This is a genomic window from Nocardiopsis baichengensis YIM 90130 (genome assembly GCF_000341205.1).
Classification (GTDB): domain Bacteria; phylum Actinomycetota; class Actinomycetes; order Streptosporangiales; family Streptosporangiaceae; genus Nocardiopsis_A; species Nocardiopsis_A halophila.
In genome coordinates this window covers 224,469-280,180 of sequence record NZ_ANAS01000005.1, presented here as the reverse complement: position 1 = coordinate 280,180, position 55,712 = coordinate 224,469, and the positions used below count along the sequence as shown (strand labels likewise).

50 protein-coding genes (2 of these 50 cut by a window edge) are annotated in these 55,712 nt (G+C 74.1%); 20 read left to right on the top strand and 30 right to left on the bottom strand.

Features of this window, described 5'->3' with window-relative positions:
• Positions 1-67: the 3' portion of an MIP/aquaporin family protein gene (locus tag C892_RS28585; RefSeq protein ID WP_017556307.1), read on the top strand. It extends 791 nt beyond the left edge of the window; 67 of the gene's 858 nt are visible here — the last part of the coding sequence; the start codon falls outside the window, past its left edge; it ends in the stop codon at positions 65-67.
• Positions 36-905 carry an arylamine N-acetyltransferase family protein gene (locus C892_RS0104885; protein ID WP_017556306.1) on the top strand — a complete coding sequence of 290 codons (870 nt, stop codon included), beginning with the start codon at positions 36-38 and terminating at the stop codon, positions 903-905. The genes C892_RS28585 and C892_RS0104885 overlap by 32 nt, the downstream gene beginning before the upstream one ends.
• 19 nt (positions 906-924) lie before the next feature.
• On the opposite strand, the gene C892_RS28580 is transcribed toward C892_RS0104885, so the two are convergent.
• From C892_RS28580 to C892_RS0104840, 9 genes are all read right to left on the bottom strand, one after another.
• Positions 925-1,290 carry an NADPH-dependent FMN reductase gene (locus C892_RS28580; protein WP_017556305.1) on the bottom strand — a complete coding sequence of 122 codons (366 nt, stop codon included), beginning with the start codon at positions 1,288-1,290 and terminating at the stop codon, positions 925-927.
• 56 nt (positions 1,291-1,346) lie between these two features.
• Positions 1,347-1,907, bottom strand: a complete 561-nt coding sequence (locus C892_RS0104875) for a TIGR03086 family metal-binding protein (RefSeq protein WP_017556304.1) — start codon at positions 1,905-1,907, stop codon at positions 1,347-1,349.
• Between the two features lie 63 nt (positions 1,908-1,970).
• Positions 1,971-2,759, bottom strand: coding sequence for a helix-turn-helix domain-containing protein (locus C892_RS0104870; protein WP_017541279.1), 789 nt, complete (start codon positions 2,757-2,759; stop codon positions 1,971-1,973).
• Positions 2,760-2,769: 10 nt separating this feature from the next.
• Positions 2,770-2,880 carry a hypothetical protein gene (locus C892_RS0104865; protein WP_017556303.1) on the bottom strand — a complete coding sequence of 37 codons (111 nt, stop codon included), beginning with the start codon at positions 2,878-2,880 and terminating at the stop codon, positions 2,770-2,772.
• Entirely contained in the window at positions 2,874-3,548 is a 675-nt protein-coding gene (locus tag C892_RS0104860; protein ID WP_017556302.1) for a Uma2 family endonuclease, read from the bottom strand. The genes C892_RS0104865 and C892_RS0104860 overlap by 7 nt, the downstream gene beginning before the upstream one ends.
• Positions 3,549-3,691: 143 nt before the next feature.
• Positions 3,692-8,719 (bottom strand): DNA repair ATPase, encoded by a 5,028-nt coding sequence (locus C892_RS0104855; RefSeq protein ID WP_017556301.1) that lies wholly within the window; start codon positions 8,717-8,719, stop codon positions 3,692-3,694.
• Positions 8,720-8,723: 4 nt separating this feature from the next.
• Entirely contained in the window at positions 8,724-10,745 is a 2,022-nt protein-coding gene (locus tag C892_RS0104850; RefSeq protein ID WP_017541284.1) for a flotillin family protein, read from the bottom strand.
• Positions 10,746-11,107: 362 nt separating this feature from the next.
• A complete protein-coding gene (locus tag C892_RS0104845) occupies positions 11,108-11,749 on the bottom strand; it encodes a hypothetical protein (protein WP_017556300.1) in 642 nt (213 codons plus the stop codon).
• Between the two features lie 71 nt (positions 11,750-11,820).
• Entirely contained in the window at positions 11,821-12,726 is a 906-nt protein-coding gene (locus tag C892_RS0104840; protein WP_017556299.1) for a DMT family transporter, read from the bottom strand.
• Between the two features lie 253 nt (positions 12,727-12,979).
• Here C892_RS0104840 and C892_RS0104835 point away from each other — a divergent pair, with 253 nt between their 5' ends.
• Together C892_RS0104835 and C892_RS0104830 are read left to right on the top strand one after the other, a co-directional pair.
• Positions 12,980-13,633 carry a ClpP family protease gene (locus tag C892_RS0104835; RefSeq protein ID WP_017556298.1) on the top strand — a complete coding sequence of 218 codons (654 nt, stop codon included), beginning with the start codon at positions 12,980-12,982 and terminating at the stop codon, positions 13,631-13,633.
• A 1-nt stretch (position 13,634) separates the two neighbouring features.
• A complete protein-coding gene (locus C892_RS0104830; RefSeq protein WP_017556297.1) occupies positions 13,635-14,246 on the top strand; it encodes a ClpP family protease in 612 nt (203 codons plus the stop codon).
• 10 nt (positions 14,247-14,256) lie between these two features.
• Here C892_RS0104830 and C892_RS0104825 read toward each other — a convergent pair whose 3' ends face one another.
• On the bottom strand, positions 14,257-14,577 hold the full coding sequence (locus tag C892_RS0104825; protein ID WP_017541289.1) for a helix-turn-helix domain-containing protein: 321 nt from the start codon (positions 14,575-14,577) through the stop codon (positions 14,257-14,259).
• A 613-nt stretch (positions 14,578-15,190) separates the two neighbouring features.
• Here C892_RS0104825 and C892_RS0104810 point away from each other — a divergent pair.
• Positions 15,191-17,398, top strand: coding sequence for a terpene synthase family protein (locus C892_RS0104810; RefSeq protein ID WP_275041809.1), 2,208 nt, complete (start codon positions 15,191-15,193; stop codon positions 17,396-17,398).
• A gap of 1,110 nt (positions 17,399-18,508) precedes the next feature.
• On the opposite strand, the gene C892_RS0104805 is transcribed toward C892_RS0104810, so the two are convergent.
• The 7 genes from C892_RS0104805 to dnaK all read right to left on the bottom strand — a co-directional run bounded on the left by C892_RS0104805 (position 18,509) and on the right by dnaK (position 27,288).
• Positions 18,509-19,147: a TetR/AcrR family transcriptional regulator gene (locus C892_RS0104805; protein WP_017541291.1), complete on the bottom strand. Its 639-nt coding sequence runs from the start codon at positions 19,145-19,147 to the stop codon at positions 18,509-18,511.
• Positions 19,148-19,179: 32 nt separating this feature from the next.
• Positions 19,180-19,806 carry a maleylpyruvate isomerase family mycothiol-dependent enzyme gene (locus C892_RS0104800; RefSeq protein ID WP_017556294.1) on the bottom strand — a complete coding sequence of 209 codons (627 nt, stop codon included), beginning with the start codon at positions 19,804-19,806 and terminating at the stop codon, positions 19,180-19,182.
• A gap of 423 nt (positions 19,807-20,229) precedes the next feature.
• Positions 20,230-22,836 (bottom strand): ATP-dependent chaperone ClpB, encoded by a 2,607-nt coding sequence (gene clpB, locus C892_RS0104795; RefSeq protein ID WP_017556293.1) that lies wholly within the window; start codon positions 22,834-22,836, stop codon positions 20,230-20,232.
• A 153-nt stretch (positions 22,837-22,989) separates the two neighbouring features.
• Positions 22,990-23,463: a heat shock protein transcriptional repressor HspR gene (locus tag C892_RS0104790; RefSeq protein ID WP_039820920.1), complete on the bottom strand. Its 474-nt coding sequence runs from the start codon at positions 23,461-23,463 to the stop codon at positions 22,990-22,992.
• A 5-nt stretch (positions 23,464-23,468) separates the two neighbouring features.
• On the bottom strand, positions 23,469-24,629 hold the full coding sequence (gene dnaJ, locus C892_RS0104785; RefSeq protein ID WP_017556292.1) for a molecular chaperone DnaJ: 1,161 nt from the start codon (positions 24,627-24,629) through the stop codon (positions 23,469-23,471).
• An 81-nt stretch (positions 24,630-24,710) separates the two neighbouring features.
• On the bottom strand, positions 24,711-25,391 hold the full coding sequence (grpE, locus tag C892_RS0104780) for a nucleotide exchange factor GrpE (RefSeq protein WP_017556291.1): 681 nt from the start codon (positions 25,389-25,391) through the stop codon (positions 24,711-24,713).
• A 37-nt stretch (positions 25,392-25,428) separates the two neighbouring features.
• Complete coding sequence (dnaK, locus tag C892_RS0104775) at positions 25,429-27,288, bottom strand: molecular chaperone DnaK (RefSeq protein WP_017556290.1); 1,860 nt, start codon at positions 27,286-27,288, stop codon at positions 25,429-25,431.
• A 319-nt stretch (positions 27,289-27,607) separates the two neighbouring features.
• On the opposite strand from dnaK, the gene C892_RS0104770 reads away from it, so the two are divergent.
• Positions 27,608-29,806: a (Fe-S)-binding protein gene (locus C892_RS0104770; protein WP_017541298.1), complete on the top strand. Its 2,199-nt coding sequence runs from the start codon at positions 27,608-27,610 to the stop codon at positions 29,804-29,806.
• Here C892_RS0104770 and C892_RS0104765 read toward each other — a convergent pair.
• Both C892_RS0104765 and C892_RS0104760 read right to left on the bottom strand, forming a co-directional pair.
• Complete coding sequence (locus C892_RS0104765; RefSeq protein WP_017556289.1) at positions 29,803-30,042, bottom strand: hypothetical protein; 240 nt, start codon at positions 30,040-30,042, stop codon at positions 29,803-29,805. The two genes, C892_RS0104770 and C892_RS0104765, sit on opposite strands and share 4 nt — an antisense overlap.
• 168 nt (positions 30,043-30,210) lie before the next feature.
• The gene (locus tag C892_RS0104760) at positions 30,211-30,783 is read right to left on the bottom strand and encodes a gamma carbonic anhydrase family protein (RefSeq protein ID WP_017541300.1); all 573 of its coding nucleotides are present in this window, start codon (positions 30,781-30,783) and stop codon (positions 30,211-30,213) included.
• A gap of 348 nt (positions 30,784-31,131) precedes the next feature.
• Between C892_RS0104760 and C892_RS0104755 the strand changes: the two genes are divergently transcribed.
• Positions 31,132-32,529 (top strand): F0F1 ATP synthase subunit B, encoded by a 1,398-nt coding sequence (locus C892_RS0104755; protein WP_017556288.1) that lies wholly within the window; start codon positions 31,132-31,134, stop codon positions 32,527-32,529.
• Positions 32,530-32,654: 125 nt separating this feature from the next.
• Positions 32,655-33,104, top strand: a complete 450-nt coding sequence (locus C892_RS0104750) for a GNAT family N-acetyltransferase (RefSeq protein WP_017541302.1) — start codon at positions 32,655-32,657, stop codon at positions 33,102-33,104.
• Between the two features lie 178 nt (positions 33,105-33,282).
• Here the strand turns inward: C892_RS0104750 and C892_RS0104745 are convergent, their stop codons facing one another.
• From C892_RS0104745 to C892_RS0104735, 3 genes are read right to left on the bottom strand one after another with little or no spacing between them, the layout of a single operon-like run.
• On the bottom strand, positions 33,283-33,465 hold the full coding sequence (locus C892_RS0104745) for a DUF397 domain-containing protein (protein WP_017556287.1): 183 nt from the start codon (positions 33,463-33,465) through the stop codon (positions 33,283-33,285).
• 32 nt (positions 33,466-33,497) lie between these two features.
• Positions 33,498-33,698, bottom strand: a complete 201-nt coding sequence (locus tag C892_RS0104740) for a DUF397 domain-containing protein (RefSeq protein ID WP_017556286.1) — start codon at positions 33,696-33,698, stop codon at positions 33,498-33,500.
• Positions 33,695-34,570 carry a helix-turn-helix domain-containing protein gene (locus C892_RS0104735; RefSeq protein WP_239647259.1) on the bottom strand — a complete coding sequence of 292 codons (876 nt, stop codon included), beginning with the start codon at positions 34,568-34,570 and terminating at the stop codon, positions 33,695-33,697. The genes C892_RS0104740 and C892_RS0104735 overlap by 4 nt, the downstream gene beginning before the upstream one ends.
• A gap of 182 nt (positions 34,571-34,752) precedes the next feature.
• Between C892_RS0104735 and C892_RS0104730 the strand changes: the two genes are divergently transcribed.
• Together C892_RS0104730 and C892_RS0104725 are read left to right on the top strand one after the other, a co-directional pair.
• Entirely contained in the window at positions 34,753-35,055 is a 303-nt protein-coding gene (locus tag C892_RS0104730) for a hypothetical protein (protein WP_017556284.1), read from the top strand.
• A 123-nt stretch (positions 35,056-35,178) separates the two neighbouring features.
• Positions 35,179-35,679 (top strand): hypothetical protein, encoded by a 501-nt coding sequence (locus tag C892_RS0104725; protein WP_017556283.1) that lies wholly within the window; start codon positions 35,179-35,181, stop codon positions 35,677-35,679.
• A gap of 40 nt (positions 35,680-35,719) precedes the next feature.
• Here the strand turns inward: C892_RS0104725 and C892_RS0104720 are convergent, their stop codons facing one another.
• Entirely contained in the window at positions 35,720-37,321 is a 1,602-nt protein-coding gene (locus C892_RS0104720) for an MDR family MFS transporter (RefSeq protein WP_017556282.1), read from the bottom strand.
• 280 nt (positions 37,322-37,601) lie between these two features.
• Here C892_RS0104720 and C892_RS0104715 point away from each other — a divergent pair, with 280 nt between their 5' ends.
• Positions 37,602-38,186 carry a TetR/AcrR family transcriptional regulator gene (locus C892_RS0104715; protein WP_017541310.1) on the top strand — a complete coding sequence of 195 codons (585 nt, stop codon included), beginning with the start codon at positions 37,602-37,604 and terminating at the stop codon, positions 38,184-38,186.
• Between the two features lie 78 nt (positions 38,187-38,264).
• Here C892_RS0104715 and C892_RS0104710 read toward each other — a convergent pair whose 3' ends face one another.
• Positions 38,265-38,798, bottom strand: coding sequence for a YybH family protein (locus C892_RS0104710; RefSeq protein WP_239647258.1), 534 nt, complete (start codon positions 38,796-38,798; stop codon positions 38,265-38,267).
• Between the two features lie 397 nt (positions 38,799-39,195).
• Here C892_RS0104710 and C892_RS0104705 point away from each other — a divergent pair, with 397 nt between their 5' ends.
• Together C892_RS0104705 and C892_RS0104700 are read left to right on the top strand one after the other, a co-directional pair.
• A complete protein-coding gene (locus C892_RS0104705) occupies positions 39,196-39,726 on the top strand; it encodes a C40 family peptidase (RefSeq protein WP_239647257.1) in 531 nt (176 codons plus the stop codon).
• 151 nt (positions 39,727-39,877) lie between these two features.
• Entirely contained in the window at positions 39,878-40,837 is a 960-nt protein-coding gene (locus tag C892_RS0104700; protein ID WP_017556279.1) for a sugar kinase, read from the top strand.
• A 22-nt stretch (positions 40,838-40,859) separates the two neighbouring features.
• Here the strand turns inward: C892_RS0104700 and C892_RS0104695 are convergent, their stop codons facing one another.
• Positions 40,860-43,508: a helix-turn-helix transcriptional regulator gene (locus tag C892_RS0104695; protein ID WP_017556278.1), complete on the bottom strand. Its 2,649-nt coding sequence runs from the start codon at positions 43,506-43,508 to the stop codon at positions 40,860-40,862.
• Positions 43,509-43,975: 467 nt separating this feature from the next.
• On the opposite strand from C892_RS0104695, the gene C892_RS0104690 reads away from it, so the two are divergent.
• The 3 genes from C892_RS0104690 to C892_RS0104680 are packed head-to-tail and all read left to right on the top strand — an operon-like array spanning position 43,976 to position 48,530.
• Positions 43,976-47,005, top strand: coding sequence for a non-ribosomal peptide synthetase (locus C892_RS0104690; RefSeq protein ID WP_017556277.1), 3,030 nt, complete (start codon positions 43,976-43,978; stop codon positions 47,003-47,005).
• Positions 47,005-47,763 (top strand): leucyl/phenylalanyl-tRNA--protein transferase, encoded by a 759-nt coding sequence (locus C892_RS0104685; protein WP_017556276.1) that lies wholly within the window; start codon positions 47,005-47,007, stop codon positions 47,761-47,763. Before C892_RS0104690 ends, C892_RS0104685 begins: the two co-directional genes overlap by 1 nt.
• Before the next feature lie 14 nt (positions 47,764-47,777).
• Positions 47,778-48,530 carry a hypothetical protein gene (locus C892_RS0104680; RefSeq protein WP_017556275.1) on the top strand — a complete coding sequence of 251 codons (753 nt, stop codon included), beginning with the start codon at positions 47,778-47,780 and terminating at the stop codon, positions 48,528-48,530.
• A 7-nt stretch (positions 48,531-48,537) separates the two neighbouring features.
• Here the strand turns inward: C892_RS0104680 and C892_RS0104675 are convergent, their stop codons facing one another.
• On the bottom strand, positions 48,538-49,506 hold the full coding sequence (locus C892_RS0104675) for an LLM class flavin-dependent oxidoreductase (RefSeq protein ID WP_017556274.1): 969 nt from the start codon (positions 49,504-49,506) through the stop codon (positions 48,538-48,540).
• 3 nt (positions 49,507-49,509) lie between these two features.
• Positions 49,510-50,247, bottom strand: coding sequence for a class I SAM-dependent methyltransferase (locus C892_RS28575; RefSeq protein WP_017556273.1), 738 nt, complete (start codon positions 50,245-50,247; stop codon positions 49,510-49,512).
• A gap of 386 nt (positions 50,248-50,633) precedes the next feature.
• On the opposite strand from C892_RS28575, the gene C892_RS0104665 reads away from it, so the two are divergent.
• Together C892_RS0104665 and C892_RS0104660 are read left to right on the top strand one after the other, a co-directional pair.
• On the top strand, positions 50,634-51,371 hold the full coding sequence (locus tag C892_RS0104665) for a response regulator transcription factor (RefSeq protein WP_051060470.1): 738 nt from the start codon (positions 50,634-50,636) through the stop codon (positions 51,369-51,371).
• Positions 51,364-52,779, top strand: coding sequence for a HAMP domain-containing sensor histidine kinase (locus C892_RS0104660; RefSeq protein WP_017556271.1), 1,416 nt, complete (start codon positions 51,364-51,366; stop codon positions 52,777-52,779). The genes C892_RS0104665 and C892_RS0104660 overlap by 8 nt, the downstream gene beginning before the upstream one ends.
• A 58-nt stretch (positions 52,780-52,837) precedes the next feature.
• On the opposite strand, the gene C892_RS0104655 is transcribed toward C892_RS0104660, so the two are convergent.
• Positions 52,838-53,269, bottom strand: coding sequence for a VOC family protein (locus C892_RS0104655; protein ID WP_017556270.1), 432 nt, complete (start codon positions 53,267-53,269; stop codon positions 52,838-52,840).
• A 123-nt stretch (positions 53,270-53,392) separates the two neighbouring features.
• Entirely contained in the window at positions 53,393-53,701 is a 309-nt protein-coding gene (locus tag C892_RS0104650) for a hypothetical protein (protein ID WP_017541318.1), read from the bottom strand.
• A 219-nt stretch (positions 53,702-53,920) separates the two neighbouring features.
• On the opposite strand from C892_RS0104650, the gene C892_RS0104645 reads away from it, so the two are divergent.
• Both C892_RS0104645 and C892_RS0104640 read left to right on the top strand, forming a co-directional pair.
• Positions 53,921-54,238, top strand: a complete 318-nt coding sequence (locus C892_RS0104645; protein WP_017556269.1) for a DUF6412 domain-containing protein — start codon at positions 53,921-53,923, stop codon at positions 54,236-54,238.
• A gap of 72 nt (positions 54,239-54,310) precedes the next feature.
• Positions 54,311-55,084 (top strand): YidC/Oxa1 family membrane protein insertase, encoded by a 774-nt coding sequence (locus tag C892_RS0104640; protein ID WP_017556268.1) that lies wholly within the window; start codon positions 54,311-54,313, stop codon positions 55,082-55,084.
• 34 nt (positions 55,085-55,118) lie between these two features.
• On the opposite strand, the gene C892_RS0104635 is transcribed toward C892_RS0104640, so the two are convergent.
• Positions 55,119-55,712: the 3' portion of a superoxide dismutase family protein gene (locus C892_RS0104635; protein ID WP_017556267.1), read on the bottom strand. It continues 69 nt past the right edge of the window; the window shows 594 of its 663 coding nt (coding positions 70-663); its start codon lies beyond the right edge, outside the window — the gene reads right to left on this strand; it ends in the stop codon at positions 55,119-55,121.

Here is a 55,712-nt window from a genome sequence, read left to right as displayed (position 1 = left end):
GGAAACCGGAGACGAGCAGAGCAGAAGAGGAGACCATGGACCTCAAGGAGCGGACGGCGCCGACTGAGGCGGCCGTCGACGAGTGGGGCGTGGACGCCCTGGACCTGCACGCCTATCTGGAGCGGGTGGGCTATGCGGGGCCGCTGGAACCGAGCGCGCGGACCCTGCGCGCGCTGCACCGCGCCCACATGGGCGCGGTCTGCTTCGAGAACCTGGACATCGCGGTGGGGCGCACGGTCTCCATCGACATCGAGAGCATCCAGCGCAAGCTGGTCCACGGGGGCCGCGGCGGGTACTGCTACGAGACCAACCTGCTGTTCGCGGCGGCGCTGGAGCGCCTGGGCTTCGGCGTGACACGGCTGCTTGCGCGCATCCGTGAAGGCGAGCGCGTCCGGCGCCGGTTCCGGTCGCACACCGTCATGCTGGTCGAGGCGGGCGGCGAGGCCTGGCTGGCCGACCCCGGGTACGGGTACGCGGGCCTCATCGAGCCCCTGCCGTTCCGGTCGGGCGCGGTGGGCGGGGTCGACGGCTGGACCTGGCGGCTCGCCTCGGACGACGGGCACCACGTCCTGCAGGGCCTGATGGGGGGCGACTGGTTCGACCTGTACGCCTTCCGGGTCGAGCCCCAGTACCGGGTGGACTACGAGATGGCGCACTACTGCAGCTCGACCCGGCCGTCGTCGCCGTTCGTGGGCCGGGTCATCGCCCAGCGAGGGGGGTCCGAGGCGCGCCACCGGCTCAAGGACCGGGTGATGGTCACCGAGTACCCCGACGGGAGCAGTACACGGGAGGTCCTGTCCGGCCCCGAGGCGGTGCGCCGGCTGCGGGGCACCTTCGGCACGGCGCTCACCGCCGAGGACGAGCGCCTTCTCCTCGGCCACTACGCGGCACTGCCCCCCGAATGATCCGGTGCCCGGGCGCGGGTCACGCGGCGAGGGGGTACCTGGCACGGGCCTCCTTGAGCGCGCGTGCCCACCAGGTCAGCTCGTCGAGCATCTCCTTGGCGGCGCCCTCGGTGCCCCGGTCGGCGGGGCGGCCGTCGCCGTCGAACCGCTTCCAGAAGTCGCTGATCGCCACGGCGCTGCGCACCGTGTGGGCGTGCACCTCGTTGAACACGGTGCGCAGCTGCTCCACGGCCTGCAGGCCGCCGCCCGCGCCGCCGTAGGAGACGAAGCCGACCGGCTTGCGGCTCCACTCCTCGAAGTACCAGTCGACGGCGTTCTTCAGGGAGGCCGGGTAGCCGCGGTTGTAGACCGGGGTGACCACGATGAAGGCGTCGGCGGCCTCCACCGGAGTCCGGCGCCCGGCGACGCCCCGTCCCTGCGGCGGAGGCCGGGCGCGCCGCCTCAGCCGGCCGGGCGCGGGTCGCGGCCGAAGTAGGCGAGGAGGCGGTCCTGTTCGCTCGCTCCTTCCGGGAGGGGGACCGCCGGGCCGCAGACGCCCTCCATGCGGATCGCCTCCCCCCAGTTCCGGGCGTCGGCGGCGACGCGCCGGACCTCGTCGGCGGGGAGCGCCTCGTCCTGGCCGGTGGCCCGGGCGATGTCCCAGGCGTGCACCAGCAGGTCCGTGCCGAGGAACTCGTCCACCGTCCGCTCCACGCTGGTGCGGCCGAAGTAGCCGTCGTACTCGTGGCCCGCCCGGGCCGGGTCCTCCAGCAGAGCCTGCATGGCGGCGACCGCGTCGGCCCACGCGGCCTTCGGGTCCTCGGCGGCGGTCCGGGGCAGGTCGAGCTTCAGCCCGGCGTAGGCCGGCATGTTCCGGTGGTTGTCCAGCATGTGGTCGAGCACGTCCCGTGCCGTCCACCCCTCGCAGGGGGAGGGTGCGTCCCAGCGCTCGTCGGAGACGGCCTCGACCCGGCGGGTGAACTCTGCTGCCAGCGCGCGGTAGCGCTCGGAGATCTCGCTCATGGGGCCAGTCTGCTGCGCAGGACCGTCAGGCCGCTTGTACGGATCGGACGTCCTCGACGGGCCTCACCCGACGCCCGGCATGTCCCCCACGCCGTCGGTCAGGTGCATGCCGAGCAGCGCGCTCGGCGGCACTCCGGCCAGGGCCCGGGAGTCGCGGTTGAGGTGGGACTGGTCGGTATAGCCGGCCATGGCCGCGAGCACGCCGAGGTCGGTGGTGGCGGCCGGGTGCCGCGCCAGGCGGAGGAAGCGCTGGAGCCGCAGGATCCGGCGGAGCACGGCGGGGCCGTACCCGAACGCCGCCACGCACCGGCGGTGCAGCTGCCGCTCGCTCAGGGCGGTCTCCCGGGCCAGGGCGGCGACGGTGGTCTCCGGTGCCGCGGTGAGCGCCCGGGAGACCACGGCGGCCGTGGAGGCGGAGCGCGACCGCGGCTCCCCGAACGCGCGACGGTCCTCGGCGCGCTCCCGGACCATCCGCTGAAGGAGGGCCAGGCGCTCGTGCCGTCCGGCCGCGCCGTGCAGGCGCTCCAGGAGGATCCGCCGCTCCCGCGTGCCGAGGACGTCCTCCAGGTCCACCCGGAGGTTGAGCGCGCCGGGCGTGTCCAGGCCGAGCACGGAGGCGGCGCGTCCCGGCCGCAGGCGCACGCCGACCGCCTCGGTCCCGTCCGGCAGCGAGAACGACCACCCGGAGGTCTCGGGGCCGCAGACCACGAGGCGCCCGGTGCTCAACCAGAGGACGTCCACACACCCGTCCGGGACCAGCAGGTGCTCCGCGCCCCCGGCCCGCGCGGTCCAGGCGGTGGCCAGCTCCCCGGAGAGGTCGGGGGCCGCGGCCACCGGCGTGTACCAGGACATGCCTCCAAGGTTAGGTGTCCTCCCGGCGCAGCCCGGCCGTGCCGTCGATCCCGCCCTCGCCGCCGAACGACCGGTCGCTCCCCGGTTCCTTCCGTTGGCCGCCGCATCGGTCGGCTACCACGATGTCCTTCTCCCCCGTGCGGCTTGTCGCAGGTCGGTCAGGTCGATGTCCACCATGAACGGGCGGCGCACTTTCAACCGCTCGCGGTGGACGCCCGTCGGCGTGTACGTGCGTGTCGCGCCGACCAGCTCGTAGGTGTGCACGACCACTGCCCGGGCCTCTCCCTCCCCGGGTTCCACACGCCAGTAGAAGGGGATGCCCGAGGCTGCGTACCGTTGTGGCTTCACCGTGCGGTCCCGGTGCAGGGTCTCGTCCTCGGATACCTCCACGACCAGTGGAATCGTCCTCGGGTCGAGCGTGGTGGCGTCCATGTCGACCGCCCCTTCGATGACAACGGCGTCCGTGAGGAAACGGTTGTAGCGGTCGAGGGTCACGGTCATCCCGCCCAGAACCGTCCTGTCCCCGTCGGCGGCCGCCCCCAGGGCCAGATTGAGATCCGCCTTCGTCGCTGCATGCCACACCGTCCCGGAGTGCATCTGGAAGACGAGCGCGCCGTCGATCAGTTCGGTCCACTTGGGGTCGTCGGTCAGGTCGTCGAGATCGTCGGCGATCCACCCCTCTCTGCGCGGCGGCAGCATCCACCGCGGCAGCCCGCCGAGGCGGTCGTCGATCCAGTAGCGCGTGTTCTCACCGCAGGAGGGGCAGGGGAGGCCCTCGGAATCGGTCACGGGGCGAGCCTACGGGGGCACCTGCGAGGGCGGACGGCTTTCGGGGAATCGGGGCATGTGGAAAAGGCGGAGTACGACGAGGGGCACCCCGGTATCCCAGGGGTGCCCCTCGCCACGGTCACGACCGCCGGCCCCTACGCCCCCTACGCCCCCTCGGGGCCGCCGAAGCGGCCGGCCGCCTTGGTGATGGCGGTCTCCACCGCCCCCACCTTGTCGGCGAGCAGGCCCACGGCGCCCACGGCCCGGCCGATCGGGTCGTCGCCGTCCCCGGCCAGCGTCTTGGAGCGGACGTAGGCCTCCTTCACCTCGCGCCAGCGCTCGGACTGCTCGGCGGTCATCGTCCCCCGGATCTCCGCCAGCTTCAGCAGGTTCGCCTCGGCCCCGGAGGTCAGGGTCTGTGCCTCGCCCAGGTAGTGGTCGTCGATCGCGGCCTCCAGCTCCTCCTCGTTCATCGCCGGGACGATCTTCTCCGCCAGCCGGTTCATGTTCCGGTACGACCCCTGCAGCCGGTACGGCGGCTCGGTCCGGGACTCCTCCGCCTGGCCCGCCGAGGCGATGTAGGCCTGGTTGTTGGCCAGCACCACCTCCTGCACCCGCAGCAGCCTCCGCAGCACCGCCAGGATCTGGTCCAGCTCCACCCGGGAGTAGGGGTGGGACAGCCGGTCCGGGCGCACCGAGTCGTCCCCCTGGGCCATCCGCACCAGCAGCTCCACGTCCCCGCGGTCCCGGCCGGACAGCGGCGCGAGCACCGGGTTGGAGGTCAGGGCGTTCTCGATGTAGCTCAGCGCGAAGACGTCCTCCTTGCCGGAGAGCACGTCGCCCAGGTTGTACACGTCGGCCCGGTTGGCCAGCATGTCCGGGATCCGGAACCGCTGCCCCTGCTCGGTGTAGGGGTTGCCCGCCATGCACACCGCGAAGCGCTTGCCCCGCAGGTCGTAGGTGCGGGTGCGGCCCTCCCAGACGCCCTCCATGCGGCGCTGCCCGTCGCACAGCGAGATGAACTTCTGCAGCAGCTCCGGGTCGGTGTGCTGGACGTCGTCCAGGTACAGCAGCACGTTGGAGCCCATCTCCAGCGCGAAGTTGATCTTCTCCACCTCCTGGCGGGAGGTGGCGTCCGGGGCCTCGTCCGGGTCCAGCGAGGTGACGGCGTGCCCCAGGGACGGGCCGTTCACCTTCACGAACACCAGCCCCAGCCGGCTGGCCACGTACTCCATCAGCGTGGTCTTGCCGTACCCCGGCGGGGAGATGAGCAGCAGCAGCCCGCTCTGGTCGGTGCGCCGCCCGTCGCCGGCCGCCCCCAGCTGCTTGGCCAGGTTGTCGCCGATCAGCGGCAGGTAGGACTCGTCCAGCAGCCGGTTGCGCACGAAGGAGCTCATCACCTTGGGGACGTACTCCTCGATCCGCAGCCGCCGCCGCTCCGAGGCGATCAGCGCGTTGCGGCGCCGCTGGTACTCCCGGAACGCCGGCACCCGCTCGGCCCGGAACCGCCGGGTGCGCTCCAGGAACTCGTCCAGCCGCAGCTCCAGGCGCCGCCCCGGGAGCCGCGGGTGGGTGCCCAGCAGCCCCTCCACGGTGGCCGACAGCTCCGCCGAGGAGTCGTGCCGGGGCAGCAGCGACCCGCACAGCTCTGCGGCGACCGCCTCCTCCAGGAAGGCGCCCAGCTCCTCCTGCCGTCCCGACGAGGCCAGGTGGGCCCCGATCCAGGCCGAGGCGAGCTGGCGCCGCTCGGCCGTGCCCTGGAGCGCGGCCAGGTCGGCGGCGTACTCCTCGTAGGAGGCGGACGAGGCGCCGCCGAGCGCGCCGCGGAACGCCTCCAGCAGCGCGTGGGCCCCCGCACTGGTGCCGAACCCGGCCCGGCCGGTGCCCAGCTCCTCGAACAGGTACTCGCCCGCGGCGTCCGCCGTGTCGGCCAGGTCCGCCAGCGCCGCCTCCGCCAGGAAAGCCGCCAGCGCCCCGGACAGCTCCGCGCGCAGCTCCGTGATCGCCGACGAGGACCCGAACCCGAAGGTGGAGCGCGCGCGGGCCAGCGACACCGCCCGGGTGCGCCAGGCCTCCCGCTCGCCCTCGTCGGCCCCGAACGCCCAGAACAGCTGGGCGGCCGCGCGCGCCCGGCCCGGGTAGCGCAGCAGCCCCGCCCCCGCGCGCAGCCGCAGCAGCGCCCGCAGGATCGCCTGGGCGTCGTGGTCGTGCACGCCGCGCTCGTAGCCCTCGTCGTAGCGCTCCTCGGCCGCCTTGCGGACGATGTCGGCCAGCGCCGGGCCGCCGGGGTCGCCCGGCTCCCGCAGCGCCGCCTCGGACAGCTCCTGGAGGGTGTGCGGGCCGGTGCCCTCCTCGGCCTCGGCCAGCAGCGACGCCGCCAGGTGCTCGCCCCGGTAGACCTGCGCGGTCTCACTGGGCAGCAGCTGGTCCCAGAAGTCCCGGGTGTCCTGGAAGCCGGCGTCGCGCACCGGCCGCCGGAAATCGGTGCCGGTGACGGTCACCGCCATCTCGCCCTCGTGCGGCACCAGCGTCAGGTCGATCGGCTGGGTGTTGACCGCGAACCGGTGCCGCCCCAGGCGCAGCGTCTCGCCGCCGCCCTCGAACAGCTCCAGCCGGTCCTGCAGCGACCGCCCCGCCTCCTGGCGGGCCGCCTTGACGCGCCCCTCCAGCTCGTCGGCGCGCACCTGGTCGCCCAGGGCGCGCAGCTCCTCCGAGGTGGAGCGGAGCTTGGCGACCATCGCGTCGGAGGCGAAGTAGGTGTTGACGTCCTCCACCGACTCCATGGACGCCACCCGGCGCCGCACCCCCGACAGGATGCGCTCGGCCGACTCCACCAGCCGGTCGGCCCGCCGCGCGCGCTCGTCCAGCAGCGCCTGCTTGCGCGCCGAGAACGCCTCGTAGACGTCCTCGCGCTTGGCGGCCAGGTCGTCGAGGAACTCGTCGAACTCCGAGAACCGCGACTCCAGGTTCTCCAGCTGGAGCATGAGCCGCCCCAGCTGCTCGTCGCACCGCTCGGGCGTGTCCGCCGCCGCCAGGGCGCCGGTGACCGACTGGCCGAGCAGCGCGAACTCGGCGGAGAACTCGGCGCGCCCCTCGGCCTCCAGCAGCTCCTTGCGCCGGGCGTCCAGGGAGGCGCGCGCCCTGTTCACCCCGGCCAGCACCTCGCCGACCCGCTCCAGGATGGACGTGCGCACCTGGGCGTCGCCCACCTCCAGGGCGCCCACCACCTGGGTGAGCACCTCCAGGCCCTCGGTCTGGGCGGCCAGCCGTCCGGCGACCTCCTCGGCCTCGGACGCGGCGCCGATCGCCTCGGCGTCGGCGGCCAGCCGGTCCACCTCGGTGTGGTACCCGGCGAAGGCGCCCTCGCCCTGGAGGAACTCCACGGTGCGCCGCCCCGCCTCGTCGAGCTCCTCGCCCAGGCGCCCGTCGAGGGCGTCCAGCCGCTCGGTGTCGATGTGGCGCATGTCCCGCAGCGCGGCCACCCGGCCCTGGGCGCGGCGCAGTTCGGCCAGGCGGGACACCCAGGCGTCGGCGGTGTCCCCGGTCTCCCCGCGGGAGCGGCGCACCAGCCCGAGCAGCTCGGTCTCGGCCTCCTGGAGCGCCCCGGCGGCCTGCTCGGTCAGCGCCTGGACGTTCTCGAACTCCTCCAGCACCTGCTCGGCGGTGGTGCGCACCGCCTCCACCGCCCTGCCCGGGGCGCCCAGCTCCTCCTCGCCCAGCCAGTGGTAGTGGTCGCCCAGCCGGCGGCAGGCGGCGATCAGCGCCTCGAAGACCGCCGCCGAGGGCGACATCTCCTCCACCATGCGGGTCACCGACAGGCAGTCGGAGATGCCGCGCACCAGGTCGGGGTTGCCGATCCGCTCCAGCGGGCCGGTGCCCGCGGGCTGGGCCGCCGCGTGCAGGTCGGACACGAACGGCGTGCGCCACACCTGCAGCGGGTGCACCCGCGTGGGCTCGTCCGAGCCGTTGCGGAACACCACCATGGTGCCGTCGTCGAAGAGCGAGTACCCGTGGCAGGAGATCGGGCTGGCGACCTCCTTGCGGATGACGTTGTAGGGCAGCAGCAGGGTGCGGCCCTCCCGCCGGGCGTGGAAGGCGTAGAGCACGTCCTCGCCGTTGGGGGAGCGGACGGCCCGCTCGAACTCCAGCTCCTCGGTGTCGGTGTCGAAGGTCTTGTGCGCACCGGTGGCCAGGTAGTACCCGCCGGGGAAGATGATCCCCTGGTCCTCGGGCAGGCGGCGGCAGGCCTGCCCGATGCCGTCCAGCCGCAGCACCTCCTTGGTGCGGGTGTTGAACACCAGGTAGCGGTGGTCGGCCTCGTTGTAGGGCAGGATCCGCAGCAGGATCAGCGGCCCCACCTCGGCGTAGCGCACCTCGGCGTCGGCCAGGCTCTGCAGCGGCTCGTCCACCGGCTCGCTGTAGATCCCCTCGCCCACCTCGGTGTTGTTCTCCACCTTGATGGTCAGGTCGCCGCCGACGGTCTCGACGAACACCTTGCCGGCGACGGAGATGTGCGGGTGGCGGCCCTGCACGTGGTCGTCGCGGGTGGTCTCGGTCCAGGCGAAGTCGTGCGAGGCGGGGAACACGTGGTCGCGCTCGCCGCGGGCGTCCCGGTAGGCCACCTCGCCCTTGGGCGAGACGTCCCAGCGCAGCACCCGCACGTCGTCGGTGCGCGGCCCGGTGCGGAAGACCGCCAGCAGCCGCCCCTCCACGTGGCGCAGCTGCATCAGGCGGGTCTCCCGGTAGTACCGGTACAGCTCGCCGAAGTCGCGCTCGAAGGCCGGGGCGTCCAGCAGCCCGGGGACCCCGTCCCGGCCGGCCTCGGTGAAGGCCAGGCCCCCGCCCTCCTCGTCGCGCTGCACGGAGTGCAGGCTGAACACGTCGCCCACGCCGGTCTCGGGCTTGAGGCCGATGAAGACGTTGTAGCCGAACAGCATCAGCCCGCCGACCGACACGATGTCCCGCGGCACGCAGTTGTTCTCGGTGCGGATGCGCTCGGTGCCCAGCAGCCGCAGCTCACCGGAGCCGAAGACCTCCAGGCGCCGCCGGTTCAGCTCCTCGGCGCCCTCGGCCAGCTCCCGGGCCTGCTGGGACAGGCGGGCCCGCAGCACCTCGTAGGTGCCCTGGTCCAGTCCGGCGGGGGCCGGCGCGCCCTCCTCGGGCGCGCCGGCGTCGTCGCGGTCCTGTGTCACCGGCTCACCGCTTCACCGGTGCGGCGCCGTTGTCCAGCGCGGCCACGCTCTGCTCGGCCACCCCCATCTCGCGGGCGGTGTCCAGCAGCGAGCGCAGCTTGTCGGAGTCGGGCGCCCCGCCGTCGATGAGCTTCATCAGCAGCGCCGACACCGACAGGTTCTTCACGTCCTCGGTGCCGACCCGGGAGAGCACCCCGGTCAGGTCGGAGGCGAAGTCCCGCTCGCCGCTGAGCCAGTCCCCGGCCAGGGACTGGGCGACGCCGGAGCCGCCGACGAACCCGTCCACGGCCTTGCCCATGCCGACCGCGTTGACCATCCGGTCGAAGAACATGCCGTCGCCGCCGACGATGTTGATGTCGGCCTTCTCCAGGCCGGTGGCCAGCACCGTGGCCTGGGCCTCGGCGACCTGGCGGTGCACGTCGATGCCGGCCAGGCGGACCTCCTTCTCGGCGTCCAGGCGCAGGCGGTACTCCTCGTGCTCGCGGCTGACCTGGTCCAGCGCGGCCATGGCGCCGGCCTTGTCGTTGAGCCCCTCGGCCTCGGCCTTGAGGTTGGCCGAGATGGCCTCGGCCTCGATCGCGGCCTTCTCCCGGGCGACGGCGTTCTCGGCGCGGCCGACCTTCTCCACGGCGGCGGCGTCCTGCTCGCGCACCTGCACCTGGGCCAGGCCCTCGGCCGCGGCCTCGGCCTGCTGCCCCTCGGCGCGCCGGATCCGGGCGCGGGCGTCCAGGTCGGCGGCCTGCTGCCGGGCCTCGGCCAGGGTGAGCTCCTCGGCGGCGCGGTGCTTGGCGGCCTCCTCGGCGGCCTCGGCGGCCTTGATGTCCTTGACCAGGTTCTCCTGGGCCTCGGCCTCGGCCTTGATGACGATCGCCTGGCGCTCGCGCTCGGCCTCCTCGACCGCGCGCAGCTTCTTGACCGACTCCTCCTGCTCGGCCACGGTCCGCTCCACCGCGACCCGCTCCCGGACGACGTCGGCGACCTCGCGCTTCTCGGCCTCGACCTCCTTGTCCTTGGCGATGGTGGTCAGCTCGGTCTCCCGCTCGCGGCCGATGACCTCCAGCATCCGGTCCTTCTCGATGCGCTCGTTCTCCACGGCGATGACGCGCTCGCGGTTCTTCTCGGCGACCGCGATCTCCCGCTGCTGGTTCTCCCGCTGCACGCCGAGCTGCTCCTCGGTGCGGATCTCGGCGCTGCGGGACTTGAGCCGCTCCTCGGCCTGGACGCGCTGGGTCTCGGCCTCCTCGCGGGCCTGGATGGTGGAGATCTCGCGCTCGGCGCGGGCCTTGGCCTCGGCCTCCTGGCGCTCCAGCTCGGCCAGGGTCTCGGCGGTCTCGGTGTCGTTGCGCTTGATCTCCTTGTCGCGCTCGTTCTCCAGCTCGTTGGTGCGCCGGTGCTGGATCGCGGTGCGCTCGGTGATCTTGGTGATGCCCTCGGCGTCCAGGATGTTGTCCCGGTCGTGGGCGGTCAGCGGGGTCTGCTCCAGGTGCGCGATGGCCGCGTCCTCGAGCACGTACCCGTACAGGTCGTTGCCGATGACCTCGATGATGCGGTCGCGGAACTGCTTGCGGTGGGTGTAGAGCTCTTCGAAGTCGAAGTGCTTGCCGACCGTCTTGAGGGCCTCCTCGAACTTGGCGTCGAAGAGGTCCTGCAGGTTGTCCTGGCTGCTGGCGTTCTCCACGCCGATGCTCTTGGCGATCCGCAGGATGTCGGACTTCTCGGGGTTCACCCGGATGAAGAACTTGATGCTGATGTCGGCCCGGATGTTGTCCTGGCAGACCAGGCCGTTGCGCCCGCTGCGCGACAAGGCGATGGACTTCTGGGAGATGTCCATGACCTCGGCCTTGTGGATGACCGGGAGGACCACGGCGCCGGTGAGCGAGACGTCGTCGTGGCGGAACTTGTTGATGATCAGCGCCTCGCCCTGGCGGACCTTCTGGAACATCTTCAGAAGGACCACCGGGACGAGCACGGCGATGAGAAGGAGGACGGCGATGAGGACACCGCCGCCGATGCCGATGGCTTCCATGCCGAGGGGATCTTTCTACGTGCGGTTGCGTCGTGCGGGGCGCCGGTGAGCGGGGACGGGGTCCGGGCACGGTGCGGTGCGCCGGACGGCGCCTGCGGGGCACCCGGCGGGGCCGGGCGTCCGCTGGGTGGTTCGTTCGGTCGTCGTGCGGTACTGCGTGCGGTCCACGGGGAACGCGGCCGTGCGGGCGCGGGGGTGCGCGCGGTTCCGCCCGGTGCGTCCTCAGGCCCTCCGACGCGGTGCGGGGCCGACCGGTTCCCCGTGCGGCCGGACCAGGCCGGGGACCACCGTGAACGCGCAGGTCGTCGGGGACGCGTCGGCGGGAATGCGGAGGGCCGGGAGGGGGTGGACGGCGCGGGCGGTCAGCCCTCGCCGGGGTCCAGGGCCTTGTCGTAGCGCGAGACGCGGTAGAGGCCGCCCTCGGCGTCGTGGTCGAAGATGAGCGCGGTCTCCCCGGACTCCAGGAGCTCGCCGCCGATGGTGCGCACCTGCACCGTCATGCTGGAGCCGTCGTCGAAGACCACCTCGGCCTGGCCGAATCCGTCGTCGACCCGGCCCGTGCGCACCGTGCAGGTGCGCCCCACCAGGTCGCCGCCGGTGCGCACGCGGGCGGTCCCGGGCAGCAGGCGCCGGACGCCCACCGCCACGGCGCTGGTCAGGCCCCAGGCCACCATCACCGCGATGACCAGGACGAGCAGGGAGGCGGCGATCAGCAGCGGTGCGGGCAGTCCCAGGAAGACGATCACGACGTATCCCACCAGTGAGGTGAACCAGGCCAGGGCGATCAGCAGGGACAGGGAGACGGTGGCGGGCAGGCCGCCCAGCCCGGCGGCGGCGAGCACGCCGGCCAGGCCGCCGGGGGCCTCGCCGTCCCCGGCGTCGCCGTCGAGCAGACCGATGTCGAGCACACCCAGCAGCGCGGTCAGCCAGTAGCCGACCACGACCACCAGCGGAATGCTGAAGAGCACCGTCGGGAAGGCGAACGCCGCGTTGAAGAACCCCATGTCCTGCCCGGACGCCCCCTGACGTGGTCGGCCGCATCCGGGCGGTTCCCGGGCGGTGCGCGGCGCCGATCCTATCGGCCGCGGGCCCCGGACAGCGGCGGGGTGGGGTGGTATGTCCGGGTTCGGCCAGGTCGGAAGGGGGTGGCCAGCAGGGCGATGCCGTACGCGGCCAGCAGTCCGCACAGCACCGCGACCCCGGCGCCCGGCAGGCCGCCGGAGTAGGTCTCGCCCATGAACGCCACGCCCACCACCGAGGCCGCCAGCGGGTTGGCCAGCGTGGTCACCCCGAGCGGCGCGCCCAGCTCCGCGCCCTGGTAGGCGGCCTGGGCCAGGAGCAGCCCGGCGGCGGCGACCAGCGCGGTGCCGGCCGCGGCCGGGTGGAACAGCGCCGCGGCGCCGTCGGTCCCGGCGGCGGCGATGGCGGTCTTGGCGGTGGCCGAGGAGACCCCGAAGGCGATCCCGGCGGCGGCCGCCAGCAGGTGGCTGCGCCAGGCCGCGGACGGCACCCGGCCGGCGGCCCAGGCCAGGGCGGCCAGCAGCGCGGCGGTCCCGCCGGCCACCGCGGCCGAGACACCGGGGCCCATCGGCCGGCTCCGCCCGTCGGTCACCGCCACCGCCAGCAGCACCGCCAGCGCCAGCACGGTGAGCAGCGCCCCGCGCCATTCGCGCGGCGCCACCCGCCGCCCGGCCAGCCGCGCCGACCAGGGCAGGCCGAACACCAGCACCAGCACGCCCAGCGGCTGCACCACGGTGAGCGGGGCGAAGGCCAGCGCCCCCACCTGGAAGGCGGCACGGCCCCCGTTGAGCACCGCCGAGCCCCACCACAGGGGGTGGCCGAGCAGGGCGGCCAGCGGGCGGCGCCCGGTCAGCGGCTCGGGGACGGCGACCGCGAGCCGGCGCTGGGCGACCGCGGCGGCCGTGTAGCAGGCACAGGAGAGCACCCCGAGGACGACACCGAACCAGACACCGATCGACATGGGACGAGCCTTTCGGACATTCTTCGCGGCGGCGTCCTCCCAGGGGCGACAACCGGCCTACGCCCTGTGCCGTACCCGCCGTCGCCCCCGGTCGGCGGAAAGGCTCCGCAAAAGGCCGCTGCGGACCGCGTCCGGGCTCTGCCCGCAGCAGATCTCCGCAGGGCAGAAACCGTGGCCGCCGCGGCCGCCGGCCGCGCACTGTTGAGGCACCGGCGGCGCACGGGCCCGCCGGACGGAACCGAGGAGGAGGACGATGCTCACCAACGAGGCGTCCGAGGCCGCCCCCGCAGGGGGGTTCGGCGACCACGTGCTGACGGGGCTGCTGCACGGCCGGATCGTGGTGCTCGGCGCGGAGATCGACGACGCCGTGGCCAACCGGGTGTGCTCCCAGCTGATGCTGCTGGCCTCCGAGGACCCCAAGCGCGACATCACGCTGCTGATCAACAGCCCGGGGGGCTCGATCAGTGCGGGGCTGGCCGTCCACGACACCATGCGGTTCATCCCCAACGACGTGTCGACGCTGGTCATGGGGTCGGCCTACAGCATGGCGCAGGTGCTGCTGTGCACGGGGACGGCGGGCAAGCGCTACAGCCTGCCCAACGCGCGGATCATGATGCACCAGCCCTCCGGCGGGCTCGGCGGGACGGCCGCCGACATCGCCATCCAGGCCGAGAACCTGGCCCACACCAAGAGGACGGTGCAGCGGCTCATCGCCGAGCACTCAGGGCAGTCGGAGGAGACCATCGCCGAGGACCAGCGGCGGGACCGCTGGTTCACCGCCCAGGAGGCGAAGGAGTACGGCTTCGTGGACCGGGTGGTGCGCAGCGTCGCGGAGATCGGCGGGGAGACCGCCCGCCGGTTCGGGTTCGGAGTGGCCGCTGGGGCCGTGAAGACGGGAGGGGAGTGAGATGGCGCAGGGCTACACGATCCCGACGGTGGTCGAGCGGCGCCCGGACGGCGAGCGCGCCTACGACGTGTTCAGCAGGCTGCTGTCGGAGCGGATCGTCTTCATCGGCACGCCCATCGACGACGGGGTGGCGAACGTGGTGATGGCCCAGCTGCTGCACCTGGACCACGAGAACCCGGACCGGGACATCCAGCTCTACATCAACTCCCCGGGCGGGGCGAACACGGGGCTCACGGCGATCTACGACACCATGCGGTTCGTCCGCGCCGACGTGGCGACGGTGTGCATGGGGCAGGCGGCGTCCGCGGCGGCGGTCCTGCTGGCGGCGGGGGCCCCGGGCAAGCGCGCGGCCCTGCCGCACGCGCGCGTCCTGCTGCACCAGCCGTCGGCCGAGGGCCAGGGGACCGCGGCCGACCTGGAGATCCAGGCGGCGGAGGTCCTGCGGATCCGGGCCCAGGTGGAGGAGATCCTGTCCCGCCACACGGGCCAGACGACCGAGCGCCTGCGCGAGGACACCGACCGCGACAAGATCTTCACGGCGGAGGAGGCGCTGGAGTACGGCCTGATCGACGGGCTGGTGACCGCCAGGGACCCGGCCGCGCGGGCGGCCTGACCGGTGGCCCTCAGGCGGCGAGCATGACCGCCTGGTGTCCGCCCCCGACGCCGGGGCCCTGGGCCGGGACCACCGGGGAGGACGCCAGTTCCATGTGCATGGTGCCGACCAGGTCGACCAGGCGTAGGCCGAGCGCCTGGCGGATCGCGGCGAGGACCTCCGAGGAGGGCTCCTTGCGTCCGCGCTCGATCTCCGAGAGGTAGGGCAGCGACACCTGGGAGGCCTCGGCCACCTCGCGCAGGGTCCGGCCCTGCTCCAGGCGGGTCCGGCGCAGCATGGCGCCGACCAGGTCGCGCATCAGGGGTTCGTCCTCGGGGACGCGTTCGGTCACGGCTGCCTCCCGGCGTCGGCGGACGTCGCTCGGCTTCCGAACATAGTGCGCCCGGCGCGGACCCCGCCACGGCCGTCAGGGCGGTTCCGCGCCGGGCGTAACCCGGGGGCTGCGGACCCGGTACCCGTCCGCAGCCCCCGGGTTACGCCCGGCGCGGGGTCAGGGGAGGCGCCCGGTCTGAGGGAGGTGGGCCGGGCGCCTCCCGGGGCGGGCCGACCCTGTCGACCATGACGGAAATGAAAACCATTTTCAATAGATGTTCCGTGTGACCCGGGCCATTCCCGGGCGGTCCGGGGCCGGGGCGCCGCCCTTCACGTTTCGGCGGTCGGGGCGGTGTCGGATGGCCCCCGGAACGGGGGAGCGGACGTCCGGAACCCGGTGGGCAAAGGGGGCAAGCCTCCATGAACCCGGGCGGTCCGCGACGGATTCGCCCTGAGTCCGGGACTCCCGGCCGCGACCGTGCCTAGGCTGCCTGCGAAGCGGCGCGCCCCGGCTCACGGTCGACGAGAGAGGCCCCCTCAGTGATGGACGCCTTCGAGCTGCCCTCCTTCTACCTCCCGTATCCGGCCCGCATCAATCCGAACCTGGAGGCCGCGCGCGAGCACAACGCCGCGTGGATCCGGCGCGTCGGGCTGCTCGATGCACCGGCCCCCGGCGCCTCCGGCGGGACCGGCCCGGTCTGGAACGAGGCCGCCGTGGCCGCCATGGACGTCCCGCTCCTGGCGGCCTACGCCCACCCCGACTGCGACGCCGCCACCCTCGCGCTCATGGCCGACTGGTACACCTGGGCGTTCTTCCACCGCGACGACGCCCGCGCCCGCTTCCGCACCGCCGGGGACCGTCCCGAGGCCCGCGCCCACGTCGCCCTCCTCGAAGGCGTGATCGACGGCAGAGCGGCGGATCCGCCCGAACAGCCCGGGGAAGCCGACGAGGCCGACACGGACGGTGGCGGCGGGGGGGGGGCGGCGGCCCGCCGCACCCCGCCGTCCGGGCCCTGGCCGACCTGTGGGAGCGGACCGCGCCCGCCCTGCCCGAGGGCCTGTGCGACCGCTTCACCGCCGACCTGCGCGGGGTGGTCGCCGACGCGCTGCGCGAGGCCGACCAGCGCGGACGCACCCCCAACCCGGTCGAGCACCTGCAGGACCGGCGTGCCGGGGGCGGCGGCCTGTTCTGCGCCGACCTGGCCGAGTACGCGGCCGGTGCGGCGCTCGGCGCGGCCGCGCAGGGGCGCGCCGTCCGGGTGCTGCGCGAGGCCTTCGCCGACGCCGTGCACCTGCGCAACGACCTGTTCTCCTACCGCCTGGACGCCGCCGACGGGCGCCGGGACAACGCCGTCCAGGTCTACGGCGGCTTCCTGGGCTGCCCGACGCAGGAGGCCGCGGAGCTCGTCAACGACCTGCTCACCTCGCGGATGGTGCAGTTCGAGGACACCGCCGTGGGCGAGCTGGCCGAGGGGGTGGCCGCGGCCGGCGGCCTTCCCGGCGAGGCGGCGGCCGCGGCCGCGCTGGCCAAGGCACTGCAGGACTGGCAGGCCGGAGGGCACGAGTGGCACGCGGCCACCGCCCGCTACACGGGGGACCCCTCGCCGCGCCCGCCCGCGTCGGCCGGCGGGCCGACCGGACTGGGCACCTCCTCGGCGCGGGTGCCGGCGCTCAACCTCGACTTCTCTCCGGGGCTGCGCCGCCGCGCCCGCAGGCACGGGCACGAGATCTACCCCGAGACCGGGCACCTGCCGCTGCCGGACATCCCGATCCACTACCCGCTGCGGATGAGCCCCCACCTTGATGCCGCCCGCGAGCACTCGCTGGAGTGGGTGCGCTCCATGGGCATGCTGGACGAGGTGCCCGGGGTGGGCGCCGTGGTCTGGAGCGAGGAGAAGTTCACCGGCTACGACCTGGCCCTGTGCGCGGCCGCCATCCACGCCGACTCGTCGCTGGAGAAGCTGGAGGTCTCCACGGACTGGTTGTGCTGGGGTACCTACGGCGACGACTACTACCCGCTGGTGTACGGCGCCCGCCGGGACGTGGCGGCGGGCCGGCTCTCGCACGAGCGGCTGGGCGCCTTCATGCCCCTGGACCTGGGGCTGGTCCCCGAGCCGCTGGACCCGATGGAGCGCGGGCTGGAGGAGCTGTGGCGCCGGTCGGCGGCCCCGCTGCCGATGGCGGCGCGCGAGGCGTTCCGCACGTCGGTGCGGGAGATGACCGCCAGCTGGGTGTGGGAGCTGGACAACCAGGCCGCGAACCGGGTCCCCGACCCGGTGGACTACCTGGAGATGCGGCGGCGCACGTTCGGGTCGGACATGACGATGGGCCTGGCCCGGATGGAGGGCGCGGGGGACGTCCCGCCGGAGGTGTTCGCCACCCGGACGGTGCGCGAACTGGAGACCTCCGCCCAGGACGTGGCGTGCATCCTGAACGACCTGTTCTCCTACCAGAAGGAGATCGAGCGCGAGGGCGAGCTGCACAACATGGTCCTGGTGGTGGAGAACTTCCTCGGCACCGACCGGATCACCGCCCGGGACGCGGTCGCCGACCTGCTGCGGGTGCGCCTGGACCAGTTCGACCGCCTCGACCGCGAGGGCCTGCCGGCGCTGTTCGAGGACCTGGGCCTGGACAACCGGGCCCAGGACGCGCTGCGGCGCTATGCGGACCTGATGAAGGACTGGTTGTCGGGGATCCTGCACTGGCACCGCGAGGTGGTCCGCTACCGCAAACAGGACCTGGCGAGCGAGCCGGCCCCGAGGAGGGCCGCCATGGACCTCGCAGCCAGGGCGGCGACCCGCATCCCCTCCGGCCCCCCGGTCCCGGGCGCGATGCGCTGAAGACGGCAGGCCCCGGGGGCACTGCCTGCCGCCTGCACCGACACCCCCGTTGATCTCGGGGAAGCCGGGGTAATACTCGCCGGTATTACCCCGACTCTCCCGAGATCAACGGCGAGGAGGGGGCGCGCAGCCGGGGCGGGGTCGCCGATCGCGCCGCAGCGGTCGCACCGCTCACGAGGACGCGGCCGAAAGTTTCACCACTCCAGCGGACACGACCCTATCGATTCCCGCACAGGCGCCGACGCCCCGGCGGAACAGGGGCCACGGCCGCCAGAACGCGCCCCGGTCCGCCGGGCACCGACCGTCCGGCGTCCGGCAGATCGGGGTGGGCGGGGCACCCGCTCATCCGCCGCCGCTCATCCCCCTGGGTCGGCAGGGGCCAGGCGCCCGGCAGGCAAGGCCGGGGAACCACACCGCCTCGCCGTCGCCATCGCCTCCTACGCTCGACCGGCGGGGCCCCGGCGGTCGGCCAGTGGCAGCGAGCGGGGCACCTGCTCATCCGTCGCCGCCCGGCCGCCCCGGCCGTCCGCACGCCCGCCCTCGACAGCGCTGCCCGAAGGCCCGCCGTCCTTGCTCGTCGCCGTTCCCAACCTGGACCGCCAGGGGCCCGGCGCCCTCAGGCAGGGCCGGGGAGCCACATCGCCTCGTCGTTGCCGCCCTCTGCTCGAACTGCGGAGACCAGGCGGACGGCAGGCAGAAGCGGGGCACCTGCTCATCCGCCGCCGCTCCGCCACCCGGACCACCCGGGGGTCGACGGTCGACAGGCCAGGCCGGAGAACCGTCCGGCCCTCGTCGCCGCCCCTGCGCGCTCGACCGGCGGGGCCCCGGCGGTCGGCGATCGGCAGTGAGCGGGGCACCTGCTCATCCGTCGCCGCTCCTCCCCACCTGGGCCGACAAGGACCCGGCGGACGGCAGGCAGGCAGAAGCGGCCATCCGGCCACTCCGTCGCCGCCTTCCCCGCTCGACCGGCGCTCGACCGGTGGGGCCCGGCGGCCGGGAAGCGGCAGCAAGCGGGGCACCCGCTCATCCGTCGCCGCCCTGTCCGGTGGCCGCCCTCGCGTCCGATGCCTGGAAGGGCCACTGGAACGGCCGCCTCGCCGTCGCCTGCCTTCAGGCGGTGCGGCGGTCCTCCGATGCCTCGCCTCCGAGGGCCGAGTCGACGACCTCGCCCGACCAGGCCTCCAGGTCGGGCCATTCGGCTTCCGGGCCGAGGTAGGCCTCCATGAAGCCGCGCTGGAAGCACGCGCCCACGATGAGGGCCGCGATCGCCTGCGGTGTCCCCGTGGTCGTGAGGCGGCCCAGGTCCCGTTCCCTGCGCAGGTACTCCTCCGCGAGGCGGTTCACCGCCATGGGGCCCGCGTCGAGTCTGCGCAGGGCCGCCCGTTGGCGGTCCAGCAGCTTCGGGGCGGCGAACAAGGAGGCGAACATGGGCGCCCCCTCCCGGTAGAACGGGACCGCTCCGACCGCGAACGCCCGCAGGTTGTCCCGGACCGTGCCCGTCCCGGCCAGGTCCGGCAGGCCCTGCGCCGTCTCCAGGAACGACGGGAAGAGTTCGTGCAGCGCGGCCACGAACAGCTCGTCCTTGTCGGAGAAGTACTTGTACAGAGCGGCCTCGGAGCAGCGCGCCGCCGCCGCGATCCGCTTGGTCGTCGCGTGCGCCAGGCCGGCCTCCGCCATCACGTCGGCGGCGGCCGCGAGGATCCGCTGCCGTGTCCCCGCGCCGTGTGCACGGCCCTGTGTCCCGGCCATTCCGCAGCCTCCTCCCGTCGAGCGGTCACAGGCTACTGTGCCTCCGGCCGTTCGACGTCCGGTGCGTCGCGCCCGGTCAGCGTGAGGAGCAGGCCTTCTGCCGTGCCGCGCATCTCCTCCGGCCCCTCGCCGTGCGACCAGTCGATGTCGGTGGCCACGACCCGGCGCCCCTGCGCCCGCCGCGCGTCCTGCGCGAAGGGCCCGGCGGTCATGACCGCCTCCAGGGCGGCCGCCAGGTGCTCCTCGGGGAACTCCGCGCCCAGGCCCAGCGGCCGCCGGATGTCCTGGTGGTGGACCACGTGGTCGACCAGGAGCAGGGCCGGGGCCACCCGGAAGGCGAGCATCGCGCGGTCGGTATCGAGCGCCTCCAGCAGCGCCCGCTCGCCCCGACGTCCCCAGGCCGCCGCAGACGCGCGGTTGTAGGCGTCGTGGTCGAAGCGGTGTGCGGCCATGGACAGCAGGAAGCGCGCCATGCCGGTCCGCGCGTTCGCCGCGACGTGGGCGGCAACGTCGCGGACCGTCCATCCCGCGCACAGGGACGGGGCCGACCACTGGCCGGGCTCCAGCCCTTCCAGCGTGGTGCGGATGCGCCGCCGCTCGGCCCGGGCGATGCGCAGCCGGTCGGCGGAGGTGAATCGGGCGGGGGCGGTCGCGGCCATGGGGGCTCCCTGGAGGGTCGGCGCCTGTGGTGGGTAAGTGCTTACTCACCACAGTCTGCGGCCGTCCCTGAAGACGGTCAAGAGGGAGCGTGCACGTCGCCCGGCCGGGGCCGCCGAAGCGGTGCCACCGCCCGCGGGCGCGACCGCCTTTCGCCGGCCGCTTGCGGCCGCTTCCGCCGGCGTCCGGTGCTGCCCGCGGGCGTTGTGTCCCCCCCGACCCGGGCGCATGAGGAAGGCGGCATTCCCGAGGGCACGGCCCTCGCCCGGTCGGTCTCGCTCGGAGTGTCGGAGTGGTCGGGTCGGAGTGGTCGGGGAGGGCGCCTCGCGCCGTGGCCCGTCCGGTGGGCGAAGGGGAAAGGGGCCGGACACGGCGGTGCCCCGGCGGACGGGTCCGCCGGGGCACCGGTGTTCGGGGCGGCCGGGTCAGGCCGCCGCGGTCTCGGCCGTCTTGGTGACGGTCAGCTTGTCCCGTGCGTCGTCCAGGTCGACCGTGACCGTGTCGCCCTCGCGCAGTTCGCCGGAGAGCAGCTCCCGCGCCAGTGGGTCGCCGATCGCGGCCTGCACCAGCCGGCGCAGCGGCCGCGCCCCGTAGGCCGGGTCGTAGCCGGTCAGCGCCAGCCACTCGCGGGCCGCCGGGGTGACCTCCAGCTCCAGCCTCCGGTCGGCCAGCCGCCGGGCGAGCCGCTCCACCTGCAGGTCCACGATCCGGGTCAGCTCCTCCGTGGACAGCGCGTCGAACATGATCACGTCGTCCAGCCGGTTCAGGAACTCGGGCTTGAAGGTGTTCTGCACGACCTGCATCACCTTCTCCTTCTTCGCCCCGTTCTCCAGCTGCGGGTCGACCAGGAACTGCGAGCCCAGGTTGGAGGTGAGGATCAGCAGCGTGTTGCGGAAGTCCACCAGCCGCCCCTGGCCGTCGGTCAGCCGCCCGTCGTCCAGGACCTGGAGCAGCGTGTCGAAGACCTCCAGGTGCGCCTTCTCCACCTCGTCCAGCAGCACCACCGTGTAGGGCCGCCGCCGCACCGCCTCGGTGAGCTGGCCGCCCTCCTCGTAGCCGACGTAACCGGGGGGCGCCCCCACCAGCCGGGAGACCGAGTGCTTCTCGGAGTACTCGCTCATGTCGATGCGCACGATCGCGCGCTCGTCGTCGAAGAGGAACTCCGCCAGCGCCTTGGCCAGCTCGGTCTTGCCCACGCCCGTCGGGCCGAGGAACAGGAAGGAGCCGGTGGGCCGGTCCGGGTCGGAGATGCCCGCACGCGCCCGGCGCACCGCGTCGGAGACCGCCGCCACGGCGTTCTTCTGGCCGATGAGCCGCTGCCCCAGCTCCTCCTCCATGCGCAGCAGCTTGGAGGTCTCGCCCTCCATCAGCCGCCCCACGGGGATGCCGGTCCACGAGGACACCACGTCGGCCACGTCGTCGGCGCCGACCTCCTCCTTGACCATGGTGTCGCCCTCGGGCTCGGCCTCCTCCTCGGCGGAGGTGGCCTCCTCCAGCTGCTTCTCCACCTGCGGGATCTCGCCGTACATCAGCCGCGAGGCCTCGGCGAAGGAGCCCTCGCGCTGTGCCCGCTCGGCCTGGGTGCGCAGGTCGTCCAGGTAGGTCTTGAGGTCGCCGACCCGGTTCAGCCCCGCCTTCTCCTGCTCCCAGCGGGCGTTGAGCCCGTTGAGCTCCTCCTGGCGGTCGGCCAGGTCGGCGCGGAGCCGCTCCAGCCGCTGCACCGAGGCCGGGTCCGACTCCTTGGCCAGCGCCATCTCCTCCATCTTGAGCCGGTCCACGGTGCGCTGCAGCTCGTCGATCTCCACCGGGCGGGAGTCGATCTCCATGCGCAGCCGCGAGGCCGCCTCGTCGATCAGGTCGATGGCCTTGTCCGGCAGGAACCGGGCGGTGATGTAGCGGTCCGACAGCGTCGCCGCCGCCACCAGGGCCGAGTCGGCGATCTGCACCTTGTGGTGGGCCTCGTAGCGGCCCTTGAGCCCGCGCAGGATCGCGATGGTGTCGGCCGCCGACGGCTCGCCCACCAGCACCTGCTGGAAGCGGCGCTCCAGCGCCGGGTCCTTCTCGATCCGCTCGCGGTACTCGTCCAGCGTGGTGGCGCCGACCATGCGCAGCTCACCGCGGGCGAGCATGGGCTTGAGCATGTTGCCGGCGTCCATCGCGCCCTCGGCGGCGCCCGCGCCCACCATGGTGTGCAGCTCGTCGATGAAGGTGATGATCTGGCCGTCGCTCTCCTTGATCTCGGTGAGCACGGCCTTGAGGCGCTCCTCGAACTCGCCGCGGTACTTGGCGCCGGCCACCATCGCCGACAGGTCCAGCGAGATCAGCCGCTTGTCGCGCAGCGACTCGGGCACGTCCCCGGCGACGATGCGCTGGGCCAGTCCCTCGACCACGGCGGTCTTGCCGACACCGGGCTCGCCGATGAGCACCGGGTTGTTCTTGGTGCGCCGGGACAGTACCTGCACCACCCGGCGGATCTCGGTGTCCCGGCCGATGACCGGGTCCAGCGCGCCGGAGCGGGCCTGGGCCGTCAGGTCCACGCCGTACTTCTCCAGCGACTGGTAGGTCTCCTCGGGGTTCTCGGTGGTGACCCGGCCCGGGCCGCGCACCCGGTCGAAGGCCTCCAGCAGCGCGTCGGGCGTGGCCCCGGCGTCGGCGAGCAGCCGGGCGGCCTCCCCGCCGTCGGCGGCCAGCCCCACCAGCAGGTGCTCGGTGGAGACGAACTCGTCCTCCATCTTCTGCGCCCGCTGCGCGGCGGTGTTGAGCGAGACGATGAGCCGGCGCGAGCTCTGCGGCGCGCTGACCGTGCTTCCGCTGGCCTTGGGCACGGACTTCAGCGCCTGGTCGGCGCGGCCGGCCAGCTGGTCGGGGTCGGCGCCGACCTCCTTGAGCAGCGGACGGATGATGCCCTCGCCCTGGTCGAGGAGGGCGGCGAGCAGGTGCACCGGCTCGACCTGCGGCGCGCCGTCGGCCGTGGCACGGCGCATGGCCGTGGAGAGCGCTTCCTGGCTCTTGGTGGTGAGTTTGTAGTTCATGGTGTCGCCGCCCCCTTCGTGCGAATCCCTATGAGGTTGTGCAAATCGGCCGTGCGCCGCCGCCCCGCCGCCCCCCCCGCCGGCGGCGCGCCCGAGCGCCGGGCGTCCGCGAGCCCCGCGTGTCCGGCCGCCCGGTTCCGGTCCCGGTCCCGGTCAGTCCCGGCGCGGGTCCTGCCGGGGGTTCTCCCGCCGCTCGTCCGGCCGCTCGGGGTGGGCCGCGGCCCCGAAGAGGGTCACCCGGGTCCGGCGGACCGGCATGAGCTCGCCGCCCGGTGCGGCCGGCCCCTGCGCCGACGCCCCCCGGCGGGCCACCGCCGAGCGCGCCGCCTCCAGCTCGTTGCGCAGGTGGAAGACGGCCTCGCGGAGCTCGTCCACCTCCCGCTGCAGCTCCAGGATGCGCTTGATCCCGGCGAGGTTGATGCCCTCCTCCTGGGACAGGCGCTGCACCTCGCGCAGCAGCTGGACGTCGCGGGCCGAGTACCGGCGCCCGCGACCGGTGGCCCGGCCCGGGGAGACCAGGCCGAGCCGGTCGTACTGGCGCAGCGTCTGCGGGTGCAGACCGGACAGCTCTGCGGCGACCGAGATGACGTAGACCGGGGCGTCGTCTCCGAGCCCACCGTGGTTCATCATGCTCACGCTCCCTTGGCCTGGGCCTCCAGACCGCTCCGCGGGTCGTGCTCGGAGGTCGCGGCGCGGTACTTCTCCAGCGCCTCGCGGGCCTCGGCGCTGATGTTCTGCGGAACCTGCACCTCGACGGTGACGAGCAGGTCGCCGATGGTGCCGTCGCGGCGGCGCGAGCCCTTGCCGCGCACCCGCAGAGTGCGCCCGCTGGGCGTGCCGGGCGGGATCTTCACCGTGACCGGCACCCCGCCCAGGGTCGGTACCCGCACGTCGGCGCCGAGCACCGCCTCGGGGAAGGTCACCGGGACGGTGATGGTCAGGTTCTCGCCGGTCTTGCCGAACAGGGGGTGCTTGTGCACACGTACCACCACGTAGAGGTCTCCGGCCGGGCCCCCGTGCTCCCCCGGCGCTCCCTTGCCCGCGATCCGGATCCGCTGGCCGTCGGTGACGCCGGCGGGGATGCGCGCCTGAATCGTCCTGCTGCTCTTGCCGCGGCCGCTGCCGCGGCAGGTGGGGCACGGGTCGTCGGTGACCAGGCCCCGGCCCTTGCACTCGCTGCAGGGCTCGGAGAGGGAGAAGCCCCCCAGGTTCGTGCTCTCGTGACCGGTGCCCGAGCACTTGGGGCAGACCCGCGGCGCGGTTCCGGCCTTGGCGCCGCTGCCCTTGCAGGTGGGGCAGGCGGTGTCGGTGCTCAGCGTGAACGACCGGGTCAGGCCCTCGGCCGCCTCGCTGAAGGTCAGCGTGGTCTCGGTCTCGATGTCGGCGCCGCGCCGCGGCGCGGTGGTCGAGCGCCCGCGGCCGCCGAACAGGCCGCCGAACAGGTCGCTGAGCCGGTCGCCTCCGCCGCCGCCGCCCGCACCGCCCGGACCGCCGCCGAACAGGTCGCCGAGGTCGAAGCCGCCCGGACCGGTGCCCCCGCCCGGCCGGTAGGAGCCGCCGAACATGGAGCGGGCGTCGTCGTACTCCTTGCGCCGCTTCTCGTCCGACAGGACGCTGTAGGCCTCGGAGATCTCCTTGAAGCGCTCCTCGGCCTCGTCGTCTCCCGTGTTGGCGTCGGGGTGGTTGGCGCGCGCGAGCTTGCGGTAGGCCTGCTTGATCTCGTCCTGAGTGGCCGTCTTCGAGACTCCTAGGACCTTGTAGTAGTCCTTTTCCAGGTAGTCCTTGGTGCTCATGGACGTATGCCTTCTCCCCGCTCCGCGCTGTCGGTGGTCCGCGCCCCGGGCACCGTCGGGTGCCCGGGGCGCGGGAGGGTCCTACTTCTTCTCTTCGTCGTCCTCGGCCTCCGCGGCGGGGGCCGCCTCCTGGGAGGCCTCCCCCTCGTCCTCGGGGGCCTCGGCGGGGCCGGCCACGACCACCCGGGCCGGGCGCAGCACCCGCTCCCCGATGAGGTACCCGGGTTGGAACACCTCGATCACGGTGGGCGCCTCGACCCCCGGCTGGGGGACCATCGTCAGGGCCTCGTGCACGGTCGGGTCGAACTCGTCGCCCGCCTCCCCGTACTTGGTCAGTCCCAGGCGGACCACCACCGACTCCAGCGCCTCGCCGACCGACTTGAACCCGCCGGTGAGCTCCTCGTGCTCGCGGGCCCGGCCGATGTCGTCGAGGATCGGCAGCAGGTCGCCGACCACCTGGGCCAGCGCCTGCTCCTTGACGGCGGCCCGGTCCCGCTCGACCCGCTTGCGGTAGTTGGCGTACTCGGCCTGCAACCGCTTCAGGTCCTCGGTGAGCTCCAGGACCCGCTGGTCGGCCTGGGGGCCCAGGGCCGCGTCCGCCTCGGCGTCCGCGGCCCCGGCGGCGTCCGCCCCCTCCTCGGGGGCGTCCGCCTCGGCGCCTTCGGGGGTGCGCAGCTCGCCGGTCTCGGGATCCACGCGCCGCTTGTCACGGATCACCGGCCCCTCGCCCTCGTTGCCGTTCTCGTTCTCAGGCAGCGCCATTGGCTGCGCCTCCTTGCCTCGAAGAGTCCGACGCCGCTCAGGCGTTGCCGTCGCGCTTGCCGTTCTCCTCGTCGACGATCTCGGCGTCGACGACGTCGGTGTCCTCCTGCTGCGCGCCGTCGGCGGAGGCGTCGGCGGCGTCGGCGGCACCCTCGGCGCCCCCCTGCTGGCCGTAGATGGCCGAGCCGATCTTCTGGCTGGCCAGCGCGACCTTCTCGCTCGCCGAGCGGATCGCCTCGATGTCGGTGCCCTCCAGGGCCTGCTTCAGCTCGCCGAGCGCGCCCTCGGTCTCGGACTTGACGTCCGCCGGGATCTTGTCCTCGTTGTCCTTGATGACCTTCTCGGTCTGGTAGACGAGGGACTCGGCGTTGTTGCGGACCTCGGCCTCCTCGCGGCGCTTGCGGTCCTCCTCGGCGTACTCCTCGGCCTCGCGGACCATCTTGTCGATGTCCTCCTTGGACATCGCCGAGCCGCCCGAGATGGTGACCGACTGCTCCTTGCCCGTGCCCAGGTCCTTGGCGGTCACGTTGACGATGCCGTTGGCGTCGATGTCGAAGGTGACCTCGATCTGCGGCACGCCGCGCGGCGCCGGCGGAAGGCCGGACAGGTCGAAGACGCCCAGCTTCTTGTTGTACTGGGCGATCTCGCGCTCGCCCTGGTAGACCTGGATCTGCACGGACGGCTGGTTGTCGTCGGCCGTCGTGAAGATCTCCGAGCGCTTGGTCGGGATCGTGGTGTTCTTCTCGATGAGCTTGGTGAAGACGCCGCCCTTGGTCTCGATGCCCAGCGACAGCGGGGTCACGTCCAGCAGCAGGACGTCCTTGACCTCGCCCTTGAGCACACCGGCCTGCAGCGCCGCGCCCACCGCGACGACCTCGTCGGGGTTGACGCCCTTGTTGGGCTCCTTGCCCCCGGTCAGCTCCTTGACCAGCTCCACCACCGCGGGCATCCGGGTCGAGCCGCCGACCATGACCACGTGGTCGATCTTGTCCACGCCGATCCCGGCGTCCTTGATGACCTGGTGGAACGGCGCCTTGGTCCGCTCCAGCAGGTCGCCGGTCAGGCGCTGGAACTCGGCGCGGGTGAGCTTCTCGTCCAGGTGCAGCGGCCCCTCCGCCGAAGCGGTGATGTAGGGCAGGTTGATCGCCGACTCGCTGGAGCTGGACAGCTCGATCTTGGCCTTCTCGGCGGCCTCGCGCAGCCGCTGCAGCGCCATCTTGTCCTTGGACAGGTCCACGCCGTTGGCGTTCTTGAACCGCTCGACCAGCCAGTCCACCACGGCCTGGTCCCAGTCGTCGCCGCCCAGGTGGTTGTCGCCGTTGGTGGCCTTGACCTCGACCACCCCGTCGCCGACCTCCAGCAGGGACACGTCGAAGGTGCCCCCGCCCAGGTCGTAGACCAGGATCGTGGCCTCGTCCTCCTTCTCCAGGTGGTAGGCCAGCGCCGCGGAGGTGGGCTCGTTGATGATGCGCAGGACGTTCAGGCCCGCGATCGTGCCGGCCTCCTTGGTGGCCTGGCGCTGGGAGTCGCTGAAGTAGGCCGGGACGGTGATGACCGCGTCGGTGACCTCCTCGCCCAGGTAGGCCTCGGCGTCGCGCTTGAGCTTCTGCAGCACGAAGGCGCTGATCTGCTGGGGGTTGAAGTCCTTGTCGTCGACCGTGGTCTTCCAGTCGGTGCCGATGTGGCGCTTGACCGAGCGGATGGTCCGGTCGACGTTGGTGACCGCCTGGCGCTTGGCGACCTCGCCGACGAGCACCTCGCCGTTCTTGGCGAAGGCGACGACGGACGGGGTGGTCCGCGCGCCCTCGGCGTTCGCGATCACCGTGGGCTCGCCGCCCTCCAGGACCGAGACGACCGAGTTGGTCGTTCCCAGGTCGATACCGACCGCACGTGCCATGAGTACGTCCTCCGTCAAAGTTGAGTCTTACGGGCGAAAGTTTGCTTCGTCCGGCGTCGGCTGTCAAATCACTTGAGTGCCCTCGACTCAAGTTCGACCGCAATCCGTGCAACGCGGGGGGCGGTGTGCTTGTTCCCGCCTCGGCGATGTTTTGGTGGATCATTGGCGGATCCGGGGGAGGCGCTCGACCCCGGGGGCGGGACGATCGGAGCGGGTCGGTGCCGAGCGCGCCATTACTCGCTAGTAACATCTGTTGGGACCCGGTGTGTGGCGCGCCGGGGTTGTTGACCACGACAGCAGGATTGGGAGGCCGCGGGCGATGCTCTACATCGTTCTGGGGGTCGTGACGACCCTCTTCGCCGTGGTCGGGGTCGCCCTGTTCGCCTTTGGCATCCGCCAAATGGTGCGGACCGTGGGCGTCGGCCGACCGGTGGAGAAGGACCGCAAGGGGCCCTTCGGCAAGCGCCTGACGACCATGCTCATCGAGTCGCTCGGGCACACGCGCATGCTCAAGTGGCGCTGGGTCGGCGTGGCGCACTGGTTCGTCATGGTGTCGTTCCCGCTGCTGGTCTTCACCGTGGCCGAGGCGCACGGGGAGGTCTGGGACCCGCACTTCCACCTGCCGCTGATCCACGACTGGACGATCTACGGCCTGGCCATCGAGGTGATCGCCGGCGTCAGCCTGGTCGCGATCACCGGCCTGGCGGTCTACCGCCAGATCAAGAACCCCAAGCGCCTGGGCCGCGCCTCGCGCTTCGACAACTCCCGCAGCTGGCAGGCGTACTACGTCGAGTCCTACATCTTCCTGCTGCTCGTCAGCATCTTCGTGATCCGCGGCTTCAAGGTGGCCCTCGGCGACTTCCCGTTCCCGGTCTGGGCCACCCCGCTCTCGCACGCCGTGGGCGCGGTGCTGCCGCCGAGCGAGCCGGGCCTGGCCCTGGTGGCCGCGTTCAAGCTGATCATCTCGTGGGTCTTCTTCATGGTGCTGGCCCTGGTCCTGACCATGGGCGTGGGCTGGCACCGCTTCACCGCGCCGGTCAACATCTACTTCAAGCGCAACACCGACGGCTCGCCCGCGCTCGGCGCGGCCAAGCCGATGATGGACAAGACCGGGCAGAAGCCGCTCGACTTCGAGGAGGCCGACCCCGACGAGGACCCGTTCGGCGCCGGCAAGATCGAGGACTTCACCTGGAAGGGCCTGCTCGACTTCACTACCTGCACCGAGTGCGGCCGGTGCCAGTCGCAGTGCCCGGCCTGGAACACCGGCAAGCCGCTCTCGCCCAAGAAGCTGGTCATGGACCTGCGGGAGCACGCCTACGCCAAGGCCCCCTACCTCATGCAGGGCCTGACCCCCGAGGTGCTGGAGGAGAAGGCCAAGGAGGACGCCGCGCACGCCGGCACCGACGTGCTCGCCCTGCTGGAGCGGCCGCTGGTGGGCACCGAGGAGGAGGGCGGGGTCATCCACCCCGACGTCCTGTGGTCCTGCACCAACTGCGGCGCCTGCGTCGAGCAGTGCCCGGTCGACATCGAGCACATCGACCACATCCTCGACATGCGCCGCTACCAGGTGATGATCGAGTCGAGCTTCCCCTCCGAGGCCAACACCCTGCTCAAGAACCTGGAGAACAAGGGCAACCCGTGGGGCATGGCCGAGGACAAGCGCCTCGACTGGGTCTCCGAGCTCGACTTCGAGGTGCCGGTCGTCGAGGACGCCCTTCCCGAGGGCACCGAGTACCTGTTCTGGGTGGGCTGCGCCGGCGCCCTTGAGGACCGCGCCAAGAAGACCACCAAGGCCATCGCCGAGCTGCTGCACACCGCGGGCGTCAAGTTCGCCGTGCTCGGCGGCATGGAGGCCTGCACCGGCGACCCGGCCCGCCGCCTGGGCATGGAGTACGTCTTCCAGATGCTGGCCCAGCAGAACGTGGAGACGCTCAACGAGGTCGGCGCCACCAAGATCGTGGCCAGCTGCCCGCACTGCTTCAACACCCTGGGCAACGAGTACCCGCAGCTCGGCGGCGAGTACGAGGTGGTGCACCACAGCCAGCTGCTGGCCAAGCTGGTGGACGAGGGGCGCCTGACCCCGGTCACGCCGATCGAGGAGAACATCACCTACCACGACCCGTGCTTCCTGGGGCGGCACAACAAGGTCTACACCCCGCCGCGGGACATCATGGCCCAGGTGCCGGGGGTCAAGACCCAGGAGATGCACCGGCACAAGGAGCGCGGCTTCTGCTGCGGCGCCGGCGGTGCCCGCATGTGGATGGAGGAGAAGCTCGGCAAGCGCATCAACACCGAGCGGGTGGACGAGGCGCTGACCACGAACCCCGACACCGTCTCCACCGCGTGCCCCTTCTGCCAGGTGATGCTCGGGGACGCGATCAACGAGAAGAAGTCCCAGGGCGAGGCCAAGGAGTCGCTGGAGGTCGTCGACGTCTCCCAGCTGCTCCTGCGCTCGATCAAGGGCGGGGACTCCGGGCCCGACGGCGGCCAGGCCGAGCCGGAGAAGGAGAACGCCTAGCGGCTCTCAGGGGCGCTCTTGCGGGGGCGGCGCGACCGGGCGGAACGGCCCGGGGGCGCCGCCCCCGCGCTCGTCGCGGCGCGCGGCGCCCGCGGGTGCACGCCCAGGACGCGGTCGAGCTCGTCGGTGCTCAGCGGCCGCTCGGCCCCGGCGGCGGCGATGAGCACGTCGGCGTAGAGCTCGATCTCCTCCAGGGCGTCCCCGTCCTGCAGGCGCGCATCGATGTGGGGCTCCATGCGCGCACCTCCAAGGGGCCGGCAGTGTCCCACAGGCTACGCCCGGGTAGCCTCGCGCCGCATGACCCGGAAGGACCATTCGGCCCCTAGTCACCGGGGACGGTGTCCCCTCCCGGAAGGGGCGCCGAGGGGCCCGTACGGACCCCTCGGCGCCCCCTCCGCACACGCTCACGGGCCCGCGTGCGGCCCCGTTCCGTCCTCGTTCCAGACGACCTCGCGGTGCATCCGCGCGTAGCGCGCGTACTTCTCGGGCGTCTCGGCGAACACCGCGCGGTCCTCCTCGGTGAGCTCGCGGACGACCTTGCCGGGCACCCCCGCCCACAGGGTCCCCGGGGGCACCGTCTTGCCCGGGGGGACCAGGGCGCCGGCGGCCACCAGGGCCCCGGCGCCGACCCGGGCGCCGCCGAGCACGCGTGCGCCGATGCCGATCAGCGCGCCCTGCTCGACCACCGCCCCGTGCACCATCGCCTGGTGCCCGAGGCTGACCCGGTCCTGAAGCACCGCGGGCTCGCCGGGGTCGGAGTGCAGTCCGCACTGGTCCTGCACGTTGCAGCGCTCGCCGATGATGATGTCCTCGGTGTCGGCGCGCACCACCGAGCCGTACCAGACGCTGCTGTGCGCACCGATGCGCACCCGGCCCACGACCACCGCGCCCGGTGCGATCCAGGCCTCCTCGTGCACCGACGGGGCGCCGAAGGGCGCCTTGCCGACCATCGCTCCCGGGGCCGCCGCCTCCGCCATCGTGATCTCCCTCCCAGGCCCGCGCCGCCGGTCGATCGCCGACTCCGGCCCCGCGCGGCGCCGATCGCGAATACCTTAGTAATGCGGCGGGCGGTGAGCACGCAGACCTGTCGGACCCGGCTATTGAGCCGCACTGGTACCGAGGGCTACCGTGGTCGCCTCCCGGTGTTCACCAGGCCACTCTTCGCATACGACGCATACGGCTCGGACCCCCGCCGACGCCCTGCCCCGGCCCTCGATAGGCGAGATGTGAATGTCGCTGATGCGTGATCCGGGCGTAATGGGCAAGATGGGCGATGGGGGCGGGTCACCCTTCCCCGACATGCCGCCAACCCGGTTGATTAGGACATGAACGAGCAGAACTCAGACATCGTGTCGAACCTCCTGCGCGAGGAGGCGTTCCCGAGCGCCCGCAAGGGCTACGACAAGCGCCAGGTCGACGACTTCGTGGTGCGCAACCACAACCACATCCGGGATCTGCAGGAGCGGCTGGCCCGGGCCCACGACGAGCTGGAGCAGCTCCGCCGGGAACTGGCCGAGGCCAAGGAGAAGGCCGCGGTCAAGCCCGAGCACGAGCAGATCAGCGAGCGGATGGCCACCATCCTGCGTATAGCGGAGGAGGAGGCCAAGGAGAAGCGGGCCAAGATCGACGAAGAGGTCGAGGGGATCCGCACCAAGGCCGAGGAGGACGCCGCCAAGGCCCGCAAGGACGCCGACGAGCACGCCGACCGCGTGCTCTCCAGCGCCCGCTCCGAGGCCAACGACCTGGTCTCCACCGCCAAGCAGGAGGCCGAGCAGATCCGCTCGCAGGCCGAGAAGGACGCCGAGCGCAAGGTCGGCGAGGCCGACGCGCGCGCCAAGCGGATCAACGACACCGCCGACCGCCGACTGGCCACCCTGACCGCCACCCACGGCGAGGCGGTGCGCCGCCTGGGCGACATGCACCAGACCCTCGCCGAGCTGCTCCAGGCCGAGAAGAGCGCGGGGCCGCTGGAGCCCGACACCCCTGAGGGGGAGGAGAACGGCGAGGACGGGGCCGAGTCCGCCAAGCCCGAGCCGAAGGCGGGCCAGGCGGCGAAGCCGGAGCAGCCCAAGGCCGAGCAGTCCAAGCCCGAGCAGCACAAGCCCGAGCAGCACAAGCCGGAGCAGCACAAGCCGGGGCAGTCGGCCGCGGCCGAGCCCGCCAAGGGGGAGCAGGGCGACTCCGCCTCCGCGTCCGCCAAGGCCGAGCCCGGCAAGACCGAAGGCAAGGCCCCGGCCGCGCCCCAGGCCGCTCCCCGGCAGGGGACGGGGCCGCAGCAGGGGCAGCAGGGCCAGCAGGCCCGGCCGGCTCAGCAGTCCCAGCAGGGCCAGCAGTCCCAGCAGGGCCAGCAGGCGCCCGACGAGGAGACGGTCAAGATCGACCCCGCCACGGCCCAGCAGGCCGCCCGTCCGCAGTCCCAGCAGCAGGGGCAGCAGGGGCAGCAGGCCGCGCAGCCCCAGCAGCCGCAGGGGCAGCAGGGGCAGCAGGGGCAGCAGGGCCAGCAGCGCCCCGCTGCGCCGCAGCCGACCCCGCAGGGGGCGCGCTACAACGTGCCCGCCCCGCCCGAGGCCGCGGCCCAGCAGGCCGGCCGCCCGGCGCCCGTCGCCGAGCAGGACGACCCCGGCACGACCGCCGTGCACCAGCGTCCCGCCGCGCCGCAGAAGCCGCAGCAGCCGCAGCAGGACGCCGAGCAGAACGAGGGGGTCCGCATCATCAAGCCCTGATCGACGCCGGGTTGGCTCATGTCGGTCCGGGGTCGGGGCTCCACGCCCCGACCCCGGCCTTGTTCGTCCCGGTATGCGGGCCGACGTCGGATGTGTCCACCCCGGTCGGCTACCATGCCTGAGCCATGATGATCCGCACCGCCATTCGGTCCGACCTGGGCGCCATCCTGCGGCTCCTGCGCGAACTCGGCGACGGGCGGCCTGCGCAGGGCGGCACCGTCCGCATGTCCTCGGCCGCCGTGCGCGCGTGGACCCGGATGGAGGGCGACCCCGACCGCTCGGTGCTGGTGGCCGAGCGCCGCGGGCAGATCATCGGAACCCTCGACCTGATGGTGGTCGCGGGCCTGACCCACGACGCCCAGCCCTGGGCGATCGTCGACAACGTGGTGGTGGACGCCGCGTGTCGGCGCGCGGGGGTCGGCCGCGCCCTGATGGACGACGCCCTGGACCGGGCCTCCCGCGCCGGCTGCTACAAGGTGGAACTGCTCTCCCACGACGGGCGGCAGGAGGCGCACGGGTTCTACCGCGCCCTCGGCTTCGACGACTCCGCCCAGGGTTTCCGCCGCTACCTGTAGGGCCTTTCCCCGTCACCTCCCTCCGAGACCGGTCCCCTTCGGTCAGGCTGAGGACACAGGTGGGCGGAGTCGATCGTCCGCACTGCCGAGCGCCACGAGCGGCGCAGGGTCCCCCGGAGGACCGGACATACACCGGTCCCGGAGGGCGTCCGGGGCCGTGTGCTTCTGTGATGGGGGACTAGAGCTGGTCAGACAGGGCGCCGGCCAGGAAGGCCTGCCACTCAGAGGCGGGGAAGGAGAGGTGGTCGGCGTCCCTGTGCTTGGTGTCCCGGACGTTTGCACCGTAGGCGTGCTCCCGGACCTCGACGCAGTTAGAACCGTTTGGGGAGTACGTAGAGGTGTGCCAGGCGAGCTGTTCCATGTTCCCTCCACCGGAACGCAAGACAGTTGCGGTCAGATCTTGTCTGACTTCACGTCCACGAGGAACGCCTGCCACTCGGAGGCCGCGAACGAGAGGTGTCCTGTCGGGGTCTTAGAGTCCCGCACGGCAACGCTCTGAGCTGCTGCGGTTTCGCCGACCTCGACGCAGTTCGCGCTGTTGGCGCTGTAGCTGCTCTTCCGAAAGACCAGCGGGCGCGGGGTGGTCTCGCTCATGGGTGGTCACTCTCTTGGGCCAGTAGCTGATTGATGAAGGCGACCGATTCGGACGCACGCAGAGCTGCAGCCTGGACATGCCCGAAGATGGTGGCATACCGCGTGACGGCTTCATCGCCTTCGCTGATGACATGCCCGGTGGCTGTCTCTGTGTACACGATCGAGGGGTCTATCTCACTTGGAAAGTCCATGATCGCAAAGCTGCCGGTTGTCGCAGCGTGAGGACCAGCCTCGAACGGCAGAACCTGGATGTCGATGTTGTGCCGAGTGGCCATGTTCATCAGGTGTTCCAGCTGGTCGCGCATGACCTCGGGTTCCCGTACCCGTCGACGGAGGGCGGCTTCGTCGATGACGGCGGAGAAGTGCGGAGGTCTGTGGCGGTTGAGGATCTGCTGTCGTTCCATGCGCGCAGCAACGTGTCGTTCGACCACGTCGTCCGGGTGCGCCTGACCTCCGCGGAACACGGCTTCCGTGTAGTCGGCGGTCTGGAGGAGGCCTGGGATCACGAGCCCTTCATAGGCCCTGATCATCGATGCCTCGGTCTCGAAGTCCGGCAGAACGTTGTCGCCGAAGACGTCCTTGTACTCGGACCACCAACCTCGCTCCCTGGCCTGCTTCGCGAGCGCGTGAAGCGCCTCGCGGGCAGCGCCGTCCCTGATCTCGTAGAGGTCGCACAGATGGTCGATGTCGTCCGGCTTGATGAACCTCGTCTTGGCGTCCTCGATCCTGCTCAGCTTGGGCCCCGACCAGCCGAGGGCCTTCGCGGCGTCGCCGAGCTGGGCGTAGCCGGAGGTGAGCCGAGCGCGCCGCATCTCGGCAGCGAGGCGCCGCAGCCGGACGGTCGGGCTATGGAGTGAGCGGCGTGACGGCATGGCCACAGTCTAGAGCGATCAAAAGATCTGTTGATTTCATAATCGAGCTTGAAAATCTGAAGTTTGCACTTCACCATTGAGTCATCTGATGACTACACCGTGAGGTGAATCTCGGTGCAAATATCCTCTGTGTCCGACCCGAGGTGCACGTTGTCTCGTCACCTTCCGCCCGGGGAGGCGGGATGCTGACCGATCGCCACCCCTGCCCGCAGCTGCGCGACGACTACACCGGGCGGGGCTGGTTGTTCTTCCGCAGCGGCCGGGGCACCGAACAACCGCTCATCAACGCCGTCTTCTGCCACCCGCTCCCGTCGCGCTGCGCCGCCGCCCTCGGGATCTCCGAGTACTTCCGCGCCCCGCTCCACCAGGTCCGACCCGAGGTCGACCGGCGCTCGCGCACCATCGAGGCCCACGCGCGCACCTGCACCCGCTGCGCGGACGTCCTGGCCGCCGCCGTCGCCCACGCCGGACTCGCCGTGCGCTGACCCCGCGCCCTGCGCGGTTGAGTGCACGGCCCCTTGCGGGCGCCGTACCGGGAGGGGGCGGCGCCCGCACCACTCCTCTGCACTTCCTCTTCGCACCCGCACTCCCCGTACCTGGAGCACGCCATGGCGACCCTGACCCGAACCCGCAACCTGCCCACCACCCGCGGCCCCCAGGACCCCCGGGGCCTGGACGCCCGGCAGAACGCCGAGCTGGCCCGCCTCATCCGGCGCCTCGCGGCCGTGCGCCCCGAGATCATCGCTGCCCAGCCTCCGCCGCCCGCCTCGCCCGAGCCCGTGCCGGACTCTGTGCCGGAGGCCGTGCCGGAGATGTTCGCGCCGCACCTGACCCGGGACGACTTCCCCGTCCCCAAGCAGGACCGCGACCTGGTCGCCCATCTGCGGGCCCTGTCCCTGGGCCGGATGCGCCCGGGCGACCGTTGGCCCGCCCACGCCGACGACCGCTTCCTGGCCCGGATGCGCCGCCCCCTCCTGCGGCACCGCATCGCCGACTTCGTCCGTGACCGGGTCCGCCCCGTCTGCACCGCCGTGGGGGCCCTGACGCTGGTGTGCGGCCCGGCCCTGATACTCCTGACCGCCCTCGGAACGACCCTGCCGACGCCGTGACCCCGGACCGACCGCGCTCGGGTTCCCCGCCGTCCCGCTCTCAGCCGCGGCCGGAGCGCAGCGGGACCTGCCGGAAGAACAGCACCAGCGCGAACCCGACCACGGCGATCGGCATGCCCAGCAGGAACACCTGGTGCATGGCGGTGCTGAAGGCCTCGATCACCCCGTCCTGCACGGCGGCGGGCAGGGCGTGGATCGCGTCGGGCGACCCCAGCGCCTTCTCCGACAGCTGCGGCGTCTCCGGGGCCGGGAGCCCCTGCGCCTCGGCCTCGGCGGCCGCCTCGGCCGCGTTCCGGGCCATCGTCTCCAGCTCGGAGTGGAGCCGCTCGGTCATCACCGCGCCGAAGACCGCCACCCCGAACGCGCCGCCCAGGTTGCGGAAGAACGACACCGCCGAGGTCGCGGCGGCCATGTCGGCGCGGGGCAGCGCGTTCTGCACGGCCAGGATGAGGATCTGCATGGACAGCCCCAGGCCCAGGCCGATCAGCCCGACCCCGGCGCCGACCAGGACCAGCGACGACCCGACCTCCAGGGTGGACAGCACGCCGAACCCGGCCCCGATCAGCACCGTGCCGGCGACCGGGTAGCGCTTCCACTTGCCCGTGCGGCTGACCAGGAAGCCGGAGGTGACCGAGGCGGCGAGCAGACCCAGCACCATCGGCAGCGTCATCAGGCCCGAGGCGGTGGGGCTCATGCCCTTGACGATCTGCAGGTACTGCGGGAAGTAGATCATCACCCCGAACATCGCCATGCCCACGCACATCGACGCGGCGGCCGAGAGCACGAAGGTGCGGTCGGCGAAGAGCCGCGGGGGCAGGATCGGGTCGGCGGCGCGGCGTTCGGCCACCACCGCCAGCCCGGCGAGCACCAGGGCGCCGGCCGACATCAGGTAGGTGGGCGCGGAGTTCCAGTCGAACTCCTTGCCGCCCAGGCTGAGCACCAGCATGGCCAGGCCGGCGGCGCCGACGATGCACGAGGCGCCCTGCCAGTCGACGCGGGCGCCGCCGCGCGGGCGCCGGGGCAGCCGCAGCAGCCGCTGGATGGTGATGAAGGCGGCCGCGGCGACCGGCACGGTGATGAAGAAGCACCAGCGCCAGCCGAGCGGGCTGTCCACGAGGAACCCGCCGAGCAGCGGGCCGGCGACGGTCGAGACGCCGAAGACGGCGCCCAGGAAGCCGGCGTAGCGGCCGCGCTCGCGGGGCTCGACCACGTCGCCCAGGATGACCTGGGGCAGGGTGGCCAGTCCGCCGGCGCCGATGCCCTGCACGAAGCGGGCGCCGATCAGCCACGACATGTCCTGGGCGAACCCGGCGGCGACCGAGGAGCCGATGAAGATCACCAGCGCCGTCTGGAACAGCAGCTTGCGGCCCCAGATGTCGGAGAGCTTGCCCCACAGCGGGGTGGAGGCGGTCATCGTGAGCAGGGTGGCGCTGGCGACCCAGGAGAGCTTGTCCTGTCCGCCCAGCTCGCCGACGATCGTCGGCAGCGCGGTGCCCACGATCGAGGTGGTGAGCATCGACGTCAGCATCGCGAGCATCAGGCCCGCGAGGATCTCGATCACCTGGCGCCGGGTGTAGCGGGGGCCCGGCGGGTCCACAGGGCGGCCCGCCTCCGACCGGTCGGTGATCGCCTGCTCTGCCAACGCGTTCTCCCCCTCGACGCTCGTCGGTGCGCGCCGGGCACGGGACCCCGCCCGGACACGCCGGGGCCCGCCCCGCACCCGGTCGGCGTGCGCGGGCACGCCGCGGAGCACGCCGCAGAGGCCGCCGTGCGGCGGGCCGGTCGTGGGATGAGGGGAGGGCCGATTCTCCCCTCCGGTATAAGTAAACAGTGTTGACTTGTCAAGCCGGGACGGCAGGGACGCCGGCGCCGCGTGCGACGATGAGGGCGACGGACCGGAGGCAGGACGGGGAGAAGCGCCGATGGAGCGGCCGGAGGAGGGCGGGTGCGCCGGGCGGGCGCGCGACCGGGAGGCCACGCGCCAGCGCATCCTGGACAGCGCGCGCGAGCTGTTCACCAGCGAGGGCTACGCCTCGGTGTCGTCGCGCCGCATCGCCGCACACGCGGGGGTGAACGTCGCCCTGATCAACCGCTACTTCGGGGCCAAGCGCGGCCTGCTGGCCGAGGTCATCGCCGAGGAGGCTGCGTTCCCGGGCATCGTGGAGGGCGACCGGGAGGGGCTGCCCCGGCGGCTCGCCGAGCACCTCGTGTACCGCACCCTGGCCGGCGGCACCCCGCTGGGGCGGGCCCTGGAGCACTCGGCGGGCGACCCGGACCTGAAGTCGGTGCACGAGGAGCGGCTGAAGAACGCGGTGATCGGCCCGCTGGCGGAGGCGATCGGCGGCCCGGAGGCCCGGGCGCGGGCGTCCCTGGTGGCGTCGGTGCTCCTCGGCGTCGGCCTGGTGCGCCGCCTCGAAGGGGCGACCTCCCTCCACGACCTCGAACCGGACGTCCTGGTGGAGCGCCTGACCACGGTGATCGAGGCCTGCCTGGCCGGGGAGCCGTAGGAGGAGATCCGCCACGGGCCTCCGCACATCCAGGGGTGCGGTCAGGGGATGCGATTCAGGGCTCGGGACAGACTCATTTCAGGGGCGGGACGGGGCATTGAGAGTAGGTTCGGATGCCGACAGAATCCGGCCCCCGGCCTCAGCGCGAGGGGCGGCACCCTCGTCGGATGTCCCGGACGGCCCGGCTGCCTCCGGGGCGAAGTCGTCCCGGCCGTTGTCGCGGGTGTTGTGCGCGGCGCGGATCCTCCATTCGCCGTCGCGGCGGACCAGGACGAGCGTGATGATCCCGCTGCGGTCCTCGGCGGGGCGCGCGCCCGGAAGGCGGTGCCCGGGCCATGTCCACAGGGTGTGGACAAGGGCCACGTCCGGGGCGATCTCCCGGACGCTCGCCACCTCCTGGGTGTAGTCCGCCTTCTGCGCGAGGACGGAGGCGGGCACGTCCTTGTGCCCGTCGACGTTCTCGGCCCGCGTGCGCCACCACAGCCCGCGGTGGGTGATGAAGTCGGCGTCCTCGGTGAAGTACGCGCCCCAGGCGTCCATGTCGTGGTCGATCCACAGCCGGGTGTGCGCGGCGACCAGGTCCTCGATCGCGTGCTGCTCGTTCAGGTCCATGGACTCCACCCTGGATCCTGAAGTCCGGTTGAGGTCAATCGGTGCCCTGCCCGCCCCGGTCGTGTCCGCTGGCGTGGTGGAACTCTGCGGGCCCCGGCCGCCCCCCGTTGATCTCGGGAAAGTCGGGGTAATACTCGCCGGTATTACCCCGACTTTCCCGAGATCAACGGCGAGGAGGGGCGGCACGGTCCTCCCGTGAACGGGGCGTGAGGCCCCTGTTGCCCGGTCCGCCGCCGTGCCAATCCCGGATGGCGCGATCCTGGCCAGGATTTTAGGACGACACGCCAGCGCCATAGGAGTGCTCCGAAACCCGGCCCACGGTGTGCTTCCGTTAGGCCGTGCGGCCCCGCCGTTGGGCGCGGGCCGGGACCCGAGCGCACCCGAAGGGGGAGCGGTGATGAGCATGAGGACCCGCATGGTGCGGATAACTACCCTGTGTTACGAGAAGATCACTCATCGAAGTACCGGTGGTCGGCGTCCGGGCACCGCGGCCCGGGCGACGACCCTCTTATCGGCGCTGCTCGTCCTCGGCGCCACCGAGGCGGTGGCCGCCCCGGCCGCGCCCGCCTCGACGGTCGCGCGCACGGCGGTCGGGCACGCGCTCGACCAGGTCGGCAAGCCCTACCGGTACGGCGCCGCCGGACCGAACGCCTTCGACTGCTCCGGGCTCGTCACCTGGGCCTACGGAAAGGCGGGGCGCACCCTCCCCCGCACCACCCACGACCAGTACCGCCGCGGCACCCCGGTGGCACGCGCGAACGCGTCCCGGGGGGACCTGGTCTTCTTCTACTCCGGCCCCTCCCACGTGGGCATCCTGCTGGGGGACGGCCGCATGGTGCATGCGCCCAGCTCCGGAAAGACCGTGCAGGTCGTGCGGCTGGCCGACTACTACCAGGCGCACATCGCCGGCATCCGCAGAGTCGGCTGATCCCGGCCGCCGATAGGATCCGCCCTTCAGCGTTGTGCAGCGCGGCGCCCTCGCCCCGACCCGTGGAAAGCGGCTCCCGCCCGCCGTTAAGGTGTGCCTTCCGTATCGCGGAGACACAGGTGTGCGCAGGCCGGGACAGGAAGGGGCGCGGGTGGGGCGGACGGGCGGTCCCGAGGCCGTGTGCGTCGGGGAGACCATGGCCGTGCTGACCCCGGCCGACGGCGCGCCCGCCGACCGCGGGGGAGACCTCGCGGTCGGCGCGGGCGGCGCCGAGGCCAACGTCGCCTCGGGGCTGGCCGCGCTGGGGCACCGGGCGGCGTGGGCCGGGCGGCTGGGCGACGACCCGTTCGGGCGGATGGTCGCCGCGGAGCTGCGGGCGCGCGGCGTGGACACCGCCGCCGTCGAGGTCGATCCGGCCCGGCCCACCGGGCTGTACCTGAAGGACCCCGACCCGGCCGGGAGCCGGGTGCACTACTACCGGACCGGATCGGCCGCCTCGGCGATGGGCCCGCGGACCCGGCTGCCGGAGGGGGCCCACCTGGTGCACGCCTCCGGCATCACCCCGGCGCTGTCGCCGGGGTGCTCGGCGCTGATGGACCGGCTGCTGGCGCCGGACCGCCCGCACGGCGGCCCGCTGGTCTCCTTCGACGTCAACCACCGCCCGGCGCTGTGGAGCGCCGAGCGGGCGGCGCCGCGCCTGCTGGAGCTGGCGGCCGCGGCCGACGCGGTGTTCGTGGGCGCCGACGAGGCGGCCCGGCTCTGGGGCGCCGGAGGCGCCGAGGAGGTCCGGGCCCTGCTTCCGGGGGTGCCGCTGCTGGTGGTCAAGGACGCTGGCGACGACGCGGTGTGCTTCACGGGCCGCGACCGGGTGCGCGTGCCCGCGCTCAAGACCGAGGTCGTCGAACCGGTGGGCGCGGGGGACGCCTTCGCTGCGGGGTTCCTGTCCGGCCTGCTTCGGGGCCTGCCGGTCCGGGAGCGGCTCCGGCTCGGCCACCTGATGGCCGCGTCCTGCCTGCGCGCGCCCGGCGACACGGCGCCCCCGCCCCCGCCCGGGGTCCGCGACCGCCTCCTGGCGGCGGACGACCAGGCATGGCGCTCGGCCGTGCTCTGAGCCCCCCGCGGGGCCGCGATCGTCACCGGCACGCCGGGTCGGCGGGGGACGGGTCGCCCGGGACCGGCATCGTCAGGGTCGGGGACAGCTCGGCCCGGCCCTTCACGCCGAGTTTGCGGTAGGCGCGGGTGAGGTGCTGCTCCACCGTGCTCACCGTGATGTGCGCCTTCCGGGAGATCTCGCGGTTGGTGTAGCCCAGCGCCGCCAGGGCCGCCACCCGGCGCTCGGTCGGGCTCAGACCGCCCCCGCAGCGCGGTCCGGCCGGGTGCGCCTCCTCGGCGACCGGGCGGTGCAGCACCCCCGCCACCGAGCGGCGGAGCGGCTCGGCCCCGCACCGGTGGGCGAGGCGGTCGGCCTGCTCGGCGAAGGCCTGGGCCCGCTCGGCCTCCCCGAGCGCCGACATGGCCAGGCCGAGGTCGGCCAGCGACCGGCACAGGTCCAGCGCGGCGTCGCCGCCCTGCAGCAGCTCCACCGCCTCCCGCAGCAGCGGCGGGCGCAGCGCCGCCTCCCGGGTCTGCGCGAGCACCACCAGCTCGCGGGCGCGCACCCGCGCCGTGCGGGGCGCGTTCAGGGCGCGCTGCTCCTCCACCAGCGTCTGGGCCCCCTCGCGGTCGCCCAGCGCCGCCAGCGCCTCGGCCGCCCCGTCCCGCCAGGGCACCAGCGCCGGCGTGTCCAGCCCCCAGGACCGCACCCGCTCCCCGCAGGCCCGGAAGTCCTCCAGCGCCGAGCGGGGCCGCCCCGCCGCCAGCGCGAACCGGGCCCGGGCGGCCAGGTAGGAGAGCCCGTACCGGGTCCGCAGCGTCGTCGGCGCCAGCGGGTGGTACAGGCACCGCTCGGCCTCCTCCAGGCGCCCGCGCCAGGTCTGGGCCTCCACCAGCGCGGCGATCGGGACCGCGGCGAAGACCCCCAGCCCGCGCGGCGGCACCGCGTCCATGCAGGCCTGGGCGAGGCGGGCCGCCTCCGGCAGGTCGCCGAGGCGCACCGCGATCCGCGCCCGCAGCGCCCCGAGCACCGCGCTCCACGTCGCCGACCCGCGCCGGTCCGCACGGTGGTGCAGGACGGCGGCGAGCTCCGCGGCCTCGGCCTCACGGCCGGCGTGGACCAGGCAGGACAGGGCGGCCTCGACCCCGGCGGCGTCCTCCCCGCCGAGGCCTTCCGAGCGCAGCAGCGGCGCCACGCCGTCCACCCCCTCGGCCGACCCCGAGCCGAGGAGGCGGGCGAGCACGGCGGCCGCGCCGCCCCCGGCGCCGGGAGCGGCGGTCGGCGGACCCGGCCGCTCCTCCTGCTCCGGGTGGGTGGCCGCGACCCACGGCCCGGCCGCGGCCGGCGCCCGCTCCAGCGCCCGCCGGGCCTGGGCCGCCCGGTCGGTGCGCCCGTGCCAGAGCGCCAGCTCCAGCAGCCACCGCAGGTCCGCGGGGGGCAGCGGGAGGTCCCACGTCGGCAGCGACAGGGCGACCGCCGCCGCGGCCGCCGGGCTGGACCGCCATTCGGCCCGGGCCAGGGCGAGGACGGCACCGGGGTCCTCCCCCTCCCCGCCCCCCTCGACCACCGCCCGCAGGTACCGGGCGGCCAACGGCGGGTCCCCGGCGGCCAGCGCGTGGTCGGCGGCCTCCCGCAGCACCCCGGGCACCCAGTCCGCCCCCGTGTCCGCGCCGGAGAGCAGGGCCTCGGCCACATCCGCCGCGGGCGCGCCCCGGCGGTGCAGCAGCCGGGCGGCCCGGGTGTCCAGGGTGCGCCGCTCCCGCGGGTCCATCTCCTCCCGCACGGCGGCGCGCGCCGCCGGGTGGCGGAGCACGCCGCGCTCGGCCAGGCCCACCCGGCCCAGCCGGTCCAGTGCGCGTTCCGCCGCCGGCACCTCGGCGCCCAGCAGCTCGGCCACGGCGCCCGGCCCCGACCAGCGGCCGAGCGCGGCGGCCGCACGGGCCGCGTCGAGCGGGGCGCGGCCCAGGCGCGGAAGCAGCGCCGCCACGGAGGCGGTGTAGGCGCGCGGCGCGGCGGGCGGTTCGTCGGCCCCGTCCAGGTCCTCCAGCAGGGACTGGACGAGCAGGGGGCTGCCGCCGCTGCACCGGTGCACGTTCCGGGCCGCGTCCGGGCCGATCGGCCGGCCCAGGAGCTGCACGGAGATCCGCGCCACCTCGTCCGCCGAGCACGGGGCCAGCCGGACCCTCCGGCACAGCGGGTGGTGCGCCAGGTCGGCCAGCACCCGGTGGGGGCGGCCGCTGCCCGGGGCGTCGTCGGCCGCCAGCAGGAGCAGCACCCGGCTGCCCCGCAACCGGTGCGCGACGTGTTCGAGCACCTCCAGCGAGTGCGGGTCGGCGTGCTGGGCGTCGTCCACGGCGACCACCAGCGCCCCGCCGGCGGCGCCCGCCGCCAGCGCCTCCCACAGCCGGTGGGCCAGGTCGGGGGCGCCGAGGTCGGCGGGCGGGGCGGCGAGCCCCTGGGCGATCTGGCGCACCGTGCCGAGCGGCACCTGGCGGTCGGCACGCGTGCAGGACGCCGCCGCCAGCGGCAGCCCCCGGTCGGCGACCGCGCCGGCGAAGGCGTTCAGCAGCCGTGTCTTGCCGAACCCCGGCGGCCCCATCACCATGCCGATCCGGCCGGCACCGCCGCCGCACTCCGTCAGCAGTCCGGTGAGGATCCCGAGCTCGGTCTCGCGTGCGGTCGACTCCATCGTCAGCTCCTGTTGCCGCGCGGCGCGGTCCTGCGGGGGAGGGACGGAGGGCGGGCCCTTGACCGTCGCCGCATGCTAACCCGGACCGGGCCGGCCGCCCGGGGCCCGGCGACGCCCCTGGGGACCGACCTGACCTGGGCCCCCGCGGAGGGTTGCGGACCTTTCCCGGCCTGAGCGGCGCACGCCCCCGTGGGCCCCCGCGGGGGGCCTGGCCGGAACAGGCCAGCGGCCCGGGCCCGTGTCCGGCCCGGGCGTGCGCGGTAGGGGGCGGGTCCGCCACCGTCGGCGCCGGATAGGGGAGCACTAGGGGTGTGCCGCGCCCGTCTCCTGGCCTTGCATGGCATGCGGCCGGGCGGCCCGTGCCCGGTACGGGTACCGGAGTTCTGGAGGCGGAATTGCGCAGCGATCGGACCGATACCGCACCCCCTGTCCGTACGGGGCCACCTGCCCGCGCGGGGGTGCCGGAGATGTTCCGGCGGCGGGCCCGGGCGCATCCCGACGCGGTCGCCCTGGTGCACGGGCGGCGGCAGGTGAGCTACCGGGAGCTCGACGCGGCCTCCGACGACCTGGCCGTCCGCCTGGCCGCCGCCGGGGCGGGGCGGGGCGCGGTCGCCATGGTCCGCCTGGAGCGGGGCGTGGACAGCGTGACCGCCTTCCTCGGCGCCCTCAAGGCCGGGGCGGTCTACCTGCCGGTCGAGTACGGCACCCCGGACGCGCGGCTGGAACTGCTCGCCCGGGAGTCCGGCTGCGCGGCCGTCGTGGCGGCCGAGGGCGCGCCCGCGCTCCCCGCCGGGCTCGGACACCTGCCCCGGGTGACCGTGGGCGCCGCCGCCGAGCCGCCGCCCGCAGGGGCCCAGAACCCCGGACCGGCGCCGTGCCCCGGCGACCTCGCGTACCTCGTCTTCACCTCCGGCTCGACCGGGGCCCCCAAGGGCGTGCAGGTCGAGCACGGCTCCCTGGCGCACCTGAGCGGCGCGGCGGCGGCCGAGTACGGCATCACTCCGCAGGACCGGGTGCTGCAGTTCGGCGCGCTGTCCTTCGACACCTCCATCGAGCAGATGGCGGTCGCCCTGGTCTCCGGGGCGGCCCTGGTGCTCCCCGAGACCGCGTGGGCGCCCAGCGAGATGCCCGGCCGCCTGGCCGCGCACGGGGTCACCGTCATGGACCTGACCCCCCTCTACTGGCACCGCGTGCTCGACGCGCTGGAGTCGGGCGCCCCCGTCCCGCCCGGCCTGCGCCTGGCGATCGTCGGCGGGGAGGCCGTCCCCGCCGACGACTGCCTGCGGTCGCTGCGCCTGCTCCCCGGGGTCCGCCTGGTCAACGCCTACGGCCTCACCGAGACCACCATCACGACCTGCGTCAAGACGATCACCCCCGACGACCTGCGCCCCGGCGCCCCGGCCCCGGTCGGCCGGCCGCTGCCCGGCACCGAGGTGCGGGTGCTCGACGCGGACCTGCGCCCGGTGGCCGACGGCCGGACCGGCGAGGTGTGGATCGGCGGGGCGGGCGTCGCGCGCGGGTACGCCGGGCGCCCCGACCTGACCCGGGAGCGGTTCCGGGACGAGCCCGGCGCCGCGCCCGGCGCGCGCCTGTACCGCACCGGCGACCTGGGGCGCATCAACGCCGCCGGGGACCTGGAGATCGCCGGGCGCGCCGACCGGCAGGTGAAGATCCGCGGCTTCCGCGTCGAGCCGGACGAGGTGGAGGCGGCGCTCGGCGGGTGCGCCGCGGTGGGCGCCGGCGCGGTGAACGCGGTCGAGCGCGGCGGCCGCACCGTGCTCGCCGCCTACTACACCCCGGCCGCCGGGGCGCCCGGCGCCGCCGAGGCCGAGGCGGCGCTGCGCGAGGAGCTGGGCCGCGCCCTTCCCGCGCACATGGTGCCCGAGGTGTTCGTCCGGCTCGGCGCGCTGCCGCTGCACCCCAGCGGCAAGGTCGACCGCGCCCGCCTGCCCGTCCCCGAGGCGCCCTCCGACACGGCGCCCTCCGAACCGGCGTCCGCGGACGCGTCGGCGAGCGGGTTCGAGCGCGGGATGGCGCGCCTGTGGGAGCAGGTCCTGGGGGTGCGGGAGGTCGGCCCGGACGCGGACTTCTTCGCACTGGGCGGCGACTCCATCCTCGCCTCGGAGCTGACCGCCAAGGTCCGCGCCGCCTTCTCGGTGCCCATCACCCAGGTGCGCCCGCTCATCCGGGTCCTGCTGCAGGAGCCGGTGCTGCGGTCGTTCGCCGGGGCGGTGCGCGAGGCCCGGGCCGGGCGGCTCGACGGCGGGCGCGGGCTCACCGCCGAGGAGTTCGAGGCCGAGGCCGAGCCCGGGGTGGAGGTCCGGCGCGACCCCGAAGGGCCCGCCCCGCGCCGGAGCGACCCCGGGGAGATCCTCCTCACCGGGGCGACCGGCTTCCTCGGAGCGCACCTGCTGCGCGAGCTGCTGGCCACCACCGGCGCGCGGGTGCACTGCCTGGTGCGGGCCGGGAGCGGGGAGCACGCCCTGGAGCGCATCCGCGCCAACGCGCGCGCCTACTTCCCGGACGACCTGACGGCCCCCGGGGTCGCCGAGCGCATCGTGCCCCTGCCCGGCGACCTGGCCGAGCCGCGGCTCGGCCTGTCCGAGGAGGACTTCGACCGCCTGGCGCGCACCGTCGACGCCGTCCACCACCCGGGCGGGGAGGTCAACTTCGTCTACCCCTACTCCCGGCTGCGCGGGGCCAACGTCGAGGGCACCCGGGAGATCCTGCGGCTGGCGACCCGCTACCGCAACATCCCCGTCCACTACGTGTCCACCATGGCGGTGGTCTCCGGCTACGGCACGGCCGGGGTGCGGCACGTCACCGAGGACACCCCGCTCGCCCACCCCGACCACCTGTCGGTGGGCTATGTGGAGACCAAGTGGGTCGCCGAGCGCATGCTGCAGAAGGCGGCCCGCCAGGGGCTCGCGGTGTCGGTCTTCCGCGCCGCCGACATCTCCGGCGACACCGTCTCGGGGGCCTGGAACACGGCGACGGAGATGTGCGCGGTCAAGAGGTTCATCGTGGACACGGGCAAATGCCCGGTGGCCGAGCTGCCCCTGGACTACACGCCCGCCGACCGGTACGCCGCGGCCCTGGCGCACATCGCCCGCACCGCCCCGCTCCAGGGCGAGGTCTACCACCTGACCAACCCCGGCAAGGCGAACATCTCCCTGCTGGCCGACCGGCTCCGGGCGCACGGCCACCCGGTCGAGGAGGTCCCGTGGGAGGAGTGGATCGAGGAGCTGGTCACGCTCGCCGTCGAGCGGCCCGGCCACCCCATGGCGCCGTTCGTCCCGCTGTTCGTGGACCGCTGCGCGACCGGGGAGATGAGCGTGGCGGAGATGTACCTGGAGACCGCGTTCCCCGTGTTCACCAGGAACAACGTGGACAAGGCGCTCCAGGGCTCGGGGATCTGTGTCCCGCCCGTGGACGCGGACATGCTCGACTCCTACATCCGCCACCTCACCTCCATCGGCTACCTGGGAGGCGCCTGATGTCCCGCTGGAAGGAGCTCGACCTGTCGGAGGCGCCGGCCGAGGGGCCCATCGCCTTCTGCGCCGACATCGGCCCGCAGAGCATCGCCGACGCCCAGCGGGCGGGCCTGTACCCCTTCCCCGCCCCCACCGAGGAGCAGGCCCTGTTCAACGAGGCCTTCTTCGCCGACCGGGTGGAGGCGGGACAGGTGCGCCTGCTCGGTGAGGGGGACCCCTACACGGTGGCGTGGTGCTCGCCGGACCCGCGGGCGATCGTCCTGGTCGACGAGGTCCGGGTGAGCCGCAGCATGCGCCAGGCCCTGCGCAACCGGCTGGCGTGGACCACCACCGCCGACGCCTGCTTCGCGCGGGTGGTGCGGGAGTGCACGGCGGGCCGCGAACCGCGCTGGATCACCGATGAGCTGGCCGCGTCGCTGGAGCGGCTGCACGTCCAGGGGCGGGCGCACAGCGTGGAGGTGTGGGAGGACGGCGAGCTCGTCGGCGGCGTCTTCGGGTCCCGGGTGGGCGGCGTGTTCACCGCCGACTCGATGTTCCACCGCCGCGCCGGGGCGTCCAAGGTCGCCCTGTTCGACCTGGCGGAGCGCTTCGCCGCCGTGGGCGGGTTCGCCATCGACATGCAGCAGGAGGCGGCACTGGGCGGGCTGATCGGCGCCCGCACCGTCTCCCGTGCGCAGTACCTGCGGTTGCTGGAGGAGCGGGCCGCCGACACCGGCCCGCCGCCCGCCGAGGAGCGGCCTGCCCGGAGGCTCGCCGGATGAGAGAGGAGTCCGCGATGGGGGCACAGGACCGGGCGCTGAGCGCCGTCAGCCTGAAGGAGCGCCCCGGGCTGCTCGGCGACGTGCTCGCGATGCCCACCGCATGGCCGGGGTTCGTGCTGCGCTCGCCGGTGCTGGCGATGTCCGGGTGGATCTTCGAGCGCCACCCCGAGTACCAGCTCGCGCTGGTCGACGCCGACGACCGGGTCGTGGCCCGGGCGGAGGCGGTGCCCTTCCCGTGGGACGGCGACCCCGCGTCCCTGCCGGGGACCGGCTGGGACGGGGCGCTCGCGCTGGCGGCGGGGGCGTCGTTCGCGGGGGAGCGGGCGCCCGCGGTGTGCCTGCTGGAGGCCGCGGTGGCCGACGGGATGCGCGGCCGCGGGCTGGCGCGGCGGATGCTGGAGGAGGTGCGCGCGCGGATGCGCGGGCTGGGGCACCGGGACATGGCCGGGCCGCTGCGCCCCACCGGCAAGGAGCCCGGGTCCGGGCGCGATCTGGCCGCCTACGCGGCGCGGGTGCGCGGTGACGGGCTGCCCGAGGACCCGTGGCTCCGGCTGCACGTCCGGTTGGGGGCGCGGGTCGCGGGGGTGTGCCCGGCGTCGATGACCGTCGCGGGCGCCCTGGCCCAGTGGCGGGAGTGGACGGGGCTGCCGTTCACCGCCGACGGCCCGGTGGAGGTCCCCGGCGGCCTGGTCCCGGTGGTCGCCGACACCGCGGCCGACCAGGCGGTGTACGTGGAGCCGAACGTGTGGGTCCACCACCGCCTGTGAGGCGGGTTCACCCCGCGGCGGCGCGGGCGTCGGCGAGGATGCGCTCCCGGTCGGCGGGGGCGGTCCCGTCCGTGCCGTCGAGCCAGCACAGGGCGAGTTCGTCGATCCCGGTCGCCCGGTACTCCTCGACCAGGCGGGGGACGTCCCGGTAGGAGCCGGCGAAGGCGAGCCGCCCCGCCGCGTCCGCGTCCGGCGCCTCCTGCCCGGGGCCGAGCGCGTCGGCCGCGAGCACCCCGGCCACCGGCGGCGGGAGCAGCCCGGCCAGCACCGGGGCCAGGCGTTCGAGGGCCTCCCGCCGATCGGGCCCCACCGAGACCGCGGCCACCGCCCAGACGCGGAACCCGGCGGGGTCGCGCCCGAGCCGCTCCAGGTGGCCGCGGGCGGCGGCGACGGTCGAGCGCAGGTAGCCCCGGGAGGCCCCGGCGCTCAGGGACAGGCCGTCGGCGGCGGTCGCCGCCAGCTCCACCATGCGCGGACGGACCGCGCACAGGTCGACGGGCGGCGCCGGAGCGGCGCCGGCCCGGTCCAGCCGGAACCCGTCGAAGGCCCACCCGCCCGCCGCCCCGCCCTCTTCGTGGCCGCCGTGCACCCGGCGGTCGGACAGGCACGCGCGCAGGTCGCGCAGGAACGCCCGGGCCGCGGTCCGGGGGCGCGCGGCGTCCGCGCCGATCCGCGCCATCAGCTCGGGGACGCCGGTGCCGGCCGCCAGCCGCACCCGGCCGGGGGCCAGCTCCGCCAGTGAGGCCGCCTCCATGGCGGTCACCCCGGGGTGGCGGCTCTGCGGCGCCGGCCCGACCAGCCCCACGTCCACCGCGTCGGTGCGGGACAGCACGGCGGCCGCGGGCACGACCGCGCTCGCGTGCCCCACGTGCTCGGCGCACCACACGCCGTCCAGGCCCACCCGCTCGGCCGCCTCGGCCAGGGCCAGCTCCCCGTGCAGGGGGCCGGTCCCGGGCAGCACCACGCTCAGCCGCACCGGTCAGGCCTTCGTGCAGGAGACGATGCGGGCGTGCGGCCGGCTGAGGTAGGCCTGCCAGTGCTCCGCGCCGTAGCGCTGCACGCCCTCCTCGGACGGGGCCATGTCGCTCCACTCGGGCGCGGTGAACCCGGCCCCGCGCAGGGCGCGGGCGTAGGTCTCCTCCCGCCAGTGGTAGGCCTCCACGCTGAACCCGGAGTCCCCGGCGGAGACGGTCAGCACGAGCGGGGCGCCGTCGCCGCGCCCGTTCCGGCTGCGCAGCCCCAGGCCGTAGGGGCTGTACCAGCCGGGCTCGTCGCTGAAGTCCTCGTTGGCCACGAGCGTGACCAGCCGCCCGGAGGGGGTGAGCGCGTCGGCCAGCCCCCGGCACATCTCGGCGAGATGGCCGAACGTGGCGGCGTAGGGCAGCACGTAGGCGCCGAACACCAGGTCGAAGGTGCCCAGGCCGGCGGTGTCGGAGGCGTCGCGCAGGACGTACTCCGCGCCGATCGGGTCGCGCCGCTCCTGTTCGCGGGCGTGGTCGACCATCCCGGCCGACCGGTCGAGGCCGACGACCCGGCGGGCGCCCCGCCGCTTGAGCAGCCGGGTGTACAGGCCGCTGCCGCATCCCACGTCGAGCACGGAGAGCCCGGTGACGTCCCCGATCACCGGGAGCACGCCCGGCATCTCCAGGTACTGCACGAAGGGCAGCTCCTGCGTCTGGTCGTACTCCTGCCCGAGGGTCGCGAACTGGTCGGTCATCGCCTCTCCTCCGCCTCCGCCCGCGGGGCCGGCGGCCCCGCGCGGTGTTCCGGCGCCGACGCTCGCAGCGCCCGGACGCGTCGTCAACGGCGGCCCGCGGGTAGGGGAGGCGCCCGGAGCGGCAGGGGGCGGCTAGGGGGCCCAGGCGGGGGGCGGCGCGAACGAGGACGGCCCTGACCGGCCCCCGGCGCGGGGGCCACCCCCGCGGACACCCCGCGCCGGGAACGCGGTCCGATGGTGATCCTCGCCCGTGAAGTTAAGAGGCGCATGAGAACGGCGGACGAGAGGAAGGGCCGCCCGGGTTCGGGGCGTCCTCGGTGAGAGTTCCCTGAGAGAACCCCCGCGGTGCGTGTCGCCGCAGGTCCGGGGCGAGTAGCTTCGGTGGGGTGAGTGCAGGAGCAGGCCCCGCGGACGGGGCGCGGGTACTGGTGGTCGAGGACGAGCCCGCGGTGCGGGACGCCGTCGCCGACGCCCTGGAGATCGAGGGCTACCGGGTGCGGCGGGCCACCGACGGCGCCACCGGACTGGAGGCGGTGCGCGCGTGGCCCCCGGACGCGATCGTGCTGGACGTGCTCATGCCGTTCATGGACGGCATCACCATGTGCACCCGGCTGCGCGGGCGCGGCGACCGCACCCCGGTGCTGGTGCTGACCGCCCGCGACGCGGTCAGCGACCGGGTGGAGGGGCTGGACGCGGGCGCCGACGACTACCTGGTCAAGCCCTTCGACCTGGACGAGCTGCTGGCCCGGCTGCGGGCGCTGCTGCGCCGCGCCCGCCCGGAGGGCGGACAGCGCCTGGGCTACGGCGACCTGACCGCCGACCCCGGCGGGGGCCGCGCCCGGCGCGGGGACCGGTCCATCGAGCTCACCCGCACCGAGTTCGCCCTGCTGGAGGTGCTGCTGCGCAACGCGGGCCGCGTGGTGCCGCGACCGGTGATCGCCGACCGGGTGTGGGGCTACGACTTCGGGCCGGGCTCCAACTCCCTCGACGTCTACATCGGCTACCTGCGGCGCAAGCTGGAGGCCGGGGGCGAGCCGCGCCTCGTGCACACCGTGCGGGGCGTGGGCTACGTGCTGGAGGACCGGGCCGGCGACGCGGACGGCGCCGGGCCCGCCGATGGCTGAGCGGGGGTTCTGGCGCCGGTGGCCGCTGCGGGTGCGGCTGGCCGCCGTCACGGCGGGCGCCATGGCCGCGGCGGTCGTCGCCGGCACCGCGGTGGCCTACGCGATCATCGGCCACCAGCTCCACGCGTCGCTCGACCTGAGCCTCAAGCGCGAGGCGGTCCGGGTCCAGCGGCAGGTCGACGACGCCGAGTGGCTGGGGTCGGGCGAATGCGTCTACCTGACCGCCCCCAGCTGCGTGCAGCTCATCGGAGCCGACGGCACGGTGGAGCCGCCGCAGTCCGACGACACCCCGTGGGTGCCCCGGCGCGCCTTCGACGTGGCGCGCGGGGAGTCCGGGCCGTTCTCCACCGAGTCGGGGATCGGCGACATCCCGGTGCGGGGCTATGTGGCGCCGCTCGGCGAGGGGCGGGCCGTGCAGGTGTCGGTGCGGGCCGACGGCGTCGAGCGCTCGGTGCACGAGGCCGGTGTCCGGCTCGCGGCGGCCGGGGCCGCCGGGGTCGTGCTGGCGGCGGTGCTGGGGTACGCGGTGGCGCGCACGGGGCTGCGCCCGGTGGGGCGGCTGACCCGCGCCGCGGAGACCATCGCCGCCACCCGCGACCCCCGGCACCGGATCGACCTGGCGGGTGGCGACGAGCTGGCGCGGCTGGCGGGGAGCTTCAACACCATGCTCGCCGAACTGGAGGCCTCGGCGGCGGCCCAGCGGCGCCTGGTCGCCGACGCCTCGCACGAGCTGCGCACCCCGCTGACGGGGCTGCGCACCACCGTCGACCTGCTGGCCCGGGACCTGCCGCCGGACCGCCGCGACCAGGCCGTGCGAACGCTGCGGGCGCAGGCGGCGGAGATGACGGGACTGGTCAACGACCTGATCGAACTGGCGCGCGGTGAGCGGGTGGACCGCGCGCCGGAGGCGGTGCGCCTGGACGAGGTGGTGCTGCACTGCGTGCGCGCGCAGCGCCGGGACCGGCCCCGGGCGCGGTTCACCACCGACCTGGAGCCGGTCCTGGTGGAGGCGGTGCCCGACCGCATCACCCGGGCGGTGGCGAACCTGCTGGACAACGCGGCGAAGTTCGCCCCGGAGGGGGAACCGGTGGAGGTCCGCATCCGGGGCGCCGGCGGGGCGGAGCTCACCGTGCGCGACCACGGACCGGGCATCCCGGAGGAGGACCTGCCCTACGTGTTCGACCGCTTCTACCGGGCCCCGTCGGCCCGCAGCCTTCCGGGGTCGGGGCTCGGCCTGGCCATCGTCGCCCAGGTGGCCGAGGCCTCGGGCGCGACGGCGACGGCCGAACGCCCCGAGGGCGGCGGAACCCTGATGCGCCTCACCTTCCCGGAGGCGACACGGCCGGAGGAGGGGGCCGGCCCGCCGACGGAGACCGGTCCGGACACCGCCCCCGCCGCCGACGAATGACCCGCCCGGCCCCGTCGTCATCGCCGTGAACAGCGACCAGTCGCGCCGTGGAAGCCGCTCAAGGTGCGGCGTCCGCCGCCGCGTCCGCCGCCGCGTCCGTCGGCCGTCCGTTGAGCAGGTGGACGACCCCCGCCGGGTTCCTGATCCAGTGGGCCTGCGCATCGGTGTCCTCGAAAGGTTCGACCTCGTCGCAGGTCGGGGTGCCCGCGCCGGCCAGGTGGGCCGCGGCGGCGGGGACGTCGCTCGTCCGCAGTTCGAGCCACAGGTCCGATCGGCTGTAGGCGTCCACACGGTCCAGCCACAGTGTGACCGGGCCGAACTCCACCGAACACGTCCGCGCCACGGACGGCGCCCCTGTCGCAGGGTGGTCGGTGACGGGAAGCCCGAGCGTGTCCCGGTAGAACCGCACGGTGTCCTCGTAGTCGGCTTTGGGGATCTTCATCGCGATGTTGACCCCGCCCGCGAAACGCACGTTGCTCTGGTCGCTCATAGGGCGACGTTAGACGTGGGCGCCGACGGTCCACGGTGAGCCGGTCAGCGAGGGCCTCCGGGCGGCTGGAGCGGAGCGGTCGCGGCCGTGGCGCGTCGCCGTTCCCGGGTGGGACGCGGTCCCTCAGCCCAGGACGATGGCTCCGGCCAGGACCGGGACTCCGAAGGTGACCGGGCCCGTGCCGGTCGCGTCGGCCTTGCCGCCCTGGCAGCTCGTCCCCTTGTAGAGGGCGAAGCGCGTCGTCCGCTCGGTCTCCACCGACACCACGCCGCCCTGTTCGGCGTCGAGCCGGCGGCAGCCGCCGCCCTCCACCTGCTGGCGGTGGCCGGACTCGAACACCACCACCGCGCTGCCCGGTCCGCCCCGCGTTCCGGCCTTCGCGCCGGCGATGGTGGCGGACATGGTGGCGAGGTTCGCGGAGCGGATCGGCACGGCGCATCCTTCGAGGGTCCGAGGGCGGGATCGGGGTCGGGGTCGGTGGTCACTTGCCGTAATTATCGGTCGCAGTGCGTGATTCGCCGGTAGTGGTTCCTGGTGTGTCGTCCGATTCCCCGGAGCGTCGGGAACTTCGCGCGCCCGATTCGCGTCGGAAGGGCGTAACGTCGGAAGGAAACGTGACCCCCGGCGGCGCTGAGAGGAGGGAGCGCGGGCATGGCCTTCATCTACGCCCTGTTCACCGCGCTCCTCCTCGGTCCCGCCGGAGCCGCCTTCGACGTCCCCGGCCTCTCGGGCGGATCGGCCCCCGAGCTCGGAGCGTTCGCGCTGCTGGCCGTCGTCGCCGTCGGTACGGCCCTGGTCTGCGCCGTCGTGCGCGCCCCGGCCGCCTGGGCCCTGAGCGACCGCGGCGAGGCGCACCGCGGCTCCATGCGGCGCCGCTCGGCCGCCGCACCCGTCCCCCCGCAGCGCGACCCCGACGCCGCGGGCAAGCCCCGACCGCGGGCTCCCGGCGCGGCCCCCGCGGCCGCCTGACCGCCGCCCCGTGCGGCGGCCGCGCGGCCGTGTCCGGCGTCCACCTGCCGACCCGCCGCCGAGGGGTTACCCATGTACACGTTCGGACCGATCGCCGCCGCCATCGCGGCGGCCGCCACCGCGGTCTCCGCCATCTCCGCCCTGCTCGCCCCGCTGCTCGGGGCCGCCGCGGCCGCCGCCGCGATCATCATCCTGACCGTCCTCGTCCGCCTGGCGCTGCTGCCGCTCGCCCGCGCCCAGGTCCGCGCCGAGAAGCAGCGGGCCCGCCTGGCCCCGCGCATCCGCGAGCTGCAGCGCAAGCACGGCAAGAACCCGCAGCGCCTGGTCGAGGAGCAGCAGCGGCTCTACGCCGAGGAGGGCACCTCGCCGCTGGCCGGCTGCCTGCCCATGCTCGCCCAGACGCCGGTCTTCCTCGTCCTCTACGGCCTCTTCATCAGCCCGGAGGTGAGCGGCGAGCCCAACCACCTGCTGGAGCGGACGCTGGGCCCGGTTCCGCTGGGCTCCACCCTCGGTGACGCCCTCGCCGCCGGCCCCGCCTCGGTCGCGGTCTTCGCGGTGCTGATCGCCGCGGTCGCCGCGGCCGCGTGGGCGTCCCGCACCTGGCTGACCGCGCCCGCCCTCCAGCAGCAGGGCCAGCACGGCCAGCACGGCCAGCACGGCCAGCACGGCCAGCACGGCGGGGACGGCGCCCCGGCGCTCCCCGGCATGGGGCTGATGACCTACCTGCCGTTCATGACGGTCGCCGTGGCCGGCTTCGTCCCGCTCGCCGCCGGCCTCTACCTCCTGACCAGCACGGCGTGGACGGTGGGCGAGAGGGTCCTGCTCAGGCGCCTGGTCGACGCCTGACCCCGGTGCCGTGGGCGGGGGCGCCGGAGGAGCCCTACATCTCCACGTCCACGCAGGCGAGCCGGTCCCCGGCCTTGCCGGCTTCGCCCTGGCCGGTCCTGGTGTGCTCGGCGTGGACGACCAGCGACTTCATCTCGCCGGAGCGCGGCGTCCAGTCCACGTCGGCCTCGGAGTCGGCGTTGCCGTCGGAGTCGGTGGTGACGTCGAGCCACACCTCGTTGTCGTCGTTGGCGTACTCCGGGTCGGTCGACGGCTGCTCGGGGTCCTCCTGGTCCTGGTAGTGCGGGCCGGAGTCGTCGGGCTGCTCGCCGCAGGCGCCGGTGTGCATGTGGGCGCCGTACTCGCGGTCGGGGGTCAGCCCGGTGAGGCGGAGGGAGAAGCCGGTCCCCCGGTCCTCTTCCGGGGCGACGGTGAGCTCGACGCCGGCCCCGGGCGGGACCGCCTCCTCGTCGTAGGTCACGGCCCTCGCCCCCTCGGAGTAGGGCTCGAACTCGGCCGAGACCTCGGCCGAGGGCCCTCCGGTCGTGTCGGTGCCGCTCTGTTCGGCGCCGGGGGAGGGGGAGGAGGTGTCCCCCTCGCCTCCGCCCCCGTACCCGCCGCCTCCGTCGGCGTCGCCGCCACCGCCGCC

What these genes read in the sequence shown, in the direction of transcription:
- C892_RS0104885 (WP_017556306.1), top strand. Translation starts at nt 36, where the DNA reads ATGGACCTCAAGGAGCGGACGGCGCCGACTGAGGCGGCCGTCGACGAG.
- C892_RS0104875 (WP_017556304.1), bottom strand. Translation starts at nt 1,907, where the DNA reads ATGAGCGAGATCTCCGAGCGCTACCGCGCGCTGGCAGCAGAGTTCACC.
- C892_RS0104870 (WP_017541279.1), bottom strand. Translation starts at nt 2,759, where the DNA reads ATGTCCTGGTACACGCCGGTGGCCGCGGCCCCCGACCTCTCCGGGGAG.
- C892_RS0104850 (WP_017541284.1), bottom strand. Translation starts at nt 10,745, where the DNA reads ATGGAAGCCATCGGCATCGGCGGCGGTGTCCTCATCGCCGTCCTCCTT.
- C892_RS0104845 (WP_017556300.1), bottom strand. Translation starts at nt 11,749, where the DNA reads ATGGGGTTCTTCAACGCGGCGTTCGCCTTCCCGACGGTGCTCTTCAGC.
- C892_RS0104840 (WP_017556299.1), bottom strand. Translation starts at nt 12,726, where the DNA reads ATGTCGATCGGTGTCTGGTTCGGTGTCGTCCTCGGGGTGCTCTCCTGT.
- C892_RS0104835 (WP_017556298.1), top strand. Translation starts at nt 12,980, where the DNA reads ATGCTCACCAACGAGGCGTCCGAGGCCGCCCCCGCAGGGGGGTTCGGC.
- C892_RS0104830 (WP_017556297.1), top strand. Translation starts at nt 13,635, where the DNA reads ATGGCGCAGGGCTACACGATCCCGACGGTGGTCGAGCGGCGCCCGGAC.
- C892_RS0104805 (WP_017541291.1), bottom strand. Translation starts at nt 19,147, where the DNA reads ATGGCCGGGACACAGGGCCGTGCACACGGCGCGGGGACACGGCAGCGG.
- C892_RS0104800 (WP_017556294.1), bottom strand. Translation starts at nt 19,806, where the DNA reads ATGGCCGCGACCGCCCCCGCCCGATTCACCTCCGCCGACCGGCTGCGC.
- clpB (WP_017556293.1), bottom strand. Translation starts at nt 22,836, where the DNA reads ATGAACTACAAACTCACCACCAAGAGCCAGGAAGCGCTCTCCACGGCC.
- C892_RS0104790 (WP_039820920.1), bottom strand. Translation starts at nt 23,463, where the DNA reads ATGAACCACGGTGGGCTCGGAGACGACGCCCCGGTCTACGTCATCTCG.
- dnaJ (WP_017556292.1), bottom strand. Translation starts at nt 24,629, where the DNA reads ATGAGCACCAAGGACTACCTGGAAAAGGACTACTACAAGGTCCTAGGA.
- grpE (WP_017556291.1), bottom strand. Translation starts at nt 25,391, where the DNA reads ATGGCGCTGCCTGAGAACGAGAACGGCAACGAGGGCGAGGGGCCGGTG.
- dnaK (WP_017556290.1), bottom strand. Translation starts at nt 27,288, where the DNA reads ATGGCACGTGCGGTCGGTATCGACCTGGGAACGACCAACTCGGTCGTC.
- C892_RS0104770 (WP_017541298.1), top strand. Translation starts at nt 27,608, where the DNA reads ATGCTCTACATCGTTCTGGGGGTCGTGACGACCCTCTTCGCCGTGGTC.
- C892_RS0104765 (WP_017556289.1), bottom strand. Translation starts at nt 30,042, where the DNA reads ATGGAGCCCCACATCGATGCGCGCCTGCAGGACGGGGACGCCCTGGAG.
- C892_RS0104760 (WP_017541300.1), bottom strand. Translation starts at nt 30,783, where the DNA reads ATGGCGGAGGCGGCGGCCCCGGGAGCGATGGTCGGCAAGGCGCCCTTC.
- C892_RS0104755 (WP_017556288.1), top strand. Translation starts at nt 31,132, where the DNA reads ATGAACGAGCAGAACTCAGACATCGTGTCGAACCTCCTGCGCGAGGAG.
- C892_RS0104750 (WP_017541302.1), top strand. Translation starts at nt 32,655, where the DNA reads ATGATGATCCGCACCGCCATTCGGTCCGACCTGGGCGCCATCCTGCGG.
- C892_RS0104745 (WP_017556287.1), bottom strand. Translation starts at nt 33,465, where the DNA reads ATGGAACAGCTCGCCTGGCACACCTCTACGTACTCCCCAAACGGTTCT.
- C892_RS0104740 (WP_017556286.1), bottom strand. Translation starts at nt 33,698, where the DNA reads ATGAGCGAGACCACCCCGCGCCCGCTGGTCTTTCGGAAGAGCAGCTAC.
- C892_RS0104735 (WP_239647259.1), bottom strand. Translation starts at nt 34,570, where the DNA reads ATGCCGTCACGCCGCTCACTCCATAGCCCGACCGTCCGGCTGCGGCGC.
- C892_RS0104730 (WP_017556284.1), top strand. Translation starts at nt 34,753, where the DNA reads ATGCTGACCGATCGCCACCCCTGCCCGCAGCTGCGCGACGACTACACC.
- C892_RS0104725 (WP_017556283.1), top strand. Translation starts at nt 35,179, where the DNA reads ATGGCGACCCTGACCCGAACCCGCAACCTGCCCACCACCCGCGGCCCC.
- C892_RS0104715 (WP_017541310.1), top strand. Translation starts at nt 37,602, where the DNA reads ATGGAGCGGCCGGAGGAGGGCGGGTGCGCCGGGCGGGCGCGCGACCGG.
- C892_RS0104710 (WP_239647258.1), bottom strand. Translation starts at nt 38,798, where the DNA reads ATGGACCTGAACGAGCAGCACGCGATCGAGGACCTGGTCGCCGCGCAC.
- C892_RS0104705 (WP_239647257.1), top strand. Translation starts at nt 39,196, where the DNA reads ATGAGCATGAGGACCCGCATGGTGCGGATAACTACCCTGTGTTACGAG.
- C892_RS0104695 (WP_017556278.1), bottom strand. Translation starts at nt 43,508, where the DNA reads ATGGAGTCGACCGCACGCGAGACCGAGCTCGGGATCCTCACCGGACTG.
- C892_RS0104690 (WP_017556277.1), top strand. Translation starts at nt 43,976, where the DNA reads ATGTTCCGGCGGCGGGCCCGGGCGCATCCCGACGCGGTCGCCCTGGTG.
- C892_RS0104685 (WP_017556276.1), top strand. Translation starts at nt 47,005, where the DNA reads ATGTCCCGCTGGAAGGAGCTCGACCTGTCGGAGGCGCCGGCCGAGGGG.
- C892_RS0104680 (WP_017556275.1), top strand. Translation starts at nt 47,778, where the DNA reads ATGGGGGCACAGGACCGGGCGCTGAGCGCCGTCAGCCTGAAGGAGCGC.
- C892_RS28575 (WP_017556273.1), bottom strand. Translation starts at nt 50,247, where the DNA reads ATGACCGACCAGTTCGCGACCCTCGGGCAGGAGTACGACCAGACGCAG.
- C892_RS0104660 (WP_017556271.1), top strand. Translation starts at nt 51,364, where the DNA reads ATGGCTGAGCGGGGGTTCTGGCGCCGGTGGCCGCTGCGGGTGCGGCTG.
- C892_RS0104655 (WP_017556270.1), bottom strand. Translation starts at nt 53,269, where the DNA reads ATGAGCGACCAGAGCAACGTGCGTTTCGCGGGCGGGGTCAACATCGCG.
- C892_RS0104645 (WP_017556269.1), top strand. Translation starts at nt 53,921, where the DNA reads ATGGCCTTCATCTACGCCCTGTTCACCGCGCTCCTCCTCGGTCCCGCC.
- C892_RS0104640 (WP_017556268.1), top strand. Translation starts at nt 54,311, where the DNA reads ATGTACACGTTCGGACCGATCGCCGCCGCCATCGCGGCGGCCGCCACC.